The organism is Neobacillus sp. B24 (assembly GCF_055381825.1).
On sequence record NZ_AP035777.1, the window covers coordinates 5,217,601 to 5,275,271 of the forward strand.

The 57,671-nt window shown below is 46.7% G+C and carries 56 protein-coding genes and 1 pseudogene (2 of these 57 only partly in view); 5 read left to right on the forward strand and 52 right to left on the reverse strand.

What is annotated here, in order from left to right; translation table 11 throughout:
* The 30 genes and pseudogenes from atpA to ACZ43M_RS25815 all read right to left on the reverse strand — a co-directional run.
* On the reverse strand, positions 1-124 hold the beginning of the coding sequence (atpA, locus tag ACZ43M_RS25670; protein ID WP_464505344.1) for a F0F1 ATP synthase subunit alpha. Its footprint begins 1,385 nt before the window's first position; the window shows 124 of its 1,509 coding nt (coding positions 1-124); its start codon is at positions 122-124; its stop codon lies off the left edge, out of view.
* A gap of 24 nt (positions 125-148) precedes the next feature.
* On the reverse strand, positions 149-685 hold the full coding sequence (locus ACZ43M_RS25675; RefSeq protein WP_464505345.1) for a F0F1 ATP synthase subunit delta: 537 nt from the start codon (positions 683-685) through the stop codon (positions 149-151).
* Positions 682-1,209: a F0F1 ATP synthase subunit B gene (locus ACZ43M_RS25680; protein ID WP_464505346.1), complete on the reverse strand. Its 528-nt coding sequence runs from the start codon at positions 1,207-1,209 to the stop codon at positions 682-684. Before ACZ43M_RS25680 ends, ACZ43M_RS25675 begins: the two co-directional genes overlap by 4 nt.
* A gap of 161 nt (positions 1,210-1,370) precedes the next feature.
* Positions 1,371-1,583, reverse strand: a complete 213-nt coding sequence (gene atpE / locus ACZ43M_RS25685) for a F0F1 ATP synthase subunit C (RefSeq protein ID WP_006838507.1) — start codon at positions 1,581-1,583, stop codon at positions 1,371-1,373.
* Between the two features lie 53 nt (positions 1,584-1,636).
* Positions 1,637-2,347, reverse strand: a complete 711-nt coding sequence (gene atpB, locus ACZ43M_RS25690; RefSeq protein ID WP_464505347.1) for a F0F1 ATP synthase subunit A — start codon at positions 2,345-2,347, stop codon at positions 1,637-1,639.
* Positions 2,348-2,370: 23 nt separating this feature from the next.
* On the reverse strand, positions 2,371-2,745 hold the full coding sequence (locus ACZ43M_RS25695) for an ATP synthase subunit I (RefSeq protein ID WP_464505348.1): 375 nt from the start codon (positions 2,743-2,745) through the stop codon (positions 2,371-2,373).
* A 6-nt stretch (positions 2,746-2,751) separates the two neighbouring features.
* The gene (locus ACZ43M_RS25700) at positions 2,752-2,970 is read right to left on the reverse strand and encodes an AtpZ/AtpI family protein (protein ID WP_464505349.1); all 219 of its coding nucleotides are present in this window, start codon (positions 2,968-2,970) and stop codon (positions 2,752-2,754) included.
* A gap of 376 nt (positions 2,971-3,346) precedes the next feature.
* Entirely contained in the window at positions 3,347-5,620 is a 2,274-nt protein-coding gene (locus ACZ43M_RS25705) for a S8 family serine peptidase (RefSeq protein ID WP_464505350.1), read from the reverse strand.
* Between the two features lie 485 nt (positions 5,621-6,105).
* Complete coding sequence (upp, locus tag ACZ43M_RS25710; protein WP_464508117.1) at positions 6,106-6,735, reverse strand: uracil phosphoribosyltransferase; 630 nt, start codon at positions 6,733-6,735, stop codon at positions 6,106-6,108.
* A gap of 171 nt (positions 6,736-6,906) precedes the next feature.
* Positions 6,907-8,148 carry a serine hydroxymethyltransferase gene (gene glyA, locus ACZ43M_RS25715; protein ID WP_464505351.1) on the reverse strand — a complete coding sequence of 414 codons (1,242 nt, stop codon included), beginning with the start codon at positions 8,146-8,148 and terminating at the stop codon, positions 6,907-6,909.
* Positions 8,149-8,299: 151 nt separating this feature from the next.
* Entirely contained in the window at positions 8,300-8,866 is a 567-nt protein-coding gene (locus ACZ43M_RS25720) for a TIGR01440 family protein (RefSeq protein ID WP_464505352.1), read from the reverse strand.
* A gap of 37 nt (positions 8,867-8,903) precedes the next feature.
* Positions 8,904-9,350 (reverse strand): ribose 5-phosphate isomerase B, encoded by a 447-nt coding sequence (gene rpiB / locus ACZ43M_RS25725; RefSeq protein ID WP_464505353.1) that lies wholly within the window; start codon positions 9,348-9,350, stop codon positions 8,904-8,906.
* Positions 9,351-9,459: 109 nt separating this feature from the next.
* Positions 9,460-9,903, reverse strand: coding sequence for a low molecular weight protein arginine phosphatase (locus tag ACZ43M_RS25730; RefSeq protein ID WP_464505354.1), 444 nt, complete (start codon positions 9,901-9,903; stop codon positions 9,460-9,462).
* 53 nt (positions 9,904-9,956) lie between these two features.
* Complete coding sequence (locus ACZ43M_RS25735) at positions 9,957-10,514, reverse strand: manganese efflux pump MntP (RefSeq protein WP_464505355.1); 558 nt, start codon at positions 10,512-10,514, stop codon at positions 9,957-9,959.
* Between the two features lie 144 nt (positions 10,515-10,658).
* The gene (locus ACZ43M_RS25740) at positions 10,659-11,705 is read right to left on the reverse strand and encodes an L-threonylcarbamoyladenylate synthase (protein ID WP_464505356.1); all 1,047 of its coding nucleotides are present in this window, start codon (positions 11,703-11,705) and stop codon (positions 10,659-10,661) included.
* Between the two features lie 177 nt (positions 11,706-11,882).
* Positions 11,883-12,329, reverse strand: coding sequence for a GNAT family N-acetyltransferase (locus ACZ43M_RS25745; RefSeq protein WP_464505357.1), 447 nt, complete (start codon positions 12,327-12,329; stop codon positions 11,883-11,885).
* A 123-nt stretch (positions 12,330-12,452) separates the two neighbouring features.
* Positions 12,453-13,451, reverse strand: coding sequence for an ABC transporter permease (locus ACZ43M_RS25750; RefSeq protein ID WP_464505358.1), 999 nt, complete (start codon positions 13,449-13,451; stop codon positions 12,453-12,455).
* Positions 13,448-14,317, reverse strand: coding sequence for an ABC transporter permease subunit (locus ACZ43M_RS25755; protein WP_464505359.1), 870 nt, complete (start codon positions 14,315-14,317; stop codon positions 13,448-13,450). The genes ACZ43M_RS25750 and ACZ43M_RS25755 overlap by 4 nt, the downstream gene beginning before the upstream one ends.
* A gap of 1,558 nt (positions 14,318-15,875) precedes the next feature.
* Positions 15,876-16,385 (reverse strand): annotated as a pseudogene (gene spoIIR, locus ACZ43M_RS25760) (stage II sporulation protein R); the annotation flags it as partial.
* Positions 16,386-16,505: 120 nt separating this feature from the next.
* Positions 16,506-17,375 (reverse strand): peptide chain release factor N(5)-glutamine methyltransferase, encoded by an 870-nt coding sequence (prmC, locus tag ACZ43M_RS25765; protein ID WP_464505360.1) that lies wholly within the window; start codon positions 17,373-17,375, stop codon positions 16,506-16,508.
* Complete coding sequence (gene prfA, locus ACZ43M_RS25770) at positions 17,368-18,441, reverse strand: peptide chain release factor 1 (protein ID WP_464505361.1); 1,074 nt, start codon at positions 18,439-18,441, stop codon at positions 17,368-17,370. The genes prmC and prfA overlap by 8 nt, the downstream gene beginning before the upstream one ends.
* Positions 18,442-19,060: 619 nt before the next feature.
* A complete protein-coding gene (locus tag ACZ43M_RS25775) occupies positions 19,061-19,567 on the reverse strand; it encodes a hypothetical protein (protein WP_464505362.1) in 507 nt (168 codons plus the stop codon).
* 271 nt (positions 19,568-19,838) lie between these two features.
* Positions 19,839-20,456: a thymidine kinase gene (locus ACZ43M_RS25780; protein WP_464505363.1), complete on the reverse strand. Its 618-nt coding sequence runs from the start codon at positions 20,454-20,456 to the stop codon at positions 19,839-19,841.
* A gap of 118 nt (positions 20,457-20,574) precedes the next feature.
* Positions 20,575-20,787 carry a 50S ribosomal protein L31 gene (gene rpmE, locus ACZ43M_RS25785; protein WP_464505364.1) on the reverse strand — a complete coding sequence of 71 codons (213 nt, stop codon included), beginning with the start codon at positions 20,785-20,787 and terminating at the stop codon, positions 20,575-20,577.
* Positions 20,788-21,095: 308 nt separating this feature from the next.
* Complete coding sequence (rho, locus tag ACZ43M_RS25790; protein WP_464505365.1) at positions 21,096-22,361, reverse strand: transcription termination factor Rho; 1,266 nt, start codon at positions 22,359-22,361, stop codon at positions 21,096-21,098.
* Between the two features lie 338 nt (positions 22,362-22,699).
* Positions 22,700-23,659 carry a class II fructose-bisphosphatase gene (gene glpX, locus ACZ43M_RS25795; RefSeq protein WP_464505366.1) on the reverse strand — a complete coding sequence of 320 codons (960 nt, stop codon included), beginning with the start codon at positions 23,657-23,659 and terminating at the stop codon, positions 22,700-22,702.
* 95 nt (positions 23,660-23,754) lie between these two features.
* Positions 23,755-25,041 carry a UDP-N-acetylglucosamine 1-carboxyvinyltransferase gene (locus ACZ43M_RS25800; RefSeq protein WP_464505367.1) on the reverse strand — a complete coding sequence of 429 codons (1,287 nt, stop codon included), beginning with the start codon at positions 25,039-25,041 and terminating at the stop codon, positions 23,755-23,757.
* A 246-nt stretch (positions 25,042-25,287) separates the two neighbouring features.
* The gene (fsa, locus tag ACZ43M_RS25805; RefSeq protein ID WP_464505368.1) at positions 25,288-25,938 is read right to left on the reverse strand and encodes a fructose-6-phosphate aldolase; all 651 of its coding nucleotides are present in this window, start codon (positions 25,936-25,938) and stop codon (positions 25,288-25,290) included.
* Between the two features lie 114 nt (positions 25,939-26,052).
* Complete coding sequence (locus tag ACZ43M_RS25810) at positions 26,053-26,907, reverse strand: class II fructose-bisphosphate aldolase (protein WP_464505369.1); 855 nt, start codon at positions 26,905-26,907, stop codon at positions 26,053-26,055.
* A gap of 311 nt (positions 26,908-27,218) precedes the next feature.
* Positions 27,219-27,596, reverse strand: a complete 378-nt coding sequence (locus ACZ43M_RS25815) for a response regulator (RefSeq protein WP_464505370.1) — start codon at positions 27,594-27,596, stop codon at positions 27,219-27,221.
* Positions 27,597-27,811: 215 nt separating this feature from the next.
* On the opposite strand from ACZ43M_RS25815, the gene ACZ43M_RS25820 reads away from it, so the two are divergent.
* Positions 27,812-28,342, forward strand: coding sequence for a DUF2529 domain-containing protein (locus tag ACZ43M_RS25820; RefSeq protein ID WP_464505371.1), 531 nt, complete (start codon positions 27,812-27,814; stop codon positions 28,340-28,342).
* A gap of 699 nt (positions 28,343-29,041) precedes the next feature.
* On the opposite strand, the gene ACZ43M_RS25825 is transcribed toward ACZ43M_RS25820, so the two are convergent.
* The 10 genes from ACZ43M_RS25825 to ACZ43M_RS25870 form a co-directional block, all read right to left on the reverse strand.
* A complete protein-coding gene (locus ACZ43M_RS25825) occupies positions 29,042-30,637 on the reverse strand; it encodes a CTP synthase (protein WP_464505372.1) in 1,596 nt (531 codons plus the stop codon).
* 275 nt (positions 30,638-30,912) lie between these two features.
* A complete protein-coding gene (rpoE, locus tag ACZ43M_RS25830; RefSeq protein WP_464505373.1) occupies positions 30,913-31,497 on the reverse strand; it encodes a DNA-directed RNA polymerase subunit delta in 585 nt (194 codons plus the stop codon).
* Positions 31,498-31,633: 136 nt separating this feature from the next.
* A complete protein-coding gene (locus ACZ43M_RS25835) occupies positions 31,634-31,819 on the reverse strand; it encodes a hypothetical protein (RefSeq protein ID WP_464505374.1) in 186 nt (61 codons plus the stop codon).
* Between the two features lie 130 nt (positions 31,820-31,949).
* Positions 31,950-35,210 (reverse strand): fused isobutyryl-CoA mutase/GTPase IcmF, encoded by a 3,261-nt coding sequence (icmF, locus tag ACZ43M_RS25840; RefSeq protein ID WP_464505375.1) that lies wholly within the window; start codon positions 35,208-35,210, stop codon positions 31,950-31,952.
* Positions 35,211-35,347: 137 nt separating this feature from the next.
* On the reverse strand, positions 35,348-35,971 hold the full coding sequence (locus ACZ43M_RS25845) for a TetR/AcrR family transcriptional regulator (protein ID WP_464505376.1): 624 nt from the start codon (positions 35,969-35,971) through the stop codon (positions 35,348-35,350).
* A gap of 144 nt (positions 35,972-36,115) precedes the next feature.
* Positions 36,116-37,255 (reverse strand): acyl-CoA dehydrogenase, encoded by a 1,140-nt coding sequence (locus ACZ43M_RS25850; RefSeq protein ID WP_464505377.1) that lies wholly within the window; start codon positions 37,253-37,255, stop codon positions 36,116-36,118.
* Positions 37,256-37,443: 188 nt separating this feature from the next.
* Positions 37,444-38,574 (reverse strand): acyl-CoA dehydrogenase, encoded by a 1,131-nt coding sequence (locus tag ACZ43M_RS25855; protein WP_464508118.1) that lies wholly within the window; start codon positions 38,572-38,574, stop codon positions 37,444-37,446.
* A 142-nt stretch (positions 38,575-38,716) separates the two neighbouring features.
* Positions 38,717-39,568, reverse strand: coding sequence for a 3-hydroxybutyryl-CoA dehydrogenase (locus tag ACZ43M_RS25860; RefSeq protein ID WP_464505378.1), 852 nt, complete (start codon positions 39,566-39,568; stop codon positions 38,717-38,719).
* Between the two features lie 199 nt (positions 39,569-39,767).
* Positions 39,768-40,955 carry an acetyl-CoA C-acetyltransferase gene (locus tag ACZ43M_RS25865; protein ID WP_464505379.1) on the reverse strand — a complete coding sequence of 396 codons (1,188 nt, stop codon included), beginning with the start codon at positions 40,953-40,955 and terminating at the stop codon, positions 39,768-39,770.
* A gap of 397 nt (positions 40,956-41,352) precedes the next feature.
* Positions 41,353-43,464, reverse strand: a complete 2,112-nt coding sequence (locus ACZ43M_RS25870) for a (Fe-S)-binding protein (RefSeq protein WP_464505380.1) — start codon at positions 43,462-43,464, stop codon at positions 41,353-41,355.
* 184 nt (positions 43,465-43,648) lie between these two features.
* Here ACZ43M_RS25870 and ACZ43M_RS25875 point away from each other — a divergent pair, with 184 nt between their 5' ends.
* The gene (locus tag ACZ43M_RS25875) at positions 43,649-44,965 is read left to right on the forward strand and encodes a phospholipase D-like domain-containing protein (RefSeq protein WP_464505381.1); all 1,317 of its coding nucleotides are present in this window, start codon (positions 43,649-43,651) and stop codon (positions 44,963-44,965) included.
* A 36-nt stretch (positions 44,966-45,001) separates the two neighbouring features.
* On the opposite strand, the gene ACZ43M_RS25880 is transcribed toward ACZ43M_RS25875, so the two are convergent.
* From ACZ43M_RS25880 to speE, 4 genes are all read right to left on the reverse strand, one after another.
* Positions 45,002-45,181, reverse strand: coding sequence for an H-type small acid-soluble spore protein (locus ACZ43M_RS25880; protein WP_464505382.1), 180 nt, complete (start codon positions 45,179-45,181; stop codon positions 45,002-45,004).
* Between the two features lie 234 nt (positions 45,182-45,415).
* Positions 45,416-45,826: a YwiB family protein gene (locus ACZ43M_RS25885; RefSeq protein WP_464505383.1), complete on the reverse strand. Its 411-nt coding sequence runs from the start codon at positions 45,824-45,826 to the stop codon at positions 45,416-45,418.
* 108 nt (positions 45,827-45,934) lie between these two features.
* A complete protein-coding gene (gene speB / locus ACZ43M_RS25890; RefSeq protein ID WP_464505384.1) occupies positions 45,935-46,807 on the reverse strand; it encodes an agmatinase in 873 nt (290 codons plus the stop codon).
* A gap of 778 nt (positions 46,808-47,585) precedes the next feature.
* Entirely contained in the window at positions 47,586-48,416 is an 831-nt protein-coding gene (speE, locus tag ACZ43M_RS25895; RefSeq protein WP_464505385.1) for a spermidine synthase, read from the reverse strand.
* A gap of 205 nt (positions 48,417-48,621) precedes the next feature.
* On the opposite strand from speE, the gene ACZ43M_RS25900 reads away from it, so the two are divergent.
* A complete protein-coding gene (locus ACZ43M_RS25900; RefSeq protein WP_464505386.1) occupies positions 48,622-50,685 on the forward strand; it encodes a transglycosylase domain-containing protein in 2,064 nt (687 codons plus the stop codon).
* Positions 50,686-50,985: 300 nt separating this feature from the next.
* On the opposite strand, the gene ACZ43M_RS25905 is transcribed toward ACZ43M_RS25900, so the two are convergent.
* Together ACZ43M_RS25905 and ACZ43M_RS25910 are read right to left on the reverse strand one after the other, a co-directional pair.
* Positions 50,986-51,495: a YwhD family protein gene (locus ACZ43M_RS25905; RefSeq protein WP_464505387.1), complete on the reverse strand. Its 510-nt coding sequence runs from the start codon at positions 51,493-51,495 to the stop codon at positions 50,986-50,988.
* 17 nt (positions 51,496-51,512) lie between these two features.
* Positions 51,513-52,163, reverse strand: coding sequence for a site-2 protease family protein (locus ACZ43M_RS25910; protein ID WP_464505388.1), 651 nt, complete (start codon positions 52,161-52,163; stop codon positions 51,513-51,515).
* 176 nt (positions 52,164-52,339) lie between these two features.
* On the opposite strand from ACZ43M_RS25910, the gene ACZ43M_RS25915 reads away from it, so the two are divergent.
* On the forward strand, positions 52,340-52,525 hold the full coding sequence (locus ACZ43M_RS25915) for a 2-hydroxymuconate tautomerase (protein WP_464505389.1): 186 nt from the start codon (positions 52,340-52,342) through the stop codon (positions 52,523-52,525).
* Between the two features lie 91 nt (positions 52,526-52,616).
* Here the strand turns inward: ACZ43M_RS25915 and ACZ43M_RS25920 are convergent, their stop codons facing one another.
* The 4 genes from ACZ43M_RS25920 to ACZ43M_RS25935 form a co-directional block, all read right to left on the reverse strand.
* Positions 52,617-52,835 carry a hypothetical protein gene (locus ACZ43M_RS25920; RefSeq protein WP_464505390.1) on the reverse strand — a complete coding sequence of 73 codons (219 nt, stop codon included), beginning with the start codon at positions 52,833-52,835 and terminating at the stop codon, positions 52,617-52,619.
* Positions 52,836-52,962: 127 nt separating this feature from the next.
* Positions 52,963-53,478: a YwgA family protein gene (locus ACZ43M_RS25925; protein WP_464505391.1), complete on the reverse strand. Its 516-nt coding sequence runs from the start codon at positions 53,476-53,478 to the stop codon at positions 52,963-52,965.
* 33 nt (positions 53,479-53,511) lie between these two features.
* Positions 53,512-54,807: an HD domain-containing protein gene (locus ACZ43M_RS25930; protein ID WP_464505392.1), complete on the reverse strand. Its 1,296-nt coding sequence runs from the start codon at positions 54,805-54,807 to the stop codon at positions 53,512-53,514.
* 142 nt (positions 54,808-54,949) lie between these two features.
* Positions 54,950-55,171, reverse strand: a complete 222-nt coding sequence (locus ACZ43M_RS25935; protein WP_464505393.1) for a YuzB family protein — start codon at positions 55,169-55,171, stop codon at positions 54,950-54,952.
* Positions 55,172-55,543: 372 nt separating this feature from the next.
* On the opposite strand from ACZ43M_RS25935, the gene ACZ43M_RS25940 reads away from it, so the two are divergent.
* Positions 55,544-56,302, forward strand: coding sequence for an RsfA family transcriptional regulator (locus ACZ43M_RS25940; RefSeq protein ID WP_464505394.1), 759 nt, complete (start codon positions 55,544-55,546; stop codon positions 56,300-56,302).
* Positions 56,303-56,454: 152 nt separating this feature from the next.
* Here ACZ43M_RS25940 and lipL read toward each other — a convergent pair whose 3' ends face one another.
* Positions 56,455-57,285 carry an octanoyl-[GcvH]:protein N-octanoyltransferase gene (gene lipL, locus ACZ43M_RS25945; protein WP_464505395.1) on the reverse strand — a complete coding sequence of 277 codons (831 nt, stop codon included), beginning with the start codon at positions 57,283-57,285 and terminating at the stop codon, positions 56,455-56,457.
* 206 nt (positions 57,286-57,491) lie between these two features.
* Positions 57,492-57,671 carry the final stretch of a phosphate acetyltransferase gene (gene pta, locus ACZ43M_RS25950; protein ID WP_464505396.1) on the reverse strand. Its footprint extends 792 nt past the window's final position, so only the last 180 of its 972 coding nucleotides appear in the window; its start codon lies beyond the right edge, outside the window — the gene reads right to left on this strand; the stop codon is at positions 57,492-57,494.

Genomic DNA, 57,671 nt, shown 5'->3' on the forward strand with positions numbered 1-57,671 from the left:
GAATACGTGCGATACCGTCACCGACAGAGATAACAGTACCAACATCGGTCACTTGAATTTCTGCCTGATAGTTTTCAATCTGCTTTTTTATCAGGGCGCTGATTTCTTCAGCTTTGATGCTCATGAGTTTCACCCCTATCTACGATTCTTATCCTAACAGTTTACGTTCCAGACGGTCTAACTTGCCGCGCAAGGTCCCGTCATATATACGATTTCCGATGCGAAGCTTTATGCCTCCAAGCAGGTCGGAATCTACGACATTTTCAATCTTTAGTGAGCTTTTGCCAATTTTTGCAGCAAAAACAGCAGAGAGAGCCTCTCGTTCTGCGTCAGAAAGCGGCCGCGTGCTGGTTACTTCAGCCTCCGCGATACCCAATTCCTGATTGGCCAGCTCAATGTATTCGTTTGCGACATTCGCAATTTCACCTTCACGGTGACGATCAATCAAGATCAATAGTGTATTTAATACATATTGATTCACTGTTGCAAACGCCTGCGTTACAATCTCTTTTTTCTTATCAATCGTAAGCTTGGAAGATTTCAAGACAGCATTTAACTCCGGTGTGTATTGGATAACTTCCTTTACGACGCGAAGTTCCGCTTCAAACACTTGAAGCTGCTGAGTCTCTTTGGCGATTTGGAAAAGAGCAAGCGCATAGCGTTTTGCTACCATCGAGCTGCTCATCGGATATCTCCCGCCTCTTGAATATATTCGTTAATGAGTTTGTCTTGGTCAGCTGCACTCAGTTCTTTTTCAATTACCTTAGAGGCAATCAAAACAGACAGGTGTGCTACCTGCTCGCGAATTGCGGCAACGGCTTTTTCCTTCTGCTGCTCGATTTCAAGCTTCGCGCCTTCTTTCAAGCGCTCTGCTTCTGTGCGGGCAGCGGCAATGATTTCTTCACGCTGGACATCGCCTTGCTTTCTCGCATTTTCCATCAAGCTTTGCGCTTCGTTGCGCGCTTCTTTTAAAAGATTACGTTGTTCTTCCAATAGTTTCGCTGCTTCTTTGCGGCTGTTTTCTGCCGCTGTGATTTCGCCTGCAACATGCTCTTCACGTTGTTTCATGATGCCCATTAACGGACCCCATGCGAACTTCTTGAGCAATAGCATTAACACGATAAACATCGCAAGCTGGAACACGATGTCACCAGTATTGATTCCACTATGTTCAGCTGCAGCACCTAGTAATAGACTGCTTGTTAACACCTCGGGTTCACTCCCTTCAAGAGTCATTCCTCTATATCAGATCGATTATTTTCGTTTTTTAAAATAACTTTGCGGCCACGGCCGCACCTCATAAAGACATAAACGAATGGCGAAGGTTCTCACGAATGATCTTCGCCATTTTTCCATCAACTAAATGTTGATTATTGACCTTGAACCATGAACGCGATAACAACCGCGATGATCGGAATCGCCTCAACTAACGCTACCCCGATGAACATTGTTGTTTGAAGCATACCGCGAGCTTCTGGCTGACGAGCGATACCCTCTACTGTACGAGATACGATAAGACCGTTACCAATACCAGCACCTAGTGCCGCTAAACCAATTGCAATTGCTGCTGCTAAAAGACCCATTTGAAAATTTCCTCCTTTAAATGTATGAATAAATAAATTTTATTGGGTTTATATTAATGGTCGCTGCTCACTTTGTGAGACAAGTACACCATCGTTAACATTGTGAAGATAAACGCTTGAATTGCGCCTACGAAAACAGAGAAACCTTGCCATGCCAACGTCGGTAAAATAGCGGCTAAAGTTCCGCCTACACCGGTTGCAAGACCGCCTGCTAGTAAACTGAGCAGGATTTCACCCGCGTAAATGTTACCGTAAAGACGGAGACCGAGAGTCAGAGTATTCGCAAACTCCTCGATAATTTTAATAGGGAACATGAACCAGAACGGTTTGAAGAATTCCGCACCGTAAGCCTTTGTTCCTTTCATCTTTACGCCATAGTAGTGAGACATGCCCACAATTAATGTTGCTAATGTCAATGTGACCGCTGGATCGGCGGTTGGAGATTTCCACCATAGTTTGCCGTCAATGACGACAGAGAATGGAAGTCCCAGCATATTCGCCACAAAGATGTACATGATGATGGTGATTCCAAGCACATGGAAACGGCCGCCATCCTTCCAATCCATTGCACTGTTGATGATATTTTTCACAAAATCCATGACCCATTCCATGAAGTTTTGCAGGCCTGTCGGCTTCATCGCCAGTTTTCTTGTGGACAGAACGGCTAGTAAAAAGACAATCACAGACGCAACCGTAATCATTAGCACGTTTGCCAGGTTAAATTGGAGACCCAGAAATGTTACTATCGGATTTTCATGATGCAACAGTATTCACCTCGCTTCCCCCGCTATTTATGTATCTTTACTGAGTGAATAAAAAAATCTATCATAATGACAATATAGGCTGTCATTAATCCTATAACCACGCTGATGAGATGAAATTGTTCTGGATACCTCATCGCGACGACAACAGCTAATGCCCCTGTTGCCATTCTTGAAAAAGAGCCGAGTGAACGGACTTTTTTCCCTTTTAGCACATTGTCTCCAAATTGGTCCGCTTTTCTGACCATTAACCACAAATTAAAAAGGCTCAAACTCGTCCCAAAAATCAACCCCATAAAGATTGACTTGTAAGCGGTGAACCCCCAGCCAAGTACATAAAAAGACAATAAAAAAAACATCCATCTTCGTTGTCTTGAGAACATCGCTTGTAATTCGGGCATGGCTGTTTAGTCTCCTGAAAAGAAATGACGGACTGACACCAACATCGAGTATATGCCTGCTGCAAGCCCAATGAACAATCCGATTATTAAGAAAATTGGTTCTGTGCCCCAATGGTGATCCAGCCATTTGCCTCCAAAAACACCGAGTAAGGTGCAGCCCGCAAGACTTGCGAGAATGGTAGACATCAGGGCCATCGCCGTGTATGGATTGCGGTCTTTTTTCATAGAAAATCATCCTCACTGTCAGAGAATGAAATGCATATGGTAAGTGGTAATTGGGAAATAGATTAGCCGGCTTAGTGGCGGGTGAAATGGCAGAAATGTCAATGAAAACCCTATCATTCACACCCTTTGTTAGCATACAATAGGCACCAGGCAATGTCAATGCGTTTACGTGAATTAATCCACAAACAATTTCCCGAAATTTTTACCAATTTCGTGTGACTTACATCACTTTTATTTTATTGGAAAATTTGGCGGAAATTTGACCAGTTTGTGTCTATTTTGTGAACTTTTTTGTTTGGTGTCAGGCACCAATGTGGATAATTCTAATTATGTGAATATGTGGATATGCATTATTTCCCAAAAAGGAGCCCTGCTATCAAGGGCCCCCGATGTAGATCATCGTTTCGATGAAATCTTCTTTGCCGGCTTTCTTAGCGAAGACTTTGGCTAGAAAGGTTCCCTTATAAGGAATGTCTTCGGCGGCAAATTCTTTGCTAATTAACCCCTTTTTCACATTCGTGCTGCTATCGAGGAAGCCGACGAAACGATAATCATTCGGGTCGAACAGCGCGATCCCAAATTCCTCTGCTCCACCCGGAACATACACCTCATAGCGATAGGTATCCGGCTTATCTCCTTCCGCAAAATCAAACCCCATAATTCTTGGGTATCCCGGCTCTTCGAGGACATATAGAAACGGGATATGTATCGTCTGAGTCCCCGCCTCCAGCTTAAGAAAGCCATCATGGATTTTCCCTTTAAAAATTTCCGGGTCAACCGTTAACCTTACCTCCACGTCCCTGGATTCCTTCGGCTCAAGTGTGAATGACATCGGCATCTGCCACTTTAGGCCGGCGACATGGGACGGAATCGCAAACGAAAAGTGCTGGGGACGGTTTCCGACATTTTCAACATGCAAAACCGTACCCTGTGAATTACTGCTGCCCGTGAACTTCCCAAACCGAATGCTCCCGGGTGTAACCAGCGATTCTGTCTTGATGGCCTCATCGACCTGTATCCGGCCCGCCCCCTGTTCATAGGTGCGGTAATAAGGGGCGGATGTAGGGGTCGGCTCCTTCTTGCCCAAACCAACTTTAATTTTTGGAATCACTGCTTTAGCTTCATCTTCATCCTTCATCAGCGGTTTCGCAGTATTCATCAGCGCTGCTTTGATTTGCTCCGGCGACCAGTCCGGATGGGCTTGCTTAATTAAAGCGCAAGCACCGGCCACATGCGGCGCGGCCATGCTCGTCCCCTGCAGCGACAGGTACCCGCCCGGTATTGTCGAGTTGATGGCCACACCCGGCGCAACCAAATCCGGCTTGATATCCCACGTATCGGTTACCGGCCCGCGCGAGCTAAAGTCGGCCAGCTTGTCCCGCTCTTCTTTCACGGTTACACGTGCGGTCACTTTCTTTCCTTTTACTTTTTTTCTTAAAATCTCTCCCTCACGCTTCGTAATCGAACCGATTGGCAGGTCGGCTGGTGCATCGAGGTTACCAATAAAGGTTCCGCTCACATTATTGGCGACCACTACTGCCTTCGCCCCTGCCTCCTGGGCATTTTCCGCTTTTTCCTGAAAGGTAATTTGCCCCCGTTTCAGCAGGACAATTTTTCCCTGAACATCTTTCAATTCCGACTTCCGGCCAAGTCCGCCATCGATGATTTCTAGTGACCTGTCCAGATTCCATGCCGCCGAACCCTCCATCGGCTGAATCCGAAACCGATCCCGGATTCCTTCTATTAATAAATGGGGGATTTCCATCGTCGGTGTGGAGGCGCCAACGGAGATCGCCTTGGTGGATGTCCCCGGGGAACCGACTGTCCACACATTCGGCCCGGAATTACCAGACGCCGCCACCGCGACAATCCCTTTATCGACAGCATTGTCCAGTGCCACGCTGATCGGCAGGTCCGGTCCATTGATGCTATTCCCAAGTGACAGGTTCATAATGTCGACCTTGTCTTTAATCGCCTGCTCAATTGCCGCAATTACCTGCTCGGTGGTGCCCCCGCCGCCAGGACCTAGCGCCCGGTAAGCGACTATCTTGGCCTCAGGTGCAACACCCATAATTTTTCCATTACCGGCAATGATTCCGGCAACATGGGTGCCATGGATGGTCGCGCGGCCGGCCGCAAGGGTCTCCATCGGGTCGTTGTCATCGTCGACAAGGTCATGACCGCCGCCATAATTCCGGCGCAGGTCGGGATGGTTGTAATCGACGCCAGTGTCAATGACCGCTACCTTCACGCCCCTGCCCGTGAGCCGCTCGTTCTCTTTGGTAAAAATGCCGCGGGCCCCATGGCCGCCAATAATTTTGATACTTTCCTCGGTTTCCACCCGGTACTCCGTAACCGGCGACACATGGGTAACAGGAGTATGCTTGGCCAGCTTGGCGATATCGTCCGGGCTGCCTTGTACGGAAAAACCGTTAAGCGCTTCGTGAAAAATTCGTCTCAGTTTGATGTTTTTATATGGTTGGAGGAGCTGTTCTATTTCCTGTTGTGATCGAGGTTGATTGAGCATCACAATCGCCACCGTTTCCTTTGTCGATTTCGGAATGGGCGGGTGATTTAGGGTGCGATGCTGTGATTCCAGAAGGGTAAATGAGGTCGGCAATGCTAAAAGTAGTGCAAGAAGCAATTTCATGATGAAAATTTCCCCTTTTTCCATAGCGTTTTCATCAGGCGGGGAAAGTATACAGGGTGATGGAGAGGTATTCTGGCCTAATTTTGTGGTTTTCTGGTCGGTTTCGGATTTTATCTGGTCATTTTATATGTTTTTCTGGCCATTTCCTGGATGAATCTGGTCACTTTTCACGATAATCTGGTCGATCAAGATTTTACCGGTCATTTTTCATAATTTACCGGCGGAGTTCCCAACTTTACCGGCGATTTCTCACATATTACCGGCACACCCCCTGATTTTCCCCACTTATCTTGACCTTCGCAAATCTATTTACGACTTTTACAGTTTTATTTACAACTTCCCTCATTTTATTTACATCTTTTTAAAACTTATTTACAACTTTCCCTCGTTTATTTACAACTTTTCCGATTTATTTACATCTCCCCTTTTTCCCACAAAAATAAGCCAGGCGCTCAGGCCTGGCTAAAAGGTAACTTCCTTAAAAATTATTTCGTCCCAAACAACCGATCGCCGGCATCGCCAAGACCCGGTACGATGTAGCCGTGGTCGTTGAGCTTCTCGTCCAACGCGGCGATGTAGATGTCCACGTCAGGGTGCGCACTTTTCACAGCCTCGACGCCTTCCGGTGCTGCAATCAAACACATAAATTTGATATTTTTAGCGCCGCGCTTTTTCAAGCCATGAATCGCTTCAATAGCAGAACCGCCTGTTGCCAGCATTGGGTCAACGACGATGAAGTCGCGCTCTTCCACATCACTTGGCAGCTTCACATAGTATTCAACAGGCTTCAAAGTTTCAGGGTCACGGTACAAACCGATATGGCCGACCTTTGCTGCCGGAATCAATTTTAGTATTCCGTCGACCATGCCAATACCTGCCCGAAGAATCGGTACGATTCCAATTTTTTTCCCAGACAGAATTTTAGATTTCGTCATGCATACCGGTGTTTCAATGTCGGTTTCCTCGAGCGGCATATCACGGGTAATTTCAAACGCCATTAACGTAGCAACCTCGTCAACAAGCTCGCGGAAATCCTTCGTTCCAGTATGTTTATCACGTATGTAAGTAAGCTTGTGCTGAATGAGTGGATGGTCAAAAACGTACACCTTGGCCACAATCATCGCCCCTTTTATAAAATATAATTTTTGCAGTCGTCTCATTTTACAGAAAAAACACACCTTGGGCAACTGAGATACTTAAATCAGATTGTTCAAAAAAATCTGCCCTTACCGTTATGCCGACTCAAAAAAATCGGCCCACTATAATAGTAAGGCCGATTCTAGCTGTTAATATTCTGGATATAGCGTAAACTTGCTTGTTAATGCCTCAACGCGTCCCCGCGCTTCCTCAAGCTTGGCTTCATCTTCATGATTTTTCAAAGTGAACGCGATGATCGAAGCAATCTCATCCATTTCATCAAGACCAAAGCCGCGGCTCGTGACAGCTGCAGTTCCAATCCGGACGCCGCTAGTGACAAACGGGCTGTTTTGGTCAAACGGAATCGTATTTTTGTTAACAGTAATGCCAATTTCGTCCAATACCTTTTCCGCAGCCTTACCTGTTAACCCAAGCGTAGTAACATCGACAAGCAGTAAGTGGTTGTCCGTTCCGCCGGAAACAAGCTTTAAGCCTTCTTTTTGCAGGCTTTCAGCCAAGCGCTGGGCATTTAAAATAATATGACGGGCATAGTCTTTAAAGCTGTCCTGCAGTGCTTCGCCAAAGGCTACTGCTTTAGCGGCAATCACGTGCATGAGCGGACCGCCCTGAATTCCAGGGAAAATTGATTTGTCGATTTTCTTGCCCCATTCCTCTTTGCAAAGGATCATCCCGCCGCGCGGACCGCGAAGGGTTTTATGGGTAGTAGTGGTTACAAAATCAGCATATGGAACTGGATTTTGATGCAAACCAGCTGCGACAAGACCGGCAATATGTGCCATGTCGACCATCAAATAAGCGCCAACTTCATCAGCAATTTCGCGGAACTTAGCAAAATCAATTTCACGCGGATAGGCTGAAGCACCGGCAACAATCAACTTCGGCTTGTGCTCAAGTGCTTTCGCACGAACGTCATCATAATCGATGCGGTGCGTTTCGGCATCGACACCATATTCAACAAAGTTATATTGGATACCGCTGAAGTTGACCGGGCTGCCGTGTGTCAAATGGCCGCCGTGGGATAAATTCATGCCAAGCACTGTGTCTCCCTGCTCAAGGATCGTGAAATAAACAGCCATGTTCGCCTGCGCACCGGAATGCGGCTGGACGTTGACATATTCTGCTCCAAAAATTTGCTTGGCGCGCTCGCGGGCCAAATCCTCGACCACATCGACGTATTCACAGCCGCCATAATAGCGGCGTCCCGGATAGCCTTCCGCATACTTGTTGGTTAAAACAGAGCCTTGCGCCTCCATAACCGCTTCACTGACAAAGTTTTCTGAGGCAATCAATTCAATTTTTGAACGCTGACGGCCCAATTCTTGCCCAATCGCTGCAAAAACCTGCTCGTCACTTTGAGACAAATGCTTCATGATTCCATCCCCCTCATTTATGTATGAATACAAAACAGTATGAAAATTTCTTCTTTATTGTAACATGTTTTTGGATTAAGTACATTCCGAAGTTATGTTCGCGTTTTTCTCGAAAAACAAGTACAAAATAAAGAAATCATTCGTGTTTTACTTAACTACAGCTCGTATTTTCATGATTTCGTTCGTAAACAGCCCGCGTCCCGCCAATCAGCTTCGGCCTTGTTTTTGCCAAGGTCACATAGGCATGTCCAACGGTTTTCTGCTTGACCCGGACCGGTACAGCTACATGTTTCAGGTGCATGCCGATTAACGTATGGCCAATATCCACCCCGGCCTCCGCCTTGATGAACTCGACCACAACGGCATCTTCCATGTGTTCAAACGCATAGGCGGCCATTGCCCCGCCAGCAGTGCGGACAGGCACAACAGAAACTTCATCATAGCCTCGCTGCTGGGCAACTGAGCGCTCTATCACGAGTGCCCTATTTAGGTGCTCGCAGCACTGAAACGCCATTTGGATCCCCGTCTCAGACTGAATTTTCCGCAATTGGCGAAAAATCATCTCTGCCACTTGGAGCGTCCCGGCTGTGCCAATCCGCTCGCCGATGACTTCGCTCGTGCTGCAGCCAACAACCAACAGCTTCCCCGGCTTCAACGACACCTGTTCGTTAAACTCAGTTAACACTTGTTCCAGTTCGTTTTCCCATTGTTGAATCATGATTCCCGGCCTCCCTTGGTCATGGTGCCCAGCCATCCTAAAGATTGTTGTTTTCGTACTGTGTAATTTTCCCGATGCGGTTGCCATGACGGCCGCCCTCATACTCACCAGTCAGCCAAATTTCTGCGATTTCCCGTGCCAGTCCAGGACCAATCACGCGCTCGCCCATTGCAAGAATATTGCTGTCATTATGAGCCCGCGTTGCCTTTGCGCTAAACGTATCGTGCACAAGGGCGCACCGAATGCCTTTCACCTTATTAGCAGCAATGCTCATGCCAATGCCGGTGCCGCAAATCAATATGCCGCGGTCAAATTCGCCGCTGGCCACTTTTTCCGCAACCGGCAGCGCATAGTCCGGATAATCGACCGATGTTTCACAATCACAGCCAAAATCCACATAGTCAATCTTTAACTCATCCATTAAATTGGCGATTTCCTTGCGAATATTGATTCCGCCATGATCAGATGCCAATGCCACTTTCATCAAAACTACCCCCTATTAACTATTATTACCTTTAATTTTGACACACCGCCTCAAAAATATAAAGTGACAAAGAACCAAAATAAAAAACCCCCCATGTCCTTGAGGGGTATTATGATTTTAGTTTTTCGATCACTTTATCAATCAGTTTTTCAAGCTGTTTATAGGTATATTCGTAGGTCGCCAGACTGCCGCCGTATGGGTCGCTGACGTCGAGGTCACCGGTTTCCCCGACATATTCTTTTAGTGTAAACATTTTTTCAATGGCGCGCGGGTGCTGCTGCACGATGGCCTGTTTATGCGAGGCTGTCATCGTTAAAATCAAATCAGCCCAGTCCACTTCGTCCCTTGACAGCAAGGTTGAGCGATGATTGTGGGCAATATTGTTGTTATCGAGGACCTGCTTCGCATTTGGTGACGCCTCACTGCCGGTTGACGCAAAAATCCCGGCTGACCTTACTTCAATTCCGTCCAGGTTTTTATTTTTTAAAATCGCCTCGGCCATTGGGCTGCGGCATGTATTTCCTGTGCACACAAATAGTATTCGCTGCTGCATAATGACAACCCCCTTTCCCCTCATTATAAGACAAATTTTCCATATTTAAAAACCTACCAGAAGATTGAAATTAATTTAATCCCGAAGCCAAGCAAGATTGCCCCGCCTAATGCCTCGCTGTATGCGCCGAGAAAGCCGCGCACCTTTTTGCCTAGAAACAGGCCAGCCCATGTTTGCACAGTAGCCATAATACCAAAGCACAAAAGAACCAACACCGTTTTGGCTCCGTAAATCCCTAGGGTAAGCCCGACTGAAAAACTATCAAGGCTTACACTGAGTGCAAAAAGCAGCAACCCAAAACCAACCGGGGTTATGACCTTTTCATCGTCTTTTTTCAAGCTCGACCATATCATTTGGACACCCAGAATGATGAGTAGGAGACCGCCAATAAAGGAGGCAAAGGCGCCTAATTTTTCTGATAAAAATTTCCCTGCCGTTATTCCAGCGAGCGGCATCAACACGTGAAACAGCCCGATTGTTATTCCGATTTCAAACATCTTACGCATCCCCAGCTTGTACATTCCCATGCCAAGCCCGACCGAGAACGCATCCATCCCCAGCGCTGCGGCCATCAAGATGAGCGTTACCATTTCCCCAACCATCTCTGACATTCTGCCTTCACCCCTTGGACTAACTAATTCAACATATGCACGTCCAACGGGATTTAGAAGCCAAATGGGGAAATCGACGGACTAGCCCGTGCCAAAGGACCCCAAGAAAAAACACCAAGCCCCCTTTCATAGGAGCCCGGTGTCTCATTCCACTATTACCTTATTCCCTGCCGCTTTCTGCAGCCGGTTCATAATCGCATGCCCCACGCCAGCTACTGGGAACATCTCGCTAAAAATAATATCGACCCGCAAATCATTAAACTTGCGCAGTACATCATAAAGCGCAGCAGCCACTGTCTCTAGTTCCGAGCGACGGCCACAGGCCAGCACGACATCACCAGCATAGAAATCCGCCGATTCTTCGGTTGCCAGCACCCCGACCCGCAAGCCCTCGCTCCGTTTTTCCGCTACAAGCCCCTGCAAAAACTCCCGGGTCCCTGACACCAAATACAGCGGCGCATTCGGTGCATAGTGTGTGTACTTCATGCCTGGAGCTTTCGGCCGCAAGCCTTCTTCCCCAGACAGCGCCGGATCAACCCGTACCTCACCGACCACCGCCTGCAGCTGTTCCCGGGTCACCCCGCCCGGCCTTAAGATTACTGGAACCGTCTCCGTACAATCAATCACCGTTGATTCAACACCCACTCCGGTTGCCCCGCCATCGACAACACCGGCAATTTTTCCCGACAAATCATCGAGCACATGGCCGGCTGTCGTTGGACTCGGTTTGCCGGAGCTGTTTGCACTCGGTGCCGCAATCGGCAGGCCGCAGGCTCTTAGCAGCGCCAAAGCTACCGGGTGATCTGGCATTCTCACCCCAACGGTCCCAAGTCCTGCACTTGCTTTTTCCGACAGCACGCCTTGCTTCAGTTTAAAAATAATCGTCAGCGGACCCGGCCAAAACGCATCCATTAATAGCGAAGCTTTCTCGGGAACCTCCGCAACAAACCTGTCCAGCTGCTGGCGCTCGGCGACGTGAATAATTAATGGATTATCCCCGGGACGGCCCTTGGCGGCAAAAATTTTCGCTACCGCTTCATCGTTTTCGGCATTGCCAGCCAATCCGTAAACGGTCTCCGTCGGCATCGCCACCACTTCATTTTCCCTTAAGAAATGAGCGGCATCCACAACTTGTGGATTAATCTCCAAATTATCCACATACTTATCCACTTTCCACACTCTCGTATCCATCATTTATCCACCTTCAAAATCTCTAAAACTTTTATCGAAATTTGACGAATTCACGCTGTTTTTTCACTAAGTACGTTTGAAAGTATAAAAGAAGGTTGGCGCAAACACAAGTCTTATCCACAAATTGTGCATAAGTTAGCGGAAAAAGTGGATAACTTTGAGCGAATATCCACAAATCTATAGGTTAAACTTTAAAAACACCGAGTTATCCACATTTAGCACTTGTCGAATGTGCTCAGATTGGTAAAACCCAACCGGCAACTCGCCACGCCCAATCTTCTCAAAACCCATCAATTCAAAAAACGGCAATGCCGCTCCCTTATTGGTTGCCAAAAACAAACTTTTCATTCCCTTTTCCTTTGCCAAAGCGACCATTTGATCAAACAACATGAAAATTTCCTTCTCAGCTTGTCCAGCCGACACCACCAAGGAGCGCAGCAGTCCAAACTCTTCGAAGACCTCCATGCCGAGCGACCCCTTCAAGCCCCCTGCCTCATCCTCCAGCAGCAAAAACGAACTCACACTCTCTCCTGTTAGTCCATCACTCCCAAGATTTGCCCGCTCCAGAAACTTCCGCAGCCCCTCAAGATCCTCTTTATTTGCCTGACGAATCAACGTCTTCATCCACTCCACCCCATTTTTTCGATTCTACTCTATTACTATTGAAAAAATAGAGGAAGTAGAACCAGAAGCAAGGGAATCTAGTAAATTTTCATTTAGTCCATCGATATACTCCGGCATTTTTTCCTAAAGATGCTGCCGCTGCAAGGTGAAATCCGAACTAGACGGCACGTCCTTGATTGCTTTTTTCTCAGCCCTACCTGTTTTCTTTTTAACAGCGTAACTTAATACGTGAGGGTCCATCCTTGTTTCCAGTTCTTTTTTTATCATATTGATAAGGATGATGATAAAAAAGTATGAAAACAGTGGCGCTAACACAATCCATGGAGCCCTAGAGAATTCTCCAAAATTCTGTCCAATTAAGCCTCCCCATTCCTTCGTAAAAGAATTCGGAATGTCTAATCCGATTACTGTTTCCATGGAGTAGCCGCCAATATAGATGTGAAACGCCCCAAGGAACATGATTAACCCGAGCGAATTAATGAAGTGCTGCAGCCCAATTAATAACCCGTAGGATTTTAAAAAGGGTTTAAGCTGGGTTTTCAATACATGGAAATGGCCTGCGCCCATTAAATAAGAGCTTTGAATAAACGTTTCAGCTTTTAATTTCTCCATAATATCCGTACTTACCGTAATAATCGCGGGAATGCCCACGATCACTAGAATCAGCATTTGGTAAAGCAGGAAGCTATTAATAGCGTCCTGATTGTTCATGGGCTGGGAAACGAGCGGCAAGGTCAAAACGATTGGCGGCACCAGCTGAAAGACGAGCAGAAAATCCTTCACGGCTGGAAGAATCCGACGAAGCCATAAGGAAAGGAGGATCCCGAGGATTCCGCCCAAGAATACTCGTAGCAGTGTGACCCCAAAGGCCATGATAAGTGTATATTTCGCGCCGTAAATCAGCATGAACAGAATGTCCTGCCCATTTCGGTCGACACCAAATGGATGGTGAAGCGAAGGGGCAAACGGCGCACGGCCGATTAAGGTTCCTTCATCATTATAGATAAACATCATTCTGCCAAAGTCCTTTGGCCCAAATACAGGATACAAAAAGCTCAGAATTAACAGGGCCGTCAAAAAGAGCACTCCCGCGATGGCCACTTTGTATTTTAGTAGGTTCATAACGTAGTTTTTTCCTTTCGATTCAATAAGAAGTTCCCCACCCTGCCAAGTCCATTGGCAAGCAGTATCGGGACTGCAAACATCAGCAGTCCAATAAGAAAACCCGCATCGGACATTTGGAACAGCCCCAGCATAAAGCCTTTTAATGAAAAAAGATATTCCATCACATAGATATTCGTAAGCAAAAACCAAATGGCAATCCGAAAATGGATCAGACAGAACGGCGATACGTTGCGAATAATATGCTTCACATAAATTATTCGATATGGCATCCCCTTCGCCCGCGCAAACAGGATATACTCCTGCTGCTCTTCGTTTAAAAGCTCCTTCAGGATTAACTGAATGTAAAAAATAGCTGGAAGGAACGAGGCAATGAAAATCGGCGCAAATTTTGGGGAAGCATTAAAGAACCCATATAAACTAAACAGCCTGATATGATAGGTTTTATAAATATAAATGACTAAATATTGAAGCAGGAAAATAACCAGCAATTCCGGGGCTGTCGCTGTAAAATTGATTAGGCCAGTGACCGCTTTTCGGAGCCTCCCCGGAAGCAGCATGATCGTGACAGCTCCCACTATACCTGCAATACCAACCACCAGGATGGAAATACATAATATATTCATCGTGTATAAATAGTGATCCAGCCCGTCCCCTGCAAAATATAACTTCAGCTCCGCAATTCCATCCATCTGAATGAAGGCCTTAACAGCGTAGCTGTATGCCTCCGTAAAATCAGCAAAATGGAGTTGTGTCCTTCCATCCTCACTATTGAATACCAATAATGAAGGCAATTTCACCACAAATAAAAACCCGGCGATAATCAGAATGAGCCGCACCGGCAGATACAAGATTTTTTTCAGCAAATCCAACATTCCCCTCCAAGAAAAAAGACCTATATTGTATTCTCCAAAAAAATCCATTTCCCTTTTTTAAAATAAAAAAACACACTGTGCCGCTCACAGTAAAGGGTTCACTTTAGAGGTGCATGACATTGTTTTGGCATAGCAAGTGCCAGAGAATATGACAACAAAATAACATAGAAAAGAGTGCTTTTTTGAATCGAAATGGCACTCTTTTTTAGGATGTTTTAGCAAACTTTGGTGTTTTGAAGTAGTGAATTGGGCACGTTTTTTTCCAAGATTTCTTCATTTCGGTGGCCAAGACCCCTTATTGGCACCCGAGCTCACTGGATTTTCACTATTTCGGTAGCCAAGACTCTCTATTGGCGACCGAGCTCACTGGAGTTTCACTATTTCGGTAGCCAAGACCCTCTATTGGCGACCGAGCTCACTGGAGTTTCACCATTTCGGTAGCTAAGACCCTCTATTGGCGACCGAGCTCACTGGAGTTTCAACATTTCGGTAGCTAAGACCCTCTGTTGGCGACCGAACTCACTCGGTGTTTTCTATTTCGGTAGCTAAGACCCTCTATTGGCGACCGAACTCACTGGATTTTCACCATTTCGGTAGCTAAGACCCTCTATTGGCGACCGAGCTCACTGGAGTTTCACTATTTCGGTAGCTAAGACCCTCTATTGGCGACCGAACTCACTCGGTGTTTTCTATTTCGGTAGCTAAGACCCTCTATTGGCGACCGAACTCACTGGAGTTTCACCATTTCGGTAGCCAAGACCCTCTATTGGTGACCGAACTCACTGGAGTTTCACCATTTCGGTAGCCAAAGACTCCCCAACTGGCACCGGTTTTGGCATTAAAAATGGCATTTAATTTGACATTAATTTTTAGTTGTACAATAAGTATTGTCCCTTGCTATTTAACTTATTTATTACCCTGTTAATTCTTCTTGAAACACCCTCTAAACCCTTGGTACGACAACAAAAATGGCATACGTCAATTCGTATGCCATTTCGTTTGTCAATTTGTCTTCGTGCACCCTTTACGCTCACAGCCCGTGTGTCTTTCATCCCATTTAATTAAACATTTTATCCCACATCTCAACGACAAAGAACTTCACTTCAACTGGTTGTTCGTCTTCAGCAACATACACTGGATCCTGCTTAGCGGCCTTTTTCACCGGCTTCTTTTTCTCCATAGGTACTATTGTTTCAATGTCGTCCGCTGCGACCGTTTCCTCTTCAAACAATGCTTTTTGCTTCTTTATATCGTGCGCGGTCTTGGCGTCCGACTTAATCGGTGATTTAGCCTTTTTCTGGTTTGGCTTCTTTGTTGCCTCTTTTTTCACTGTTTTCTTTTCTACCTGCTGCTTCTCTGTCTTTTCCGCAGCTTCTGGCTGGCGCTGTTCCGTCGTCTTTTCCGATGCCTCGAGCTGGTCCTGCTTCTCTATCTCTTCCGTTGCTACTGACTGTGGCTGCCTCTCTGAGATTTCCTCATCTTGCTGAGTCTGTGCCTTTGCAACTTTAACGTCACCTTTTTTGGAGCCTTTTTTCTCTTCAAACCCCTCGCTTACTGCAACCCCATTTGAAAAATCCAAGAAGCATAGCGGCGGGTACAGCACGCACCACCAGTTCGCCCCTTCGCCCTTGCCGAGGGTAATCAGAATCGCTTGATACTTGCCGGCGGGATATAAAAACTGACCGTACAGCTTCGTCGGAAATTGCACCTCGCCGAACTCAACCTTTACCGACTGGTCCGAACCTTGTTCAAGAACTACTTTTTCTGCAATCGATTGAATTTCTGGCAGTTTGGCATTCAGCACTTCGCGCGCCTTCTCCATCGAAGTCAAATCCTGCACCCAAAGCGTAATCTGCGCGTTGACCGCATCGCGCACCTTGCGCTTGATTGCCTGATCCTTTTCAAAATCACTGTTGGCAAGAATTCGGAGGCGAATCGCTTCCCCCGGAATCACAATCGACTCCTTCTGTGCCGCCTCAGTTTTTGGCATATATAAATTTAATATCGTAGCAAACGATAATACAAGCAAGTAACTCCAAACTACTAATTTCCCTCTCATCTCTAGCACCGTCCCTTCCCTTTGCTTTAACATTGTGGACAGAATGCCAGAATCTTAAACTATTAAATTCTACTATTTTTGAGAAAAGAAACCTCTGACCAGCCAAAAATGGCTCCGGAATTACAATCCGAAGCCAATCTCCGCAAAAACCATTCGGTCCTTGCCATTTATATCATTTACGATCTCTACTTTGACGTCAGCAAAGGTTTTTCGAAAAAGCTCCGCTACCGCTTCGCCCTGACCGGCCCCAATTTCAAAGCAAACGAGCGCGCTAGGCTGGAGCACTTGCGGGAGCTCCACCATAAACTGGCGGTAGAAATCAAGGCCATCATCCCCAGCGAACAGCGCCCGATGCGGCTCATGCTCCGTCACCACCTCGGACATCGTCTCCATATCGCTGAGAGGAATATACGGCGGATTAGACACCACCACATCCAGCTTCGTGCCAGCTGCGATAAGCGGCCGCAGCAAATCCCCCTGGAGGAATTCAACATCGGCCCCCATCCGGCGAGCATTGTCTCTAGCGACATCAAGTGATCCTTCTGCAATATCTGTAGCCATCATCTTAATAGCAGGCTGCTCCATTTTAAGAGTGATTGCAATCGCTCCACTGCCCGTCCCAATATCAACAACATTAAGTTGGCCCTGGCCACTAAATAGCCTTTTCATTCTTTGCAATGTCCCGTATACCAGTTCCTCCGTTTCCGGCCGGGGGATGAGCACTTCCGGCGTGACGACGAAGGTGCGCCCGTAAAATTCCTCATTGCCGATGATATATTGGACCGGAATCCCGTCACCATGTTCGTGGACCGCTTTTTGGAACTGCCCCCATACGTCGGGCTGCAAATCCTCTCGCATATTTGCAAACAACTGCGCCCGCGACATTCCGGTGAAATGACGAAGCAGCAGCTCCCCGGCATTTTCATCCCGGCCCTTCGAAACTAAAAAAGAAGAAGCCCATTTCAGAGCTTCAAATACCTTCTTACTCATTTGATGCGTTTTCCAATCTTCTTGCCTGATCATCAAGGATTAACGCTTCAATGATTTCATCTAGCTTGCCTTCGATAATCTGGTCAAGCTTTTGAATCGTTAACCCGATACGGTGATCGGTCACCCGGTTTTGCGGATAGTTATACGTACGAATTCGCTCGGAACGATCGCCGGTACCAACGGCAGACTTCCGCACTTGGTCGTACTCGGCCTGGGCTTCCTGCTGGAATTTATCGTAAACCCGTGCGCGCAGGATTTTCATCGCTTTATCCTTGTTCTTATGCTGGGACCGTTCGTCCTGTGATGTCGCCACAATACCAGTCGGAATATGGGTTAATCGCACCGCCGACATCGTGGTGTTAACGCTCTGTCCGCCGGCGCCGCTTGATGCAAACGTATCAAAACGGATGTCTTTATCATGGATTTCAATATCGAATTCCTCGACTTCCGGCAGGGCTGCCACCGTAGCGGTTGACGTGTGAATTCGGCCGCCAGACTCCGTTTCCGGTACACGCTGCACCCGATGTGCGCCGTTTTCGTATTTCAATTTAGAAAAGGCGCCTTGGCCGGTAATCATAAAAATAATCTCTTTATAGCCGCCGAGGCCAGTTTCATTGGCGTCGATGACTTCAGTTTTCCAGCCTTGTGCTTCGGCATAGCGGCTGTACATACGGTACAGTGTGCCGGCAAATAACGCTGCTTCTTCGCCGCCCGCAGCACCGCGGACTTCCATAATGACGTTCTTATCATCGTTCGGGTCCTTTGGAATCAATAAGATCTTTAGTTGGCCTTCAAGATCCTCGATTGACGCCTCCAGCTCATTTACCTCTTCTTTGACCATATCGCGCATTTCCGCATCCAGTTTCTCTTCAAGCATTGCTTTGGCGTCCTGAAGCTGAGCTTTCGCTTCTTTATACTGGCGGTACGTTTGCACAGTAGCCTGCATATCCGCCTGTTCTTTCGAATAGTCACGCAGTTTTTTTGTATCATTTATAATTTCCGGGTCGCTCAACAGCTCATTCAGCCGCTCATAGCGATCCTCCACCGATTGTAGACGATCAAACACAGTTATTCACCTCAAATTTAGTTGGGAGCTTCTATTATATATTAGTCATTTTTGGAAAAATTTATTTGTAACCACAGTTTGCGGCTATTTTTACCCATAACATTCTAATTATAGTATAGGTGAATACTACAGTCAAAACCAAATTCGTTTGGTGGGATTATTGAGGGGATTGTTGTCCAGGATTCGGGTTTAATTTTCAGAATTGTGCTCACTGACCAGAATATTTTATAAAGTGACCAGAAAATGTTGAAAAGAGACCAGTATATTTTAAAAACGACCAGAAATATCCCGATAATGACCAGAAAAACTCCAAATCGGGCCAGTAAAATTTGATAGGGATCCGGAAAGGGATAAACCTGCCGGTAAACTGCTAAAATTCGCTGGTAAATTGGAAAAACCGCCGGTAAACCGCTAAAATTCGCCGGTAACTCATGAAAGATCGCCGGTAAACCGCTCAAAGTCGCCGGTAAAAACAAAAAGGTTGCTGGTATTTGCAAAAGTTGCCGGTAAATTACAATAACCCGCCGGTAACATAAGAAAATTCGCCAGTAAATCCACAAAAATGTCCGGTAAACCTCACATCCCCACGAAAAAAACATGCCCTGGTCGCCAGAGCATGCTATCTACGGTCTTCCTGTACGCGAACTTCGATATTATAGCGTGGCAGAGCCTTAACCAGCTTCTTATGCAGCCTTGCTTCCGCATCAATTTTGTCTTGATCCTTCAGCATCCCTTTTTTATAAACCGAAACCCACATACGGTCGCCGTTGATCCAAACAGAATCGGTGACAAATTCATCCGTGTCGGCAATTACTTGCTTGGCTTGATTAATATCGTTGCCTTGATTGTTGGCACCTGCTTCACCGCCGCTTCCTGTCCCCTCAAGGTCAAGGAAATTCGGATTCTGATTGGTAATATCGTCCTCGACATAGTGCTGCTTATTTTTTCCACGGTTTGTCATATAATCCGGTGTTCGGTTCTCATCTCGGTTGGCCATATAATTAGGCACGGATCGGTCCTTGTCCAAATCATAGGCCGACTCATCAGCATCATTCCCCTTCTGGCACCCGGACACCACCGCTAACACTAACACGATAATAAACGAGAGAAACTTCCACTTCTTCAAAAAAAACACCTCCCATTACTACTATCATGCCCTTCGGGAACCATAACACCACAAGTGAATTCCTTCCATCCCATTTTAACCTATTCACCGTGGCAACTCAGCAATGGGTGTCAGGCACCATTTCCAATCTATACACAATCGCAACTCAGCAAACGGCGTCAGGCACCACCATGTCCGTTCTATACACCGTCCTAAAACAACAAAAGGTGTCAGGCTCCACCTTGTGAATCAATCACAAGGTGAAGCCTGACACCCATATTTCAAATCATCATTATACGTTTTCTTCTACCGCTTGTACGACACGGTTGATAGGGGTTTTTGGAACTTCATGATGATGGCGGCACCGCGGTTCGTATGCCTCGGATGCTCCGACCAAGATGACTGGATCATGGTAGGAGGCTGGATAGCCATCAATTAAGCGCTGAGTTCTGCTAGCGGGTGAGCCGCATACAGTGCAGACAGCTTGCAGCTTTGTCACGGTTTCCGCAATGGCCATTAATGCCGGCATTTGGCCGAATGGCTCGCCGCGGAAATCCTGGTCAAGTCCAGCGACAATCACGCGGTGGCCGCTGTTAGCGAGCTGCTGAACGACTCTGACAATCCCCTCATCAAAAAACTGAACTTCATCTATCGCAATAATATCCATGTCCGCCTCGACATGATGCAGTATCTCAATGGAATGAGAAATCGGCCGCGCATGAAAAGAAGAGCCATTATGGGACACAACAGATTGGTCGCTATAGCGATTATCAATTTTTGGTTTAAATACTGCAATTTTTTGCTTGGCAAATTGAGCGCGTCTGACGCGACGAATCAATTCCTCCGATTTTCCAGAAAACATGCTGCCGCAGATAACCTCTACCCATCCGGTTTGCTTCATTAAATACATAAAACGGCGTCTCCTTCCTCTTACGAACCCTGTACTCTATATATTATATGTACAACCTAAATTTTAAAATAAAAAACAGGCAAGTAGTAAAATCTGCTTGCCTGTTTCAAGTGCAAAATTATTGTTGCTGTTGCTTAAGGCCGTATTTTTTGTTGAATCGGTCAACACGTCCGCCTGCTTCAGCAAACTTTTGACGACCAGTATAGAACGGATGGCACTCAGAGCAAGTCTCAACGCGGATTTCGTTTTTCACTGATCCGGTTTCGAAAGTGTTGCCGCATGCGCAAGTCACCTTTACTGTTTTATAATTTGGATGAATTCCTGCTTTCATTCTTTTCATCTCCTTCCGCCCTGAATCATTCGAAACAGAGTTATATAAAGTGAAACTTCAATCAGTGGGATTTTTTTCACCCACTGATTGTTAGTTGAACCAATCGGGCTTTTACGGGCAGTTGCCCCCCACTAGAATGTAATTTCTTTTAACATCAACGTGGGCTTACTGCCCGTTAATGCGGGATAAAGTGCCTGTCTTAAAAGCAGACACTGAATTACAAAAAACACACTGACGTTATTATAACAGGGGACCCTGCGATTTGCAAGTTGGGATTTTTAGGATTATCCAAAAACTCACTTAAAAAACTACGACCGGCGCGCCTTCAATTCTTCGCCGATTTGGTCAAAAAAGTCCTGATTTGACTTCGTTTGACGCAGCTTTTTCAAGAAGCGCTCGGCAAAATCAGGAGAATCGGACATCGACTTGCGAATCGCCCATAATTTGTCAAGATGATCCTTCGGAATCAACAGCTCTTCCTTACGTGTTCCGGAGCGGCGAATATCCAGCGCAGGGAAAATCCGGCGCTCAGCCAGCTGACGGTCAAGGTGCAATTCCATGTTACCGGTCCCTTTAAATTCCTCATAAATGACATCGTCCATCCGTGAACCGGTGTCAACAAGAGCGGTTGCAAGGATGGTCAAGCTGCCGCCCTCTTCAATATTACGGGCTGCCCCGAAGAAGCGCTTCGGACGATGGAATGCTGCCGGGTCAATACCACCCGATAATGTCCGGCCGCTTGGCGGAATCACGAGGTTGTAGGCCCGGGCCAAACGAGTAATACTATCCATTAAAATAACGACATCACGCTTGTGCTCAACAAGGCGCATCGCGCGGTCCAGTACAAGTTCAGCGACTTTAATGTGGTTTTCCGGAACCTCATCAAATGTCGAGCTGACGACATCACCGGCAACAGAACGCTCGATGTCCGTTACTTCTTCCGGACGTTCGTCGATCAGCAGCACAATCAACTCTACGTCAGGATGATTTGTCGTAATACTATTGGCAATTTCTTTTAATAGCATTGTTTTACCGGCTTTCGGCGGTGCGACAATCAGACCACGCTGGCCAAAGCCGACCGGGGCCACAACATCCATAATCCGAGTTGACAAAGCCTTTTGATTCGTTTCGAGACGCATCATCCGGTTCGGATAAAGCGGTGTAAGAGCCGGGAAGTAAACACGTTCCTTCGCCGATTCCGGATCTTCCCCGTTTACCGCTTCAACATGAAGCAATCCAAAATACCGTTCGTTTTCCTTCGGCGGGCGTACTTTTCCGGACACCTTGTCCCCATTTCGCAAATCAAAACGGCGGATTTGCGATGCTGAGATATAAATATCCTCCGAGCTTGGCGAATAGTTGATCGGCCGCAAGAAACCAAAGCCCTCTGATTGAATAATTTCAAGGACGCCTTCCATGAAGAAATAGCCCTGCTGCTCGGCACGGGATTTTAATATCGCAAAGATTAATTCTTTTTTCGTTAATTTGCTGTAGTAGGTCACTTTATATTCGCGTGCAAGCTCATAAAGCTCCTTCAGCTTCATATTTTCTAAAATTGAAATTGTTAAGTCCATGTGTACACCACTCTTTTTAATTTTTCCTTCAGATCTGCTCATGTATCACGGCGAGAAATGATTGTTAAAATAATAGATTCGAGGAAATGAAATTGAAGTGAATAGAAATGAATAGAATAGCAGAAAAAACAATCAAAACAATTTCTATTTTACCCTCTTTACAAAAAATTAATCAACCATATTTTTTTAACAGTGTTGGAAATACATACTGGAAGGGTTTTTGGAGTAAGTAAATTGGTGTCAGGCACCATCGCTGTTTTTACCGTGTTTATATAAGTATTGGTGTCAGGCGCTAGAGGTCCTGGTACCTGACACCCTATCATAATCGCAGCCAATCTTTATAGGACTAGATTTGGTTTTTTCTTTAAGCTATGCCGGCCATCAATGAAGCGGACAGTTCCGGATTTGGCACGCATGACGACGGAATGTGTCGATGCGTAGGAGCCTTTGAATTGGACGCCGCGCAGCAGTTCGCCGTCGGTGACGCCTGTTGCCGTAAAGATGGCGTCGTCACCCTTGACGAGGTCTTCCATTCTTAGGATACGGCTGACATCTAAGCCCATCTTTTTGCAGCGCTCAAGCTCGGCATCATTTTGCGGCAGGAGCTTGCCAATCAGTTCGCCGCCGAGACACTTCAACGCAACAGCTGAAATAACGCCCTCCGGCGCACCGCCTGAGCCGAACAAAATATCCACACCGGTATTATCGAATGCCGTGTTGATTGCACCGGCAACATCTCCATCGTTAATCAGCTTAATTCTGGCGCCTGCTTCCCGAATCTGGGCGATGATATGCTCGTGGCGGGGACGGTTCAGCACCGTTGCCACTACATCCTCGATGTCCTTGTTTTTCGCCTTCGCAACTGCCCTCAGGTTATCAATAACAGGAGCATTAATATCAATCAGACCAACAGCTTCCGGGCCAACTGCAATTTTATCCATATACATATCCGGAGCATGAAGCAGGTTTCCATGGTCGGCAACGGCCAAAACGGCCAAGGCATTCCAGCCGCCGGACGCTAAAATATTGGTACCTTCAAGCGGATCCACGGCCACATCGACACGCGGGCCGTATCCAGTTCCAAGTTTTTCGCCAATATACAGCATTGGTGCCTCGTCCATTTCTCCTTCACCAATGACTACAGTGCCTTTCATAGGAACGGTGTCAAACACATCACGCATAGCGGAGGTCGCGGCACCATCGGCTTCATCCTTTTTCCCGCGGCCCATCCAGCGCGCAGAAGCTAGGGCGGCCCCTTCTGTAACGCGAACTAGCTCCATTGTTAAACTTCTTTCCATGCTTCATTCCCCCCATTTTCTATTATACTTTCGCTAGACTTCGTCATCACTAATTGTATAACAGATTGGAGGGATTAGTATAGCCTATTTATTCATTATGTGTTCTTCAAATGCTCGACTTCTTCGTTAGTTAACGCTTCACGCCAAACTGTAGCGCCGAGACCGTTTAATTTTTCAACCAGATTGCTGTAACCGCGGTCAATATGTTCCAGCCCGGTAACCTCGGTGACTCCTTCAGCCATCAGCCCGGCAATCACCAGCGCAGCACCTGCCCGGAGGTCGCTTGCCTTCACTTTGGCGCCTTGAAGCTGAATAGGTCCGTTAATGATTGCTGAGCGCCCTTCGACCTTAATGTTGGCATTCATGCGGCGCAGCTCATCAATATGCTTAAACCGGGCACCATAAATGGTATCGGTTACAACGCTTGACCCAGTAGCTTTTGTTAACAGCGAAGTAAACGGCTGCTGAAGGTCGGTTGGGAATCCTGGATAAACGAGCGTTTTAATATCGACTGCCTTCAATTTCGGTCCACCGGTCACAAACACTTGATCATCACGGGTTTCCACACTAACGCCCATTTCGCGAAGCTTGGCAATTAATGATTCCATGTGCTGCGGGATGACGTTATCAATTAACACACCCTCGCCCATTGCCGCACCGAGAATCAAATACGTGCCCGCCTCAATCCGGTCAGGGATAATCGTATGGCGGCAGCCATGCAGACTGTCAACGCCATCGATGCGGATGACATCGGTTCCGGCACCCTTTATTTTTGCCCCCATGTTCGTTAACAGGGTAGCAACATCAATAATTTCCGGCTCCTTGGCGGCATTTTCGATAATCGTCCGGCCTTTGGCACGGACAGCGGCAAGCATAATATTGATTGTCGCCCCGACACTGACAACGTCGAGGTAAATTCGCGCGCCGCGAAGCTCGTCCGCCCGCAAATAAATCGCGCCTTGCTCATTGGTAATTTGCGCACCAAGTGCCTCAAAGCCCTTGATGTGCTGGTCAATCGGACGCGGGCCCAAATGGCAGCCGCCCGGAAGACCAATGACCGCCTTTTTGAAGCGGCCAAGCATGGCGCCCATTAAATAATACGAAGCTCGCAGCTTCTTAACCTTGCCATTAGGCAGCGGCATCGAAATCATTGTTGAAGGGTCGACAGTCATTTCTTCATCGGTAATCGTGACTTCGCCGCCGATTTCCTCCAGCAAATCCTTCAAAATTTCCACATCTGAAATATGCGGCAGTCCTTCAATTGTTACAGGTGATTCAGCTAAAATGGTGGCGGGAATCAGGGCCACAGCACTATTTTTCGCGCCGCTGATTCGAACAGTTCCCTTTAACGGATAGCCGCCGGCAATTTTAAGTTTTTCCATTTTCGACTCCCTTCTAAGTCTTATGTAAAACTTGAATCGTTGTTTTGGATGGTAGATGGCAAATTTTTTTAAAAAAATTCACCGGGCACTGAGCAAGTTTTATCATTATAACCAAAGGTATATTTTCCTAACATAAATAGTCAAATTCCGACAGTTTGTCCTATTTTCTAGTTTACACGAAAATATTATTTTCTTGTAGACCCATTAAAGAAATTTACCTCAAAAATGGAAAAACTTTTGCCTTTTTTAAGCTTCTGTACGGGAATTCCAGTCTTTCAGGAAGGCTTCGATCCCTTTGTCAGTCAATGGATGGCTGCAAAGCCCCATTAACACCTTATATGGAATGGTGGCGATATGCGCGCCGCGTAAGGCTGCTTCCGTAACATGAAGCGGATGGCGGATGGACGCCGCAATGATTTCGGTTTCAATTCCGTGAACGACAAAAATTTCTGAAATAGTGGAGATTAAGTCTAGCCCATTCTGGCCAATATCGTCTAGACGGCCAAGGAATGGCGATACGTAGGTCGCACCGGCTCTTGCGGCAAGCAATGCCTGGTTGGCGTTGAAGATTAGGGTAACGTTTGTTTTAATGCCTTCTTTTGAAAAAGCGTGAACCGCCTTCAGTCCGTCTGGGGTCATTGGCACTTTCACGGTGATATTAGGGGCGATGGCTGCCAGCTCGCGGCCTTCCTTAATCATGCCTTCTGCATCAAGGGCGATGACTTCAGCACTGACGGAGCCTGGAACGAGACTGGTGATTTCACGTAAGCGGTCGTGGAATGACACACCTTTTTCTTTGGCCACTAATGACGGGTTTGTCGTAACACCAGCCAGCAGCCCTAATTCGTGTGCTTCGCGGATTTCATCAAGATTCGCAGTATCAATAAAAAATTTCATCGTACTTCCTCCCATTTCGACTCAATTTTCAATCTATTTTCAACATACGGAAACCGCCCTATGCTTGGGCGGCTCCATTTTATCATAATTACAAGAAAATACCAAAAAACGTTTTTACGCTCTGCCTGATGAACCAAATTCGCGCATTTTGCCAGTAACAGTTTCTTTGATGGCGTCACGAGCTGGACCGAGGTATTTACGTGGATCGTATTCGTTTGGTTTTTCAGCCAATACTTGACGAACAACTTTCGCAGAAGCGATTTGGTTCTCAGTGTTGACGTTAATTTTTGCAGTACCTAATGAAATGGACTTTTGGATATCCTTTGTTGGGATACCAGTACCACCATGAAGTACTAATGGAAGGCCAGTCAAGTTGCCGATTTCTTCCATTTCTTTGAAGCCAAGGTTTGGTTCGCCTTTGTATGGGCCGTGAACGGAACCAAGTGCTGGTGCAAGTGTATCAATACCAGTGCGTTTTACAAGTTCCACACACTCTTGCGCGTCAGCATAAATGATGCTGCCGGAAACATCGTCTTCCTGGCCGCCGACTGTTCCTAATTCTGCCTCAACAGAAACACCTTTTGAGTGAGCATATTCCACTACTTTAGAAGTAATTTCAATATTTTCCTCAAATGGGTGGTGTGAAGCGTCAATCATAACAGAAGTAAAGCCTGCATCAATCGCTTCTTTACATTTTTCAAAGCTGGAACCATGGTCCAGATGAATCGCTACAGGAACAGTAATTTTTAAATCTTCCATTAAACCTTCTACCATTTTTACAATGGTTTTGAAGCCAGACATATAACGGCCTGCACCTTCGGATACCCCAAGGATAACCGGGGACTTTTCATCTTGTGCAGCCTGAAGAATCGCCTGAGTGAATTCCAGGTTGTTAATGTTAAATTGTCCAACAGCATAGCCTTCCGCTTTCGCTTTTTTCAGCATCTCTGTCATGGAAACTAAAGGCATTTCAATTCCTCCTTAAATTCGGTCGCTAATCTTTTTGGAATGTGGGACATCATATACATGTTTTCCCACCATTTTAGTGAATATGTATCAATTCCAAAAAGATTCCGGCCAGTTAAATTCCACTATGTATCATATCAAAACAAAATGTGAAATGCCATTAATCCGACGCAGTTTTGAAAAGTGTCATAATGAAAGCGAATCCATTTTAAAATGAAGGCGTTCCCACACTTTTTTTGAAAAAAAGCAGCCCCAAAGAGGTTGCTTTTTTGATAAAGCCTAAGGCTTGAGGCTCCAGCCCGTTATTTCAATACTCAGTTTGCCTTTTGCGGAATGTGCTTGCGAACCGCAGCACGGATGTCGTCAATGTCAAACGGCTTAGCGAAATGTGTGATGGCTCCCAAGTCTTTCGCCTCTTGAATCATGTCAAGTTCACCGTAAGCGGTCATGATAATGACACGGATTTCCGGGTCGATGACCTTCATTCGTTTTAAAATTTCAATTCCATCCATGCCCGGGATTTTCATATCCAACAACACAAGGTCCGGGTCGTGCTTTTTGACAATCTCCAATGCCTGAACACCATTGGCCGCCTGGAAGGTTTGATAGCCCTCTTTTTGAAAAACTTCATTTAACAAAATGCGAATTCCAAACTGATCGTCCACGATTAATATTTTCTCTTTCTCTTTCATACAGCCACCTCATCCCTGTGAATAGATTCAAATTATGTATAGTATCTCTTATAAATTCTACTCTATCTTAAAAAACTCCTTCCTTTTACTAGTGTTATTTTGTGGAAATGGCAAGAAGTTTTGAATTTGTTCAAAAAATACTATAAAGTAGAGCTAACTTCACGTTTTATTGATGTACTAGGGTCGTTCTTCGCGCCCGAAAGGAGAATTTTTTCATGTTAAAAATGTTTACCACCCAGTTAACTGGGGTTTTTAAAAAAATTGCCGAACAAGAGGAGTTTTCCTTTGAAGACGGAGCCCGCTTGCTGGCCCAAGCACCTGCCGGCGATGGCTTCATCTATATCTATGCTGACAATGAAATGAAAGCTGTTGAATTCGAGGCGTTACATGGGGTCGAGCCATTGAAAGGGGCAAAGGTTCTAAACAAAGCAGACGTTTCGGAGCTTGGAATAGCCGACAGAGTACTGCTGATCTCAAGGACTTCAACCGACGAAGCTGCTGTCAATCTGGCGAAACAGCTTCAAGAACAAGGTATTCCTTTCGTAGCTGTCTCTACAGTGATGGACGAGGAGAACGGTGGATTAACGCAGCTGGCCGATGTCCATATTGATTTGCGCCTGACCAAAGGCCTGCTGCCTGACGAGTTCGGCAATCGCTTTGGCTTTCCTTCCTCGATGGCGGCGTTGTTTACCTACTATGGCTTGAAATTTAATATAGATGAAATTCTAGCGGAATATGAGATATAAATGAAACGACTTTTTTAACTTGTTATAAGAGGAACGCCTCTCATGACGTGTTTGAGATATAAATTCAGGCTTTCACGTCATGAGACCACCTTTCATGACATGTTTGAGATAAAAGTTCAGGCATTCGCGTCATGAGACCACCTTTCATGACATGTTTGAGTTAAAAATCTAGGCATTCGCGTCATGAGACCACCTTTCATGACATGTTTGAGATAAAAATCTAGGCATTCGCGTCATGGGACTACCTTCCATGACATGTTTGAGATAAAAATTCAGGCATTCGCGTCATGAGACCACCTTTCATGACGTGTCCGAGATAAAAATTCAGAGTCACGCGTCATGAGACCACCTTTGATGACATGTTTGAGATAAAAATTCAGGCATTCGCGTCATGAGACCACCTTTCATGACGTGTCCGAGATAAAAATTCAGAGTCACGCGTCATGAGACCGCCTTTCATGACATGTTTGAGTTAAAAATACTTATAAGATCACTTTTCATAACGTGTATGAGAAAAATTTATACAATCGGTTACTATCTGACGGCCTCTTTTAGGGGGCCGTTTTTTATTTCACCCATAGAAGCCCAGGAAACGGAATAGAATCCTTATTTGCAGCAGGAGTCCGAAATCCACTAATTGCTATTTGTCATAAAAAAACAGCCCCCGCAAGAAAACGGGAACTGTTCTTATGAAAAACATTATTTTTGAATCGATGCCTTTACGAAGTCGCGGAAGAGCGGCTGCGGACGGTTCGGTCTGGAGATAAACTCCGGATGGAACTGGGAAGCCACGAACCATGGGTGATCCTTCAATTCGACAATCTCAACTAAGCGGCCATCTGGGCTTGTCCCTGAGAACACAAAGCCGGCCTCTTCCATCTCTTGACGGAAGTGATTGTTAAACTCATAACGGTGGCGGTGGCGCTCATAGACGACTTTTTCTTCATAAGCCGCAAATGCTTTTGTTCCTTCCGTTACGCGGCAAGGATAAAGGCCAAGCCGCAATGTACCGCCAAGGTCCTCGACATCCTTCTGCTCTGGCAGCAAATCAATGATTGGGTGCTTTGTATCCGGCACAAACTCGGAAGAATGCGCATCATCATAGCCCAACACGTTGCGGGCATATTCAATCGTTGCTAGCTGCATCCCTAAGCAAATGCCAAGGAATGGCTTTTTCGTCTCACGGGCATAACGGGTCGCTTCAATTTTCCCTTCCACACCGCGGTCGCCAAAGCCGCCTGGTACAAGGACTCCGTCGACATCGTCAAGCAATTGAGCGGCGTTTTCACGGGTTACATCATTGGCATTAATCCACTTCACTTCAACGTCTGCATCAAATGCATAACCGGCATGCTTTAACGCCTCGACAACCGAAAGATAGGCATCCTGAAGCTCGACATATTTTCCGACAAGGCCGATGCGCACTTTGCCAGAAAGATTTGTCACCTTTTCGACCAAGGCCTTCCACTCGGTCATATCAGGGTCATTTGTCGCCAATTTCAAATGATCGCACACAATTTGGTCCATTCCTTGCTCCTGAAGGGCTAGCGGAATGGAGTACAGTGTCTCGGCATCCTGGCATTCGATGACTGCTTTTTCATCAATATCACAGAATAGGGCAATTTTGTCCTTCATATCCTGGGACATCGCCATTTCTGTCCGAACCACGATAATATTTGGCTGAATGCCAAGACTGCGCAATTCTTTTACACTGTGCTGCGTCGGCTTTGTCTTCATTTCGCCTGCCGCTCTGATGTAAGGCACCAAGGTGCAATGAATGTACATCACGTTATCGCGGCCGATATCATTACGAACCTGGCGGATGGCCTCTAAAAATGGCAGTGATTCGATGTCACCGACAGTCCCGCCAATTTCCGTAATGACTACATCTGCATTCGTTTCCTGGCCGGAACGGAAGAGCCGCTCCTTAATTTCATTGGTAATGTGAGGAATGACCTGAACAGTTGCCCCCAAATAGTCACCGCGGCGCTCTTTGCGAAGCACGGATGAGTAAACTTTTCCGGTTGTCACGTTGCTGTACTTATTCAAATTAATATCAATAAAACGCTCATAGTGGCCCAAGTCCAAGTCGGTTTCGGCACCGTCATCGGTCACGAACACCTCGCCGTGCTGGTAGGGGCTCATCGTTCCCGGATCCACGTTTATGTATGGATCAAATTTTTGAATCGTTACTTTCAGGCCGCGATTTTTCAATAATCGTCCCAAGGAAGCGGCGGTAATACCCTTTCCAAGTGATGAAACAACACCGCCAGTTACAAAAATATACTTTGTCATTTATTTTTCCTCCTCAACTATAGATTGTGCATAAATTGGATTGTTAAAGGACTTTATTAAAATTTCCCCAAAAAATAAAAAAACCCACGAGTATAAAGGTTTTTCCAAAATAAAAAGCGCTCCACTTACGTAATGTAAGGGAGCGCATATTAAATAGATCCATTCGTTCCTTTTTAAGGAGCCCAAACAAGATGATACAAGGGGCTGAAAAAAAAGTCAAGCCTGCAATTTAGATATCTGCCACTTAAGAGACTGGCACATGGCCGCAAACCATATTAAAGGTCTTCGTCAAGATCCTCATCTTCATCTAATTCCAGTTCTTCCTCTTCCTCGAGGTCTTCATCAAGATCTTCGTCTTCATCTAAGTCGAATTCCTCTTCATCCTCTAGGACCTCATCATCTTCTTCAAATTCATCGTCGACTTCTTCGAGTTCATCAAAGACTTCTTCTTCATCGTCAAGCAGATCGTCTTCATCATCGAACTCGTCAAGATCATCGTAATCTTCGTCTTCGATTTCATCGAAATCATCAAGGTCTTCATCGACAACCTTCTTAAGCTTCTTCTTCTTCGGTTTGACTGGTGTAATTACTTCTTCTTCCTGAGTATCAACCGGATACCAAACGCGAAGTCCCCAGCGGTTTTCCCCTAATGACAGGAAACGGCCATCGACATTCAAGTCCGTATAAAACTGTGCCAGGCGAGAGCGTATTTCTTGGTCGGAAAGTCCGACAGCAGATTTAATTTCACTGACCAATTCATTGAAGGAAATCGGCTGCTTGCTATTTTTCATGTATTCGTAAGCCATTTCGATGAGGGATAACTGTTGTAACTCCTCTTTTGAGTATTGTGCTAAACTCAATTTTGGCACTTCCTTTCTCTATTTAACACTCTATTATGAGTGATGAACGGGCTAAATACAGGATTTGTCCCCAAATTTAAACATATTCTTCATTATAAACAAATTCTTCCGGTTTATGCTAGTTCCAACTGCTGTTTTACTCGTTTTTTTCCTCCGGGGGCTCATTTTCCTGTTCCCTGCTCATTTTAATCTCTTTTATCGCGATCACTAGAAAGAAGATTGCTAGCAACAGAAAGGATACCGCACCCAGTTGCACCTCGTAAAGATAATAAAGTGGCCAGGCGGAAATGATGAGAATGATGATAATTTTACTTACTTTCAAACGTTGACACCTGCCCAACCGTCATCGTGGTAAATACTAACCTGATTATATAAGATATATCATAATTTTGGAAAATATTTTTCAAAAAAAGTACCGGGCATTCGCCGCCCGGTATCCTTAATATTTACTGTTACATATTGCGGCGGTACTGCCCGCCGACTTCGTACAAGGCTCTGGTGATTTGCCCAAGGCTTGCCACTTTGACGGTTTCCATTAATTGTGCAAAAATGTTGCCGCCGCTGACGGCAGCTTCCTTCAACAGTTTCAAGGCTGCTGCGGATTCATCAGCATGGGTTTCCTGGAATGTCCTCAGATTGTGAATCTGAAGCTCTTTTTCTTCAGTTGTTGCCCGCGCCAATTCCATATTGTCGATCTCCTCTTGGGACGGAGGATTCGGATTCAAGTAGGTGTTAACGCCAATAATCGGCAGCTCGCCTGTATGTTTCTTCATTTCATAGTACATCGATTCATCCTGAATTTTGCCGCGTTGATACTGCGTCTCCATAGCGCCAAGCACACCGCCGCGGTCGTTCAGTCGGTCAAATTCCTGAAGCACCGCTTCCTCGACAAGGTCAGTCAGCTCTTCCACAATGAACGAGCCTTGCAGCGGGTTTTCATTTTTTGTGAGGCCGTGCTCCTTGGTAATAATCATTTGAATCGCCATTGCGCGGCGCACTGATTCTTCAGTTGGTGTCGTAATCGCTTCATCATAGGCGTTCGTATGCAGCGAGTTACAGTTATCCTGCAGCGCCATTAACGCCTGCAACGTGGTGCGGATGTCGTTAAAATCAATTTCTTGAGCGTGCAGTGAACGGCCGGAAGTTTGCACGTGATACTTCAGCTTTTGGCTGCGCTCATTGGCACCGTACTTCTCACGCATGACCGTTGCCCAAATGCGGCGGGCTACGCGGCCGATCACGGTATATTCCGGATCAAGGCCATTGGAGAAGAAGAAAGACAGGTTCGGTGCAAAGTCATCAATATTCATGCCCCGGCTTAGGTAATATTCCACATAAGTAAAGCCGTTGGACAGTGTGAACGCCAGCTGCGAAATTGGATTGGCACCCGCTTCGGCGATATGGTAGCCGGAAATCGACACTGAGTAGTAGTTGCGTACCTGATTGTCGATGAAATATTGCTGAATATCGCCCATCATCCTTAGGGCAAATTCTGTTGAAAAAATGCATGTATTTTGGCCTTGGTCCTCTTTTAAAATATCGGCTTGCACCGTACCGCGGACGGTTTTTAACGTGTAGGCGCGCACTTCGGCAAATTCTTCGACAGTAAGCGCGCGGCACAGTTCCGCTTCTTTGCGCTTCACCTGCTGGTCAATTGCCGTGTTCATGAACATCGCGAGGATAATCGGCGCTGGTCCGTTAATCGTCATCGAGACCGAAGTCGACGGATGGCAGAGGTCAAAGCCGTCATAGAGCTTTTTCATATCATCTAACGTACAAACGCTGACACCGCTCTCGCCGACTTTTCCATAAATATCGGGACGATAATCCGGGTCTTCGCCGTACAGAGTAACAGAGTCAAATGCCGTGCTAAGGCGCTTGGCCGGGTCATCCTTTGATAGATAGTGGAAGCGGCGGTTTGTCCGCTCCGGTGTCCCTTCACCGGCAAATTGGCGTTTCGGATCCTCGCCTTCGCGCTTGAACGGAAATACCCCGGCGGTGTATGGGAACGAGCCCGGCACGTTTTCACGGTACACCCAGCGCAGGATTTCACCGTAGTCCTTGTATTTCGGCAGGGCGACTTTCGGAATCTTCAAGCCGGATAGGCTGGTTGTTTTTAAAATCGTGATAATTTCTTTGTCACGGATTCTCGTGACGAATTGGTCGCCGGAGTAGGCTTGCTTTGTTTGCTCCCAAGTGTCGAGAATGCGTTTGGATTCCGGTGTCAATTTTGCTTCGGTCTCCTGCTTTACTGCTTGGAGGGCGGCAACGACTTCAGACTGGTCTTTGACCGCCTCCATCGCACCTTCTAGTTGGAACAACTTTCGGGCAATGTCTGCCTGCAGTTCCGCCTTTTTATGATAGCCCCTGACAGTTTCGGTAATTTCTCGTAAGTAATAACGGCGGTCTGTCGGGATAATGATATTTTGTTTTTCCACTTTGGCGTCCTTGCTATAGGAAGTGACCCAATCGGTTCCTGCCTTTTCGTTGATCGTTTCCACAAGGGCGGCAAACAGGGCGTTCGTGCCAGGGTCGTTAAACTGGCTGGCAATCGTGCCGTACACCGGCATTTGTGATGGGTCTTTTTCAAACAACAGATGGCTGCGCTGGTACTGCTTCTGCACTTGGCGCTGGGCATCCTCCGAGCCCTTACGCTCGAATTTGTTGATGACAATCAGGTCGGCAAAATCAATCATATCGATTTTTTCCAGCTGCGACGGTGCCCCGAATTCGCTTGTCATTACGTACAGGGAAACATCACAGATTTCGGTAATCCCGGCGTCGCCCTGGCCGATTCCGGAGGTTTCGACGATGACGAGGTCAAAACCGGCAGCCTTCGTGACCGCCACCGCATCCTTAATGGCTAGTGACAATTCAGATTTAGAGGCACGCGTTGCCAGGCTGCGCATATAAACGTTTGGTGAAAAAATTGCGTTCATCCGGATGCGGTCGCCTAGGAGCGCTCCGCCCGTCTTTTGTTTCGTCGGGTCGACAGACAGAATGGCAACTCTTTTATTCGGAAATTCGTTGATGAAGCGGCGAATCAGCTCGTCTGTGAGCGAGCTTTTTCCGGAACCGCCCGTTCCGGTAATGCCGATCACCGGAATTGATTTTTCCAACGATTTTACTTTTTCAAGAACTTGTTCCGCTGTTGCCGCTGCTTCATTTGTCAGGTCGACATGGTTTTCAGCCAGCGTGATTAGCTTGGCAATCGCATTCGTATTGCCTGATGGCAGTTTTTCAATTTGTTCTGGGATTGTTTCTGTGGTGACTGTTGAAAAATCGCATTCCTTAATCATTAGGTCAATCATGCCCTGCAGTCCAAGTAAACGTCCGTCTTCCGGCGAGAAAATCCGGGCAATGCCGTATTCATGCAGCTCGTTGATTTCCCTTGGAATGATGACACCGCCGCCCCCGCCATAAATGCGGATATGTGGTGCGCCTTTTTCTTGGAGTAGATCGTACATATATTTAAAGTATTCGACGTGTCCGCCCTGATAGGAGGAAATCGCAATCCCCTGCACGTCCTCTTGAATCGCGGCGTTCACTACCTCTTCAACCGAACGGTTATGACCGAGGTGAATCACCTCAGCCCCGCTTGCTTGAAGAATGCGCCGCATAATATTAATCGAAGCATCGTGACCATCAAACAAACTAGACGCCGTCACAAAACGAATATGATACTTCGGCTTATACTTTCCCGTTGTGCTCATCCACTTGGTCCCCCTTGTTTTTCGTGCTCCACGCTCCACGGGTGCTCCACGGGTGCTCCACGGGGACGGTTCTGCTGGTTCCTTTTTAGTTTCTAAAAGCGCCAGTAGAACCGTCCCCATGGTTCCCCATGGTTCCGTTAGTTACTCCCGAGTCCTTTAAAGATAAATTCTGTCTGCAGTTCGATGTATTCGTCGAGTGTGAACAGCTTTCTTAGCGCCCAGCGGCGGAAGCCCCACATTTGCCCTTGGACAAAGATGTCGTGGGCGACGATTTTGACCTGTTTTTCCGACAGCGTGAGCTCGCCGTTTTCGACGCATTTGTTGAGCAGGTTTTCGAACATGGCAACCATTTCGAATTCCTTTTTCAACACATATGGAAGCGCGTCCTTCGACAGTGACTTTACTTCCTGATACATAACCAACACTTCCGCCTGCATCTCATCCATGACGTGGAAAAAGTTCGCAATCCCTAATTTCAAGCCTTCCAATGTCCCTTGCTTGCCGCCAAGATTCTCCTCCAGCCGCTCTTTTACATGGTCATATATGCTGTCGCAGACGAGGTAAAGAACATCTTCCTTCGTGCGTATATATTCATATAACGTTCCGATGCTGAAACCCGCCGCTTTCGCGATTTCCCGGGTCGTCGTCCGATGAAACCCCTTTTGTTTAAAAAGTGCAACGGCCCCCTTGATCATTTGGTCACGCCGCTTTTGCACAAGGCGTTCGTCCTTGACCGAGGCCTGAACCTCCCGCTTTGTCATCCCCTTATCGACCGCTCCTTGTCTAGCTCCAGCGCCTAGGGGCTCGGGGTCATAAGCCAATCCGTCAAGAAGGTTAAAAAACAACCTTCTCGCCGGCTCGTCTTATGCCTGTCGCCCCTGGGCAAGGCGCTTCCGCTTTTCTCTTTACTTGGTTAACATTCTGGAAATAACGAGGCGCTGGATTTCCTGTGTGCCCTCGTAGATTTGCGTAATTTTTGCATCACGCATGAACCGCTCAACTGGATAATCCTTCGTATAGCCGTAGCCGCCAAATACTTGAACTGCTTCAGTTGTCACTTTCATGGCTGTGTCACCGGCAAATAGCTTCGACATCGCCGACTCTTTTCCGTATGGAAGGCCGTTAGACTCGAGCCATGCAGCTTGATAGGTTAATAGTCTTGAAGCCTCAATGCTTGTCGCCATATCAGCCAGCTTAAAGCTGATGCCTTGGTTGGCAGCGATTGGCTTGCCAAACTGGTGGCGCTCCTTCGCGTAAGCAACTGCAGCATCCAATGCTCCCTGGGCAATTCCGACTGCCTGGGCGGCAATTCCGTTACGGCCGCCGTCAAGTGTCATCATCGCAATTTTAAAGCCTTCACCCTCTTCGCCGAGGCGATTTTCTACCGGAACCTTACAATCTTCAAAAATAATTTCTGTTGTAGGTGATGACCGGATGCCGAGTTTCTTTTCTTTTTTACCAACGGAGAAGCCTGCAAAATCTTTTTCAACGATGAACGCAGTTGTGCCTCGCTGTTTGCTGGCTGGGTCGGTTAACGCAAACACGACATAAATATCAGCCTCGCCACCGTTGGTGATGAAAATTTTTGATCCATTTAAGACGTAATGGTCGCCCTCGAGTCGAGCATTCGTCCGCATGCCGCCTGCATCAGAGCCGCTGCCTGGCTCTGTTAAGCCGTAAGCGCCGATTTTCGAGCCTTCCGCCATTGGACGAAGATACTTTTGCTTTTGCTCTTCGTTGCCGAATTTGTAAATTGGCCAGCCTGCCAATGAAGTGTGCGCAGACAGGGTAACCCCCATGGACGAGTCGACGCGGGAAAGCTCCTCTACGGCGATGCAGTAGGCAAGATAGTCGCTGCCGATGCCGCCGTACTCCTCCGGCCACGGAATCCCAGTTAAGCCAAGCTCCGCCATTTTGTTAAAAATCTCCCGGTCGAAGCGCTCTTCCTCATCACGCTCTGCTGCAGTTGGAGCAATCTCGTTCAGTGCAAAATCGCGGACCATTTTACGAATCATTTCATGTTCTTCGGATAATTTAAAATACATTTTCGGTGTCCTCCTAAGACTTTTTATGAATAATGGTGCAACTATTTTAGAATTCTACGTCTTTGTCTGGTTTTTCTACGTGATTTGGGATTATTTCTACATCAATTGGTGAGAATTCTACGCATTTAGTGATTATTTCTACATAAAAACCGAACAATTCTACAAAAATCGAGATTAATTCTACAAAACTACAGCTGCTTGCTAATCACAATCCGCTGAATCTCGCTCGTGCCCTCGTAAATTTCCGTTACCTTGGCATCGCGGAAATAGCGCTCGACCGGGTAATCTTCGGTATAGCCGTAGCCGCCGAACACCTGAATTGCTTCGGTCGCTACTTCAACAGCTGTTTTGGTCGCAAACAATTTCGCCATCGATGCCTCCATGCCGCATTTCAAGCCGCGCTGGCGCAGGTCTGCGGCGCGATAGACTAATAGTTTTGCAGCCTCGACGCTGGTCGCCATGTCTGCCAGTTTAAAACCAATTCCCTGCTGAGCGGCAATCGGTTTGCCAAACTGGTGGCGCCCTTTGGCATACTCCGTTGCGGCCGACAGTGCGGCTTGTGCAATTCCGAGTGCCTGTGCGGCGATCCCAATGCGGCCGGTGTCGAGGCCCGCCATTGCAATCTTGAACCCTTCACCCTCAACGCCGAGCAGGTTCTCCGCCGGCACGCGCATGTCCTCAAACGTAAGCTGAAATGTACGTGAGCCATGCAGCCCCATCTTCTTCTCATCCTTGCCGATGACGAGTCCCGGAGTATTTTTTTCAACAATAAAAGCAGATACTCCCTTGCTGCCGAGCTCCGGTTGAGTTTTCGCAAATACAATGTAAACGTCGGCCTCACCGCCATTGGTGATGAACACCTTCGAGCCGTTGATGACATAATGATCGCCATTTCGGACAGCCCGCGATTTCAAGCTGGCAGCATCTGAACCAGCACTAGGCTCAGTTAAGCAAAACGCACCAAGGTATTCCCCGGAGGCCAGCTTTGGCACGTACTTCTGTTTTTGCTCTTCTGTACCAAAATAAAGAATCGGGTTCGTGCCAACCGAGGTGTGCACCGACAGGATCACGCCGATTGTCGCACTGACTTTGGATAGTTCGTTAATCGCGATGATGTAGGAGGTGAAATCCATCTGTGCACCGCCGTATTGCTCGGGCACCGGAATGCCCATCAGCCCGAGTTCCCCCATTTTGCGAAGGATCTCGCGTGGAAACTCGCCGGTTTCCATTTTTTCAATAAATGGGGCAATTTCGCTGACAGCAAAATCGCGCACCATTTTCCGCATCATTTCCTGCTCTTCTGTGAAGTGTAAATTCATGGTGAACTCCCCTTTTGGAGATAGTAACGCGGCCGTACTCATTCCAAAAACCCCTTCCGGATTTAAACTGCGACCTTTACTTTTTTGAAAAATTTCACCTAGTCTATTCGTTCGTAAACGTAGTAGCCGAGAAATCCAGCGCCTATTCGTATACGTAGAATCCTCTGCCGGTTTTCTTTCCGAGCCAGCCTGCTTTTACATATTTACGCAGCAGCGGGCATGGGCGGTACTTGTCATCGCCAAAGCCTTCATGCAGCGTTTCCATGATGTAGAGACATGTATCCAGGCCGATGAAATCAGCCAGCGTCAGCGGCCCCATTGGGTGGTTCATCCCAAGCTTCATCACTTCGTCTATTGCTTCCTTTGTAGCCACGCCCTCGTACAGCGTATAAATTGCTTCGTTGATCATCGGCATCAGCACGCGGTTAGAAACGAAGCCAGGGAAATCGTTGACCTCAACCGGCACTTTGCTGAGCGTTTTCGTCATATCTTCAATTACTTGATAAACCTCATCGGCTGTTGCTAGCCCGCGGATAATTTCCACGAGTTTCATCACCGGAACTGGGTTCATGAAATGCATACCGATTACCTTTTCCGGACGCTTCGTTGCCGCGGCAATTTCCGTGATAGGCAGTGATGACGTATTGCTCGCCAGAATTGCGTGTGGCGGTGCAATTTCGTCGAGCTGGGCAAAGATTTTCGCCTTGATTTCCATATTTTCAACAGCCGCCTCGATGACGAGATCAACACCAGCAGCGTCGTTTAAGTCTGTTGAAGCAGTCAGACGGCCTAACACTTCCTGCTTCTGATCCTCCGTTAGACGTCCCTTATCAACGTTGCGAGTGAGGTTTTTATTAATAACCCCTAATCCACGTTCAACAAATTCCGGTTTTAAATCGTTTAACAACACCGTATACCCCGCTTGGGCGCACACCTGGGCAATCCCCGAGCCCATTTGCCCCGCGCCAATAACCATTACCTTTTCAACCCTCATGATTTCCCCTCCGTTTTTCAAAAAAAGTTAGGAGCCATGGCGCCATGGGTGGCGCCATGGGGACGGTTCTGCTGGTTCCTCTGGTACTGGAAAAGCACCATTAGAACCGTCCCCGTGGTCCGTGCTGGCCCTGCTAATCCCCGAAAGGCACCACTAGAACCGTCCCCGTGGTCCCGCCGTGGTTCCGCCGTGGTCCCTGTTACCCTCTAGGCACCTCTATCATAATCGCGTCGCCTTGGCCGCCGCCGGAGCAAATTGCTGCTATTCCGATGCCGCCGCCGCGGCGCTTTAGTTCGTGCATTAGTGTGATGATGATGCGGGCTCCGCTGGCACCGATTGGGTGGCCGAGAGCGACTGCTCCGCCGTTGACATTGACCTTTTCTGGGTCCAATCCTGCGATTTGCCCGCTGGCCAGTGCTACTGCCGCAAATGCCTCGTTGATTTCAAATAAATCAATCTCATCCACACGAAGGCCGGTTTTTCGTAAAATTTCATTGATGACAAGTCCCGGTGTTTTCGGGAAGTCCTTTGCTTCCACCGCAATCGCGGCCTGACCGATAATCACCGCTTCCACCTGAAGGCCTTCACGAGCAGCGCGCTCTTCACTCATTAACACCAGCGCACCCGCACCGTCATTTATCCCCGGAGCATTGCCTGCAGTAATGGTTCCAGAACCCCCAAACGCCGGCCCGAGTTTTGCCAATTTTTCCAATGAAGTATCCTTACGCGGTGCTTCATCATGCCCAACAACAAGCGCCGAACCCTTACGCTGCGGCACCTCAACCGGAACAATTTCTTCTGCAAACTTGCCGCTTTCGATGGCTGCAATTGCCCGCTCGTGGCTACGTAAAGCCCACTCATCCTGTGCCTCGCGGCTGAGCCCCATTTCCTCGGCCGTCGAGTTTCCATAGGTGCCCATGTGCACCCCAGTAAAGCTGCAGCTTAAGCCATCGTGAAGCATCAAATCCTGTATCGAAGTGTCACCCATCCGCAGGCCCCATCTGGCCTTTGGCAGAAGGTAAGGTGCGTTCGACATCGACTCCATGCCGCCGGCCACAATCACCTCTTCATCACCGGCACGGATGATCTGATCCGCCAGTGTCACACTGCGCATGCCGGAAGCACACACCTTGTTGATGGTTTCCGTTTTTACCTCCCACGGCAAACCAGCGTGGCGTGCCGCCTGTCGTGACGGGATTTGACCCTGTCCGCCCTGCAATACCGAGCCGAAAATCACTTCTTGAACTTCTTCCGGCTTTACCCCTGCGCGCACCAATGCCTCTTTAATCACAATTCCGCCCAATTGCGAAGCAGTAAAGCTGCTAAGGCCGCCGCCAAACTTGCCAAACGGTGTGCGGACGCCGCTTAAAATAACAGTTCTCCCCATGCAAAACATCCCTTTCCCCTAAGGAGGTGTGAGCAAAGCTTCGCAAAACTTTTCCCGGAGGAAAAATTGATACCCCCGCTCAGCTTATTAAAACTGACAGCCCTTTGCGTTGCTCCGCCCCTTTCCCTTAAAATACAATTCCCAATTTTCAGTCGCCTAAACTCGCAAAAACCCATCGACTGAACGCTCGCTCAACATCACAACAAAAACTTACGCAGAAGCCTAACTGGATTTTTTGAAAAGAAAAATCCCGACTCCGCGTTTCGAAATTCAAAATGTAAGCGTTTTATCTACCATTTTCTATTTTACATAAAAAATAGCAGAAGTTGAATTATTTTACACAAAATATTTTTAAAATTGTGTATTTCCTCAACCTCTGCTATTTTCATTTTAAAAATTAGGAAGCCACTGCCGCCGGTTCACCGCAAACAGCTTTTTCAAGAAGCTCGGCTACATCGTAGGTTGCCACCTTGTCTTCGACTTCCTTCGCTTTCGTACCATCTGACAGCATCGTTAAGCAGTACGGACAGCCGGAAGAGATCACGGACGGGTTTACGGAAAGTGCCTGCTCTGTACGAGCTACGTTGATGCGGTGTCCGGTTTCTTCCTCCATCCACATCAAGCCGCCGCCGGCACCACAGCACATGCCTTTTTCGCGGTTTCGCTCCATTTCCACCAGCTTGACGCCAGGAATTGACTTCAAGATTTCCCGCGGCGGATCGTACACGTCGTTATAACGCCCTAAGTAGCAAGAGTCATGGAACGTGATCGTTTCGTTTACGGCATGCTTCGGCTTCAAGCGGCCATCACGGACGAGTTCAAACAGAACTTCCGTATGGTGATAAACCTCGACTTCCAGACCGAAATCAGGGTATTCATTTTTGAAAATATTATAGGCGTGCGGGTCAATCGTGACGATTTTATTCGCGCCTGCTTTTTCGATTTCTGCGATATTATTGGCCGCAAGCTCCTGGAACAAGAACTCATTTCCGAGACGACGAACCGTATCACCGGAGTTCTTTTCTTTGTTACCAAGGATGGCAAACTTCACGCCTGCTTCGTTCAACAGCTTCGCGAACGACAAGGCAATCTTTTGGCTGCGGTTGTCGTAAGAGCCCATTGAGCCAACCCAGAAAAGGTATTCGAACTCTTCCCCGGCCTTGTTCATTTCTTTGACTGTTTTAACTTCCACATCTTCGCGGGCTTCGCGCCATGTTTCGCGCTCCTTACGGTTTAAGCCCCAAGGGTTGCCCTGACGCTCGATGTTGGTGATGGCGCGCTGGGCATCAGCGTCCATTTTACCTTCTGTTAACACTAAATAACGGCGCAGGTCGATGATTTTATCAACATGCTCGTTCATAACCGGACATTGGTCCTCACAGTTACGGCAGGTTGTACACGCCCAAATCTCTTCTTCCGTAATAACGTCGCCAATCAGGCTTGGGTTGTAAGCAACTGCTGCTGCAGATTCTTGTGCTCCTTGACCAGCGGCCGCTAACGCAAGTTGGTTGCCTTGAGTATTAGCAAATGCGAATGTCGGCACCCATGGCTGCTTTTGTGTTACAGCCGCACCATAATGGGTAAGGTGGTCACGCATTTTTAAAATTAAATCCATTGGTGACAGCATTTTGCCGGTGCCGGTTGCCGGACACATATTGGTACAGCGGCCGCACTCGACGCAGGCATAAAAGTCGATCATTTGCAGCTGGGTAAAGTCTTCAATTTTTCCAACCCCAAAAGATTCTTGTGATTCATCTTCAAAATCAATTTTTTTCAGTTTACCCGGCTTATCTAAACGGTTAAAGTAAACGTTTGCAGGGCCGGCAATTAAGTGCATGTGTTTGCCTTGTGGAACATAAACCAAGAAGGATAATAGGAAAATTAAGTGAATCCACCAAGCGATGTAGAAAATCACGGTTGCCGCGGTTGCGCCGATTCCGGACAAGGCCATGCCGATCAGCGATGCCACCGGCTCGGTCCAGGATGGATCTTCGCCGTGCCAGATGATGCCCATACCGTTACCTAATAGAACAGAAAGCATCAAACCGCCGATGAAGATGAGCACTAGACCTGATTTAAAGCCGCGCTTCAAGCGGACTAATTTTTCAATATAGCGGCGATAGAAAGCCCAAACAACCGCGACCAAAATCACTAATGTTACGATTTCTTGGAAAAAGGTAAACCCTGGATACAGCGGCCCTAGCGGCAGATGGGATCCTGGCGCAATCCCTTTCCAAATAAAATCAATTGCCCCAAATTGAACGAGGATAAAGCCATAGAAGAACATGACGTGAATTGCACCGCTCTTCTTGTCCTTTAACAGCTTCTTTTGGCCGAACACGTTGACCCAGATTTTTTCGAGACGGGCCTTAACGTTGTTATCAAACTCGACTTTTTTTCCAAGCTTGATATATTGGATCCGCGTTTTGACCACATACACGAACAGGCTGATTCCGTAAGCGGTTACAGCCAAGAACGCAATAAGGTTAAGCCATAGTAGTCCATTCATGTAAAACGCCCCTTTCTTTGATTTCTCCCCTGTAATTGTTCCAAGTTGTAGAAAATATATAATTTTCTGAACATCTTATCTCTATTATATTATGAATGAGCATTCAGTCAATTAATTTTTGCAAACTTATAGAAATGATTGTTGTGGGTAAAACTAAAAACCACTGATTGGAGGACGGTTTCCAATGAATTTTTTGACTGGATTGGGCGGGCTTATCCTACTTTTCATTATATGGGTTGGTTTAGATTTTAGCTTAGGCCGAAGGAAGCATCTTTCCGCCATTTCGAAAAATCAAACCCCGATTCTGCATGGCGATTTTGAAATTTTCACACATGGAAAAGAGCTGTTTGCTGATTATTTCAACGAGCTTCGCGCTGCGGAACAAAGTATCCATGTGTTGTTTTATATCGTAAAGGATGATGGATTTGGTCAGGAATTCTTGACGATTTTAATGGACAAAGCACGTGAGGGTGTCGAAGTCATGCTGCTGCTTGACCGGCTTGGCAGCTGGAAGATGAAAAATAAGCGGGTGAAAATGCTGCGGGAAGCCGGGGTAGCGGTGGAGTTCAGCGACCCGATCACCTTTCCGTTTCTGTTCTATACGTCACAGGTGCGAAATCACCGCAAAATCTCGATTATTGACGGGAAAATTGGCTATCTCGGCGGATTCAACATCGGCAAGGAGTATATTGATGGTGACCCCCAGCTTAGTCCATGGCGGGATTATCATCTGAAAATAACCGGCGAGAGTGTAAACTATTTGCAAAGTGAGTTTCTGCTCGATTGGAGGCGGAGCGATAAAAGAGGAGTAGAGACTAATTTATTTCATAAGAAGGCCAATGTGCCTAGCCAGGAGTTGCTGCAAAAACAAGCGGCCACTGCCGAATTTGGTACAGAATTGGACATGGGAATACAGGCAGCCAAATCCGCCTCATCCCCGAATTTGCCAAAGCTTTCGCACGAAACTGTCCGTCATCAATTCATTCCTACGGAAGCTCAGCAGCTTGAAGGCCTGTTCCTTAATCTGATAAGATTGGCGGAAAAAACGATTACCATCGGCACACCTTATTTTATTCCCAGCAACCGAGTACTGGAGGAATTGCTGAAAGCCATTCAGCGGGGTATTTGTCTTACGGTGATTGTACCTGCCACCCCTGACCATGCGCTCGTTAAAGAAGCCTCCTACCGTTACTTGCGGCCGCTGATTACCGCAGGCGCTTTGGTTTATCAATATCAAAAAGGGTTTTACCATGCCAAAACGATCGTGATTGACGACAAGCTCTGTGACATTGGCACTGCCAACTTCGATAAACGGAGCCTGTACCTGAACAAGGAAATCAACTGCTATATCTATGATGCTAACTTTATCGACTGCTTGAAGGATATCCTGACAAAAGACATACTCGACTCCAAACCACTAACACTGGCCGCCCTGACCGCGCCGAGTATAAACAGATCATTGAAAGAGGCCGCCGCCCGAACTATTTCCTATTTTTTATAAAAAAAGGTCCCCGAAAATCAATATCGGAGACCTTTATTATTCTTCAATAAGATTAAGGACAGGAACATCCTGCTCATGTTCCGGGTCTTTTCTTGAATAAATCCGCGCCATTTTGGTCGTGTCATCCACATGCTGAATGATAACCGGAATCCCCTCATATGTCACGTTAATCATATCGGCGGATTCGAGTATTTCCTTTGCTCTTCCTACATTCATGGTACAGTTCACTCCTCAGAGAAGATTACTCTACTACTATTTGTATTTATTGGAATGATATACACTTTTATGAAAAATAATTGGTTACCCCGGTTTTCTGGTCTGTTTTGCTGTTTTTCTTTTTTATTTTCCTGGTCTTATATGATGTTTTTATGGTCTAATCGATCGATATTCTGGTCACTTTCGCAACTTTTCTGGTCAAACGACATTTCACCGCACCTTCATTACGCCAAGTTACTGCGTTTCCTCCTGAAACGTAATTTCCATACGGTACCTGCCTGCATGCTCGCCTTGCATGGCAAAATCATATTCAATCTCAACATAACCGCTGCCCTTTTCCATGGTAATTGCCATTTTTCGGGCCATGGTAGTTGTCTCAAACACCCCAAACGGCAGCTCATAGCTTCCATTCAACTTTTTATTCAACCGGAACGGCAGCCGCATCTTGACCGCGCCGCCGCGCAAAATCAACATATCCTCTCCCGACCATTTGACAATCGTACGTACACTGCCTTCTTCTTGCGCTTCCTCATATTTTAAAAATGAAGCTTGATCTTTTTCAAAATAACGTCCGAACACCATCAATTCATAGCTTTCTCCTTCGTCGATGGTGGTCTTCACATTCACTCTTACCGGAATCTCCATTGGGCACTTCCTTTTTCGTTGCTTATGATTTTTTTATTATAACTTTGGGAAACGTGGAAAATCAAAAGGCACCCGCCCTACTGAGGACAGATACCTTTTTTTGAAAAATTATTTCACCCAGCCGAGCATCATTTCGCGAATGAGCTTGCTTGCTGTATTGGCTGTTTGTTCAGATGGATCGTAGATTGGTGCCACTTCCACTAGGTCACAGCCGACGACGTTAACCTGTGAGCGGGCAATTTCGTGAATCGACGCAAGCAGCTCCTTCGAGGTGATTCCGCTAGCATCCACCGTACCAGTTCCCGGTGCATGAGCCGGATCGAGTACATCAATATCGATTGTCACATAAACCGGACGACCAGCAAGCTTAGGCAGGATTTCCTTCAGCGGTTCCAGCACTTCAAACTTGGAGATAGTCATGCCGTTCTCTTTCGCCCACTGGAATTCTTCCTTCATTCCGGAACGGATGCCGAAGGAGTAAACATTGGAAGGCCCGATGTGCTCCGCAATTTTGCGGATTGGCGTGGAATGGGACAATGGCTCGCCCTCGTAATTTTCCCGCAGGTCGGTATGTGCATCCATATGGATAATCGCCAAATCAGGATATTTTTTAAAAACGGCCTTCATAACCGGCCAGGAAACAAGGTGCTCCCCGCCCATGCCGAACGGAAATTTGCCTGCAGCCAGTACTTGGTCAACAAAATCTTCAATAATATCAAGGCTCTTCTGAGGATTCCCGAACGGAAGCGGAATGTCCCCGGCATCAAAATATTTTACTTCTTCAAGCTCACGGTCAAGATACGGGCTGTATTCCTCAAGCCCAATTGACACCTCACGAATCCGGGCCGGGCCAAACCGCGACCCCGGACGGTAACTCACTGTCCAATCCATCGGCATCCCGTACAGGACAACCGTACTCTCTTCAAAATCCGGGTGACTCTTAATAAACACATTCCCTGAATATGCCTCATCAAAACGCATAAAAAACCCCCACTTTCTATGTATCGTTGGGCACTGGTTTGTTTACGTGACCCAACAGCTGTTTTTTAATACTACAAGGTCACATAGAACTTGTCTACGTGACCGACTTCTGCTTTTTTTGCTCCGATTGGGCACGTAGAACTCCTCTACGTGACCTTTTTCGGCTTTTTCAGCTCCGATTGGGCACGTAGAACCTCTCTACGTGACCTTTTTTAGCTTTTTCAGCTCCGATTGGGCACGTAGAACCTCTCTACGTGACCTTTTTCGGCTTTTTTTGCTCGGAATGGGCACGTAGAACTCCTCTACGTGACCTTTTTCGGCTTTTTTTGCTCCGATTGGGCACGTAGAACCTCTCTACGTGACCTTTTTTAGCTTTTTCAGCTCCGATTGGGCACGTAGAACCCCTCTACGTGACCTTTTTTAGCTTTTTCAGCTCCGATTGGTCACGTAGAACCCCTCTACGTGACCTTTTTTAGCTTTTTCAGCTCCGATTGGGCACGTAGAACTCCTCTACGTGACCTTTTTCGGCTTTTTCAGCTCCGATTGGGCACGTAGAACCTCTCTACGTGACCTTTTTTAGCTTTTTTTGCTCGGAATGGGCACGTAGAACCACTCTACGTGACCAATTTTAGCTTTTTTTGCTCCGATTGGGCACGTAAAACACCTCTACGTGAACCACTTCAGCCTTTTTCACTCCAATCGGTCACGTAGAACCCCTCTATGTGACCAACCCCAGCCTTTTTCGCTCCAAACGGGCACGTAGAGAAAACTGAACCCTTTACTTCAACAAATCCCCAACAAATTTCGGGAGCACAAACGCTGCTTTGTGCAATTCTTTCGTATAGTAACGAGTTTCCATGTCATGGATACGGCTATCTTCCACCGCAAGCGGGTCGTATTTCTTCGAACCGATTGTAAACGCCCATAGTCCGCTCGGGTAGGTCGGGATATTGGCTACATACAGATTGGTAATCGGGAAAATTTCACGGACATCGCGCTGAACGCTGCGGATTAAATCAGCCTTAAACCACGGGTTGTCCGACTGGGCGACAAATATTCCATCGTCCTTCAGCGCCTTGGATATCCCGGCATAGAAGCCCTTAGTGAACAGATTCACCGCAGGACCAACCGGCTCAGTCGAGTCGACCATAATCACGTCATATTCGTTTTCACTCTGCGCAATGTGCATGAAGCCGTCATCAACGCGGACATCGACGCGCGGATCATCGAGCCAGCCCGCAATCTCCGGCAAGAACTTCTTTGAATACTCGATAACTTTACCATCTATATCAACTAGTGTCGCCTTCTTTACGCTTGGGTGTTTCAGGACTTCGCGAATGACGCCGCCATCGCCGCCGCCGACAACAAGCACGTTCTCCGGATTTGGGTGAGTAAACAACGGCACATGAGCGACCATTTCGTGGTAAACGAATTCATCCCTGACCGAAGTCATGACCATGCCGTCGAGCAAGAGCATGTTGCCCCACTCGGCCGTTTCAACCATTTCAAGCATTTGAAAATCTGTCTGTTCAGTATGTAAGGTTTTATTGACTTTCATCGTGATGCCAAAGTTTTCAGTCTGTTTCTCGGTAAACCAAAGTCCGCCCATTTCACATCTTCCTTTCCACTTTTCTGGCAGGATAAAAAATCATATAACACTTCATACATATACTTCCCAAACTATTGAAAACCAAACGCAAGAAAAAGTCTAGCAAAAATGAAATAAATATTTCACATCCATCCAAAAAATGTTTAAAAACCCAATATTTTTTCAATACTATTACTATCTATTTTTTAAAAAGCGGGTGTTCAATGTGGAAATCATGACAGACCACGGGTTTCGCAAGACAATTAAATATTTGCGCGCGCTTGTCATTGTCAGTTTGATAGGCCTGGCCTGTATGCTGATTTTCCTCATTGGCATCTTTGCTTATGCAAAAATTCTTGGGCCGCCGCCTTTGGCTGTGCCGCAATCGACTCTGATCTTTGCTGATGACGGAACGCTGATTGGCGAGAGCAATAACGGCCAGAAGCGCTATTGGGCAAAGCTCGAAGACATTTCGCCGGACCTCGTTAATGCAACCGTGTCAATAGAAGATAAAAATTTTTACGAGCATCACGGGTTTGATTATAAACGAATTGCCGGGGCGGTCCTCGCCGACATCAAGGCCTTTGCCAAGGTGCAGGGCGCAAGCACGATCACCCAGCAGTATGCCCGGAACTTATTTTTGGAACATGACAAAACGTGGAGCCGAAAGCTGACCGAGGCGTTTTATGCAATCCGTCTCGAGATGAATTATTCCAAGCAGCAGATTCTCGAAGGCTATTTAAATACCATTTACTATGGCCACAGTTCATATGGGGTCGAAGCAGCCAGCCAGTACTTTTTTGGAAAAAAGGCTTCGCAGTTAACGCTGGCACAAGCCAGCATGCTCGCTGGAATTCCGAAGGGACCTGGACTATACTCACCGCTCAATTCCCTAGAGAACGCCAAAGCCAGGCAGAGCATTATTTTAAAAAGCATGGTCAAAAATGGTTATATTTCAAGTAACAAAGCAGAGGCCGCAGCACAAGACCCGCTCAAAATTGTCGGCGAACACAGTACACCGCGGATAAAAGTTGCTCCTTATTTTCAGGACGCTGTTCGCAATGCCTTGAAAAATCAGCTCAAGCTGGATGACCGGACAATTGCCCTTGGTGGACTAAAGGTCTATACGACCCTAAACATGAAGCAGCAGGAGGCAGCTGAAAAGCAAATCCAATCCTATGTGGCCAGTGAGTCGGAAATCCAAGTCGGCTTGGTGGCGATGGATCCGAAAAATGGCTACGTTAAAGCAATGGTTGGCGGCCGTGATTATGAAAAGAGCCCATTCAACCGTGCTGTTCAAGCGATCAGACAGCCGGGCTCGACCATCAAGCCGCTGTTGTACTATGCGGCACTAGAAAATGGATTCACGCCATCATCGACGATGCGCAGCGAAATGACCACGTTCAAATTTGACGATGGACACACGGACTATACGCCGCACAACTTTAACAATAAATATGCCGACAGTGAGATTACGCTGGCACAAGCGCTCGCCGTCTCCGATAATATTTTTGCAGTAAAAACGCACTTATTTTTAGGGGAAGACACGTTGATTGAAACGGCAAGGAAGTTTGGCTTGTCGACGAAAATGGCCGAGGTGCCGTCACTTGCCTTAGGCACATCAGGGGTACGAATCATTGAAATGGCCAATGCCTATAGCCTGTTTGCCAACGGCGGGAAAAAGGTCCAGCCAACACTGGTGACTAGAGTTGAAGACTATAACGGAAATGTGATTTTTGAGGCAGAAAATAAACCGAAAAAGGTATTGGACACAGCCAAAGCGTTCGTGATGACGCAAATGCTGACAGGAATTTTTGATAAAAAGCTGAACGGCTATGCCCGCGTCACTGGCAGCACCATTTTGGATGATATCACCCGGCCTTATGCCGGGAAATCGGGCTCGACTGAGACCGACAGCTGGATGATTGGCTTTTCACCACAGCTGGTGACCGCTGTGTGGGCCGGCTATGATGTCGGCAAGCCGATTGAGCTGCCTGCGGAAAAATCGTACGCGAAGAACATCTGGGCCAACTTTATGGAGGAAGCTTTGGACGGCAAGCCAGTCAAGGCGTTCAAAGTGCCGAAGGAGGGTGTTGTCGGTGTTTATGTTGACCCGGCAAACGGCAAACTTGCCACCAAGGATTGTCCGGTGCGCCGCTTGACCTATTTTGAGGCAGGCACCGAGCCAACCGACTATTGCACCGAGCATATCGGCAGCAGTGACGATGCCCCGCCGAAAGAAGGCGGCAATAAGAAAATCCCGTGGTACAAGCGAATTTTTCCATGGTGACATTAATTTTAGTATAATAATGGAAAAAGCTCCGGATAACCTCCGGAGCTTTTTCCTGTCCTAGTTTTACAGTGCATACACACTGCTTATAATGTTATCACGTTTTTGAAAAACTACAAGTGATTTAGGTCTCTTTATTTTTCCAAAAAAATTTTTCCCCACCTTAACGGGCAGTAGGCTCCCACCATAAAATTCTGGGCATACAAAGTAGAAAGGCAGGGGAATCAAGCCCGTAAAGGTCCGATTGGTTCAACTAACCATCAGCGGGGGACAAAGCCCCCCACTCATGGAAGTTTCACTTTAATCTGCCAGCAGACCTTGTTTCAATTCCTCCGAAGAATTGTTCCACAAAGCCTCGTTATGATTGCGCAAAAACTCTGCCAGAACCCGCTTTGATTTCACATCCATATGGTCGACAATGATATGGCGCTTGAGTGATTTATCCATCCGGTTCACGTGCTCCGGCAGTGATTTGTAGCCGCGGCGAATGGACCGGTCAACCGTCATGTAGCAGGCCGTCACCCCGGCGTAATACGGGCCTTCCTCACGGCGGTCAATCGTAACCCATATCAGCCAATACGGCTTACCGTTTGGCACTTCGTCTTGATTTGGCAAAAATTTGATGCCTTTTTCAACTGCGCTGCGTGCATGCATCGCACCGATATCAATTTCTGCTTCCCCGGCTTCGATGTCAATGAAGACCGGCGAGACATTATCAAGGCTTAAAGCCCCTTTTCCAAAACCCTTGTGCCCATCAGTCGGGTCACTTTTAATAATGTTAAAGCCTATTTTCTTCTTTTTTTCATCCATTGTTGCAGTAAACCTCCTTAGTAAAACAATCCATAGAAGAAGTCGCTTAATCCATGTGCTACCCACGGAACCACAGTGCCAAATATCGGCTGAATCGTGTACTGGTCAAGCGGCGTTATCACCAAGATTAAAAAGATTAAGATCCCGTACTGTTCATATTGTGTCATTTTTGCCCGGATATGATTGGGGGCCAGGTCCTCGACGATACGGTAGCCATCGAGTGGCGGCAGCGGCAGAAGATTGAACACAAATAAAACAATATTGAGCTGAATAAAGATCTCAAGAAATTGATAGAATCCATCTGCCAGATTGAACCCAAAGCTTCGTAATCCGTAAGCAAGGATAAACCCAATCGATGCCAGTACGAAATTGCTCAACGGGCCGGCTACAGAGACGAGCACACCGGCAAGCCGCGGTTTTTTAAAGAAAAAGCGGTTAACCGGGACAGGTCGGGCCCAGCCGAAACCAGCGATGAAAATTAAGATCGTTCCGATCGGATCAAGATGCTGAAGCGGATTTAACGTCAGCCGCCCTTGCTTTTGGGCGGTGTGGTCACCAAATTTATAGGCCACATAGGCATGGGCAAATTCGTGAAACGTAAAGGCAAACACAAGCGTAATCGCGACATAGGGAATCCACTCAATCGGGTATGCCAAAAATCTATCCATGCGTTTCTCCTCTCATTGAAACGGATTTATTTCTGTCTCTATTTTCCTTTTAGTATACATGATACAGCTTTGAAAAAGAAAATCTTACGTGCCAAATGGGGGATGGTTGATGGTTGCAGATTTTTGCGGATTGTGGAACACTACAATCAGTGCTACTTAAAAAGGAGGAAGATTAGATGCCATACGTAACCGTAAAAATGCTCCCAGGCCGCACCGAGGACCAAAAGAAGGCGCTCGTTGAAAAGGTCACCGATGCAGTCAGCGAAACAACTGGTGCACCGAAAGAAAAAGTAGTCGTGTTTATCGAAGAGATGAGCCCGAACCATTACGGTGTCGCCGGAGTAAGACATAGCGACAAGTAAGTAAAAAGAGTGTGAGGGACCATGGGGACGGTTCTAGTGGCGCCAAGGAACCATCAGAACCGTCCCCACGGCTCTTTCACACTCTTCTTTATTATAACTTTATATCATTTTTTGAGTTTTCAATTTGCAATTTTTCTAGCTCTAGTTTCATTTTTTCCGTTTCGATTAAGAAGTTGTTTTGCTTTAATCTTTCGAGCTCAAGCTGATCCTTTACGATTCCCGCACGAATTTTTGCATTTTTTATCCATAGCCCGCCTAGTATCGCAACAATCGGAATACACACCGCTACCAACCCTGTTAATTCACCCATATTTCAGCCCCCCATTACCATATCTACACACAAATAATAACAAATTTACCCAAAAATGGATACTAGAAACATTCCATAAAAAAACGCCCGGATACCCAAACGGGTTCCGAGCGCTCAAAGTGCTCAGCTATGCTTGCTGCACAACAGCTTTTCCTTTTAATGCTTCAATGTATCGATACGCTTCATCGACTTCCTCTTCGGTATAACGCTGGCTGCTTTTTAACGTAAACACCTTGGCGGCAACCTCATCCTTTGGAAGATTATCAAAATATAAAACCGTTGAAACAAGCTCAAGGAATCTAGCATTCTGCTCGTTCATATCGAGCAGGCAATCCTCCAGGCACGGCATGTCGACATCATTCATGCCCAAAAATTCCTTGCCTGAATCTGTCAGCGTGTAACGGTACTGATAGTAGCCGCCTTTTTTTTCTTTTACTTCATTAAGGAAGCCCATATTGCAAAGCTCCTCCACCCGAGTCGTCAATTCTTCAGAATACGGACCGTAAAAGTGGAACTGGAAGCGGTCATGAAACGGGAAATCTATTTTTTTTGCAATATATATCATCTTTTGCAGCTTTTTTCGTCCGATAATTTCTCCGGAAACCAGAATCGCCTGCATAAGCTTGGCATGATCTTTAAGCAATGTACTTCAACTCCTACTCCATGTAAACAATCTCTATTCTAAAAGCGTGCGTATTTGTTGTTTAATCTCTGCTGCATTCGAGTCATCCGCAAGGAAATCGGCGGGATAATACAGCTTATGGTCGGTTCTTCTTTTTCCGGAAATCGCATCGACAATTTCCGACTCGCGGGAAAGCTCGCGCAATTCTCCGCTTTTCAACAGCAAGTGAATCGGCAGCCGTTCTTCTTCCTCACCCGGCCGGTAAAAGTCGTACGGCAGGTCTGATGAGGAATCGACAATCAAATAATAGTCAGGGTCAATTCCCGCTTTTAAAAATAACGCTGTTAGCTGGGCGAGCTTCTTGTATTCTTTAGCAGGGTCAAATTCGGCATATTTGAACAGGTTCCGATTCACAAAGCGCCGGCACAGGTCGCTGATAATGGGATCGGGTTCTTCCTGCCAAATTTGGAAGTAATACATGATTACAGCTTCATCTAATTTTAAATAAGCTTCCAATGTTACCTCTTCACGGAATAACGAGATAAAGTGAGTCGGTTCATGTTTAAAAGTATAATTGTTTTTAAATAATTCCTTGGCGCGGTGGAGGATTTTCGTCAAGATTACCTCGGCGCTGCGGGAAACGGGATGAAAATACACTTGCCAGTACATTTGATAGCGGCTCATGATATAGTCCTCGACCGCATGCATACCGCTCTTTTTAATCACAACTTGGTCCTCGCGAGGCCGCATGACGCGCAAGATACGCTCCATATCAAATTGGCCGTAGCTGACTCCGGTAAAATAGGCGTCACGCTGGAGGTAATCCATCCGGTCGGCATCAATTTGGCTGGAAATCAGGCTGACCACCAGCTTTTTCTCCGAGGTTTTTTCAATGACTTCCGCCACTTTTTGCGGGAAGTCAGGGCTGACTTGCGTCAGAACCTTGTTCACTTCTGTATCGCCAAGAATAATGGCGCGGGTGAAATCCTCATGGTCAAAATCAAATACTTTCTCAAAAGCATGGGAAAACGGACCGTGTCCGAGGTCATGGAGCAGGGCGGCACATAGGGTGAGCAGACGGTCATCGTCGTTCCATTCCGAACGTCCTTGGAACACATCATCAATGATGCGGCGGACAATCTCGTACACCCCAAGTGAATGGTTAAAACGGCTGTGCTCGGCACCATGGAACGTCAGGAACGTGGTCCCCAGCTGCTTAATCCGGCGCAGGCGCTGAAACTCCTTCGTGCCAACCAGGTCCCAAATCACCTTATCCTGAACATGGACATAGCGATGCACCGGATCTTTAAATACCTTTTCCTCACTCAACTTCTCCACCGAATACTCCATGCATTTCCCTCTTCCTCAATTACTTAATTCTATTATACCCGCCCCTAAAGGGTAAATCATCCAAATTTCAGCAATTTTCTTCAGCATTTTTCGACACTCTTGGAAAAAAGAAAAATCACCTATGTCCAAAAACCGTAGGTGATTATTTCAACTTTTTATTAATCTTTTCCATTAATTCCTCTTCAGTCAAAGCCGCGAGCGGGCGGTTGTTGACGAAGGCGAAGGTCTTTTTCCGGCCGGGACCGCAGTAGGACTGACAGCCAATTTTAATTTCGGCATCCGGATCAATGTCTTTCAAACGAGGGATCAATGTCTTTAGATTCACGGCCTGGCAATCATCGCAAACGCGAAATTCATTGGACATTTTTGCTACAACCCTTTCTAAAAACAATCTATTTTAGACAAATAATAAAATAGGTTAACATAACAATTTTTTCCAAAAAAATCATAACGAACAAGCTATTTACTCCTATGGTATTTTACAGTTTCTTTGGAAGCAATGCAAGTTGGTATCCTTAGCAATCTTTAGCAGAACCGCGATTTGAAATCAAAACCAGCTCTTTTTAAACCTGCCATGTTTATAGTTACCTATTAGCTAAAAAAATCTATTATCCTTTTAACCATTTTGGTATAAACCCTAGAAAACTTGTCCATCATAAGACTAGAACTTTTAAATTTGTCGGGATATTGCCTGACCAATCATTGGAAAATCATCACATATAAGGAGTTGAATCATATGAAAGTTCGTCAAGATGCTTGGACAGACGAAAACGATCTGCTGCTAGCCGAGACTGTCCTTCGGCACGTCAGGGAAGGCAGCACACAGCTGAACGCATTTGAAGAGGTAGGGGATAAGCTTAACAGAACCTCCGCAGCCTGCGGTTTCAGATGGAATGCCGTCGTCCGCCATCGTTATGAAAAAGCATTGCAGCTAGCAAAAAAACAGCGGAAACAAAGACAAAGAATCCTAGGTAAGGACCAGGGAGGCAAGAAAAAGCTGCTCTACAGCCCGCCCGTTCCAGGAACAGAAGAAATGGAAGTACTAACTACTGTTCCATCCGAAATGATGGTTGAGCACCTAGAAGAAATGCAAGACATGACCGTTGAAATGGCGGAAGAAACCGTCGTTCAACCAGTAGTACCAGCAGCACCTGTCTATAGACAGCAATCAGCTATGGCGCCAACAGGGCTTACAATGGATTCCGTTATTACTTTCTTGGAAAACTTTAAACATTCCAATCTGCAAAATGATGCATTAAAAAGTGAGAATGAAAGATTGAAGAGAGAAATTGCACAGTTACAGCATCAAAACGAGGAATTGACGAAGAAAGTTGCTTCACTTGAGGAAAATAAAGAAACGATGCAGGAAGATTACGAGACATTAATGAAGATCATGAACCGGGCCCGCAAGCTTGTTCTATTTGAGGAAGAAGAGCGTCCGGCAACCAAATTCAAAATGGACCGTAACGGAAACCTGGAAAAGGTTGCAGAATAACAGCATATGCGTTCTACATCCCAGTCAATCTTTTAAAAAAGATAGGGAGAAGAGAAGAAGCGCAGCATCTCATTTTATAAGCTCCAAGCGCCTGGTATAGGCGCGGGAGCTCGATATAGAAAAGCCGTAAATCCATCAAGGGTTTACGGCTTTTACATTTCTGCTATCTTCTCATTGCGGTCAACTATCCGCTGATAATACCCTGGCAGCAGCCCGAGTTCAACCTCATTCAACGGTCCGGCAAACAACAAATCACTGTTCTCCTTTAATTTCTTCAGCAGCCGAAGCATCACATCACTAACAGTCAACTCAACACGAAGCAGTTCTGCAAGCGAGGCCATAACTTCCGGGACAATTTCTGGGTAGGCAAATTTTGTCACTTCGTTCCGCTTTGCCAATTCGTAAAATTTGCCAACCATCGCTGCCCGCTCCGAGCCGCTGCCGTTCACACACAGGTAAATTTGGACAGCCACCCCACGGCGTAGACGCCGCTGTGAGATGCCGGCAAACTTTTTCCCGTTAATGCTGAGGTCATAGCTTCCAGGACAATAGGAGCCAACAATCTCGCGTGCTTCAATTTCTACCGGAAAGTCGGCAAACATCCGCTGAATCAGCGCCCACATCGTCTCGTAGCCGCGATTGATATCGATGCCTTTTTCTGCCTCAGGAAAAATCAGTGAGATGTTGAGGACACCTTCATCAAGAACAACAGCAAGGCCGCCGGAATTCCGAACGATTACCTGAAATCCCTGTTCTTTTAAAAATTGAACTCCATCCTGCAAGAATGGCAGTTTCGTATCCTGAATGCCCATAACAATCGTATTATGGTGAACCCATGTCCGTGCTGTCGCCGGTGCTTGTCCCGCTCCGACCGAAGCGCACAGCGTATCATCCGTCGCAAACGACTGCAGCGCATGAAAATGCGGGCCAACAGCAGATTGGTCAATGATTCGCCACTGGGTTTGACGCAGTAAACCTTCCATAGTGGTAACTCCTTGATAGGTTGTCGTAAAACTTGAGGGAATTCAACAAACTTTTGCCATTATTCTACGTAATTTTAACAGAATTCTACAAACTTTAAGCACTTTTCTACGTAATTACAACTTAATTCTACAAACATTCAATGGAATTCTACAAAATGGCCTAAAAAAGAGCCAGTCCCATCCGGAACCAGCTCCCCATATTCCAATTACAATCCTTGCGCCGCGGTAATTAATGCCAGCTTATAGACATCTTCTTCGTTACAGCCGCGTGACAGGTCGTTGACTGGTGCGTTCAAGCCTTGCAGAATTGGGCCGACCGCTTCAAATCCACCCAAACGCTGAGCAATTTTATAGCCGATGTTGCCAGCCTCAAGACTAGGGAAAAT

Bases quoted from the DNA above. Each gene is read 5' to 3' on its own strand.
- ACZ43M_RS25675 (WP_464505345.1), bottom strand. From the start codon at position 685: ATGAGCAGCTCGATGGTAGCAAAACGCTATGCGCTTGCTCTTTTCCAA.
- atpE (WP_006838507.1), bottom strand. From the start codon at position 1,583: ATGGGTCTTTTAGCAGCAGCAATTGCAATTGGTTTAGCGGCACTAGGT.
- ACZ43M_RS25695 (WP_464505348.1), bottom strand. From the start codon at position 2,745: ATGCCCGAATTACAAGCGATGTTCTCAAGACAACGAAGATGGATGTTT.
- ACZ43M_RS25700 (WP_464505349.1), bottom strand. From the start codon at position 2,970: ATGAAAAAAGACCGCAATCCATACACGGCGATGGCCCTGATGTCTACC.
- ACZ43M_RS25705 (WP_464505350.1), bottom strand. From the start codon at position 5,620: ATGAAATTGCTTCTTGCACTACTTTTAGCATTGCCGACCTCATTTACC.
- glyA (WP_464505351.1), bottom strand. From the start codon at position 8,148: ATGAAGCATTTGTCTCAAAGTGACGAGCAGGTTTTTGCAGCGATTGGG.
- ACZ43M_RS25720 (WP_464505352.1), bottom strand. From the start codon at position 8,866: ATGATTCAACAATGGGAAAACGAACTGGAACAAGTGTTAACTGAGTTT.
- rpiB (WP_464505353.1), bottom strand. From the start codon at position 9,350: ATGAAAGTGGCATTGGCATCTGATCATGGCGGAATCAATATTCGCAAG.
- ACZ43M_RS25730 (WP_464505354.1), bottom strand. From the start codon at position 9,903: ATGCAGCAGCGAATACTATTTGTGTGCACAGGAAATACATGCCGCAGC.
- ACZ43M_RS25735 (WP_464505355.1), bottom strand. From the start codon at position 10,514: ATGTCAGAGATGGTTGGGGAAATGGTAACGCTCATCTTGATGGCCGCA.
- ACZ43M_RS25740 (WP_464505356.1), bottom strand. From the start codon at position 11,705: ATGGATACGAGAGTGTGGAAAGTGGATAAGTATGTGGATAATTTGGAG.
- ACZ43M_RS25745 (WP_464505357.1), bottom strand. From the start codon at position 12,329: ATGAAGACGTTGATTCGTCAGGCAAATAAAGAGGATCTTGAGGGGCTG.
- ACZ43M_RS25750 (WP_464505358.1), bottom strand. From the start codon at position 13,451: ATGAACCTACTAAAATACAAAGTGGCCATCGCGGGAGTGCTCTTTTTG.
- prmC (WP_464505360.1), bottom strand. From the start codon at position 17,375: ATGAGTAAGAAGGTATTTGAAGCTCTGAAATGGGCTTCTTCTTTTTTA.
- ACZ43M_RS25780 (WP_464505363.1), bottom strand. From the start codon at position 20,456: ATGTATTTAATGAAGCAAACCGGATGGGTAGAGGTTATCTGCGGCAGC.
- rpmE (WP_464505364.1), bottom strand. From the start codon at position 20,787: ATGAAAGCAGGAATTCATCCAAATTATAAAACAGTAAAGGTGACTTGC.
- rho (WP_464505365.1), bottom strand. From the start codon at position 22,361: ATGGACTTAACAATTTCAATTTTAGAAAATATGAAGCTGAAGGAGCTT.
- glpX (WP_464505366.1), bottom strand. From the start codon at position 23,659: ATGGAAAGAAGTTTAACAATGGAGCTAGTTCGCGTTACAGAAGGGGCC.
- ACZ43M_RS25800 (WP_464505367.1), bottom strand. From the start codon at position 25,041: ATGGAAAAACTTAAAATTGCCGGCGGCTATCCGTTAAAGGGAACTGTT.
- fsa (WP_464505368.1), bottom strand. From the start codon at position 25,938: ATGAAATTTTTTATTGATACTGCGAATCTTGATGAAATCCGCGAAGCA.
- ACZ43M_RS25810 (WP_464505369.1), bottom strand. From the start codon at position 26,907: ATGCCTTTAGTTTCCATGACAGAGATGCTGAAAAAAGCGAAAGCGGAA.
- ACZ43M_RS25815 (WP_464505370.1), bottom strand. From the start codon at position 27,596: ATGAAAGAGAAAGAGAAAATATTAATCGTGGACGATCAGTTTGGAATT.
- ACZ43M_RS25820 (WP_464505371.1), top strand. From the start codon at position 27,812: ATGTTAAAAATGTTTACCACCCAGTTAACTGGGGTTTTTAAAAAAATT.
- ACZ43M_RS25825 (WP_464505372.1), bottom strand. From the start codon at position 30,637: ATGACAAAGTATATTTTTGTAACTGGCGGTGTTGTTTCATCACTTGGA.
- icmF (WP_464505375.1), bottom strand. From the start codon at position 35,210: ATGAGCACAACGGGAAAGTATAAGCCGAAGTATCATATTCGTTTTGTG.
- ACZ43M_RS25845 (WP_464505376.1), bottom strand. From the start codon at position 35,971: ATGACAAAGCGGGAGGTTCAGGCCTCGGTCAAGGACGAACGCCTTGTG.
- ACZ43M_RS25850 (WP_464505377.1), bottom strand. From the start codon at position 37,255: ATGTATTTTAAATTATCCGAAGAACATGAAATGATTCGTAAAATGGTC.
- ACZ43M_RS25855 (WP_464508118.1), bottom strand. From the start codon at position 38,574: ATGAATTTACACTTCACAGAAGAGCAGGAAATGATGCGGAAAATGGTG.
- ACZ43M_RS25860 (WP_464505378.1), bottom strand. From the start codon at position 39,568: ATGAGGGTTGAAAAGGTAATGGTTATTGGCGCGGGGCAAATGGGCTCG.
- ACZ43M_RS25865 (WP_464505379.1), bottom strand. From the start codon at position 40,955: ATGGGGAGAACTGTTATTTTAAGCGGCGTCCGCACACCGTTTGGCAAG.
- ACZ43M_RS25870 (WP_464505380.1), bottom strand. From the start codon at position 43,464: ATGAATGGACTACTATGGCTTAACCTTATTGCGTTCTTGGCTGTAACC.
- ACZ43M_RS25875 (WP_464505381.1), top strand. From the start codon at position 43,649: ATGAATTTTTTGACTGGATTGGGCGGGCTTATCCTACTTTTCATTATA.
- ACZ43M_RS25880 (WP_464505382.1), bottom strand. From the start codon at position 45,181: ATGAATGTAGGAAGAGCAAAGGAAATACTCGAATCCGCCGATATGATT.
- ACZ43M_RS25885 (WP_464505383.1), bottom strand. From the start codon at position 45,826: ATGGAGATTCCGGTAAGAGTGAATGTGAAGACCACCATCGACGAAGGA.
- speB (WP_464505384.1), bottom strand. From the start codon at position 46,807: ATGCGTTTTGATGAGGCATATTCAGGGAATGTGTTTATTAAGAGTCAC.
- speE (WP_464505385.1), bottom strand. From the start codon at position 48,416: ATGGGCGGACTTTGGTTTACCGAGAAACAGACTGAAAACTTTGGCATC.
- ACZ43M_RS25905 (WP_464505387.1), bottom strand. From the start codon at position 51,495: ATGGATGAAAAAAAGAAGAAAATAGGCTTTAACATTATTAAAAGTGAC.
- ACZ43M_RS25910 (WP_464505388.1), bottom strand. From the start codon at position 52,163: ATGGATAGATTTTTGGCATACCCGATTGAGTGGATTCCCTATGTCGCG.
- ACZ43M_RS25915 (WP_464505389.1), top strand. From the start codon at position 52,340: ATGCCATACGTAACCGTAAAAATGCTCCCAGGCCGCACCGAGGACCAA.
- ACZ43M_RS25920 (WP_464505390.1), bottom strand. From the start codon at position 52,835: ATGGGTGAATTAACAGGGTTGGTAGCGGTGTGTATTCCGATTGTTGCG.
- ACZ43M_RS25930 (WP_464505392.1), bottom strand. From the start codon at position 54,807: ATGGAGTATTCGGTGGAGAAGTTGAGTGAGGAAAAGGTATTTAAAGAT.
- ACZ43M_RS25935 (WP_464505393.1), bottom strand. From the start codon at position 55,171: ATGTCCAATGAATTTCGCGTTTGCGATGATTGCCAGGCCGTGAATCTA.
- ACZ43M_RS25940 (WP_464505394.1), top strand. From the start codon at position 55,544: ATGAAAGTTCGTCAAGATGCTTGGACAGACGAAAACGATCTGCTGCTA.
- lipL (WP_464505395.1), bottom strand. From the start codon at position 57,285: ATGGAAGGTTTACTGCGTCAAACCCAGTGGCGAATCATTGACCAATCT.